The organism is Streptomyces sp. NPDC111516, from assembly GCF_055635345.1.
Genome location: NZ_JBVKBV010000024.1, coordinates 1 through 55,058, shown reverse-complemented (window position 1 = coordinate 55,058; position 55,058 = coordinate 1). Strand labels below are relative to the sequence as shown.

Annotated in this window: 55 protein-coding genes and 2 pseudogenes (1 of these 57 running past the window's edge); 28 read left to right on the top strand and 29 right to left on the bottom strand. The window is 69.8% G+C overall.

The genetic code is table 11. The features are described from left to right. Together ACZ7L9_RS31470 and ACZ7L9_RS31465 are read right to left on the bottom strand one after the other, a co-directional pair. Nucleotides 1-2,251: the 5' portion of a glycoside hydrolase family 65 protein gene (locus ACZ7L9_RS31470; protein ID WP_471420553.1), read on the bottom strand. The gene continues 350 nt to the left of window position 1, outside the view; only the first 2,251 of its 2,601 coding nucleotides appear in the window; its start codon is at nt 2,249-2,251; its stop codon lies beyond the left edge, outside the window. After that, a complete protein-coding gene (locus ACZ7L9_RS31465) occupies nt 2,251-3,012 on the bottom strand; it encodes an HAD family hydrolase (RefSeq protein WP_471420551.1) in 762 nt (253 codons plus the stop codon). The genes ACZ7L9_RS31470 and ACZ7L9_RS31465 overlap by 1 nt, the downstream gene beginning before the upstream one ends. Nucleotides 3,013-3,339: 327 nt before the next feature. Here ACZ7L9_RS31465 and ACZ7L9_RS31460 point away from each other — a divergent pair, with 327 nt between their 5' ends. Both ACZ7L9_RS31460 and ACZ7L9_RS31455 read left to right on the top strand, forming a co-directional pair. Further along, the gene (locus ACZ7L9_RS31460; RefSeq protein WP_471420549.1) at nt 3,340-4,341 is read left to right on the top strand and encodes an Acg family FMN-binding oxidoreductase; all 1,002 of its coding nucleotides are present in this window, start codon (nt 3,340-3,342) and stop codon (nt 4,339-4,341) included. Between the two features lie 28 nt (nt 4,342-4,369). Further along, nucleotides 4,370-5,278 carry a universal stress protein gene (locus ACZ7L9_RS31455; protein WP_471420548.1) on the top strand — a complete coding sequence of 303 codons (909 nt, stop codon included), beginning with the start codon at nt 4,370-4,372 and terminating at the stop codon, nt 5,276-5,278. A 74-nt stretch (nt 5,279-5,352) separates the two neighbouring features. Here the strand turns inward: ACZ7L9_RS31455 and ACZ7L9_RS31450 are convergent, their stop codons facing one another. Then, nucleotides 5,353-5,925: a TIGR03086 family metal-binding protein gene (locus tag ACZ7L9_RS31450; protein WP_471420546.1), complete on the bottom strand. Its 573-nt coding sequence runs from the start codon at nt 5,923-5,925 to the stop codon at nt 5,353-5,355. A gap of 90 nt (nt 5,926-6,015) precedes the next feature. Here ACZ7L9_RS31450 and ACZ7L9_RS31445 point away from each other — a divergent pair, with 90 nt between their 5' ends. Then, nucleotides 6,016-6,849, top strand: coding sequence for a DUF6597 domain-containing transcriptional factor (locus tag ACZ7L9_RS31445; protein ID WP_471420545.1), 834 nt, complete (start codon nt 6,016-6,018; stop codon nt 6,847-6,849). A 39-nt stretch (nt 6,850-6,888) separates the two neighbouring features. Next, nucleotides 6,889-7,425 (top strand): GNAT family N-acetyltransferase, encoded by a 537-nt coding sequence (locus ACZ7L9_RS31440; protein WP_471420543.1) that lies wholly within the window; start codon nt 6,889-6,891, stop codon nt 7,423-7,425. A gap of 2 nt (nt 7,426-7,427) precedes the next feature. On the opposite strand, the gene ACZ7L9_RS31435 is transcribed toward ACZ7L9_RS31440, so the two are convergent. After that, nucleotides 7,428-7,865: a GNAT family N-acetyltransferase gene (locus tag ACZ7L9_RS31435; protein ID WP_471420541.1), complete on the bottom strand. Its 438-nt coding sequence runs from the start codon at nt 7,863-7,865 to the stop codon at nt 7,428-7,430. A 299-nt stretch (nt 7,866-8,164) separates the two neighbouring features. Here ACZ7L9_RS31435 and ACZ7L9_RS31430 point away from each other — a divergent pair, with 299 nt between their 5' ends. Next, nucleotides 8,165-8,869, top strand: coding sequence for an NAD(P)H-binding protein (locus ACZ7L9_RS31430; protein ID WP_471420540.1), 705 nt, complete (start codon nt 8,165-8,167; stop codon nt 8,867-8,869). A gap of 62 nt (nt 8,870-8,931) precedes the next feature. Continuing rightward, nucleotides 8,932-9,654: pseudogene (locus ACZ7L9_RS31425) on the top strand (Mut7-C RNAse domain-containing protein); the annotation flags it as partial. Between the two features lie 150 nt (nt 9,655-9,804). On the opposite strand, the gene ACZ7L9_RS31420 reads toward ACZ7L9_RS31425, so the two are convergent. Continuing rightward, nucleotides 9,805-10,302 (bottom strand): MarR family winged helix-turn-helix transcriptional regulator, encoded by a 498-nt coding sequence (locus ACZ7L9_RS31420; protein ID WP_471420539.1) that lies wholly within the window; start codon nt 10,300-10,302, stop codon nt 9,805-9,807. Between the two features lie 44 nt (nt 10,303-10,346). Beyond that, the gene (locus tag ACZ7L9_RS31415) at nt 10,347-10,922 is read right to left on the bottom strand and encodes a TetR/AcrR family transcriptional regulator (RefSeq protein WP_471420538.1); all 576 of its coding nucleotides are present in this window, start codon (nt 10,920-10,922) and stop codon (nt 10,347-10,349) included. 136 nt (nt 10,923-11,058) lie between these two features. Between ACZ7L9_RS31415 and ACZ7L9_RS31410 the strand changes: the two genes are divergently transcribed. Further along, nucleotides 11,059-12,522: an FAD-dependent monooxygenase gene (locus tag ACZ7L9_RS31410; RefSeq protein ID WP_471420535.1), complete on the top strand. Its 1,464-nt coding sequence runs from the start codon at nt 11,059-11,061 to the stop codon at nt 12,520-12,522. 55 nt (nt 12,523-12,577) lie between these two features. Here ACZ7L9_RS31410 and ACZ7L9_RS31405 read toward each other — a convergent pair whose 3' ends face one another. Further along, nucleotides 12,578-12,997 carry a hypothetical protein gene (locus tag ACZ7L9_RS31405; RefSeq protein ID WP_471420533.1) on the bottom strand — a complete coding sequence of 140 codons (420 nt, stop codon included), beginning with the start codon at nt 12,995-12,997 and terminating at the stop codon, nt 12,578-12,580. A 186-nt stretch (nt 12,998-13,183) separates the two neighbouring features. On the opposite strand from ACZ7L9_RS31405, the gene ACZ7L9_RS31400 reads away from it, so the two are divergent. Continuing rightward, entirely contained in the window at nt 13,184-13,519 is a 336-nt protein-coding gene (locus tag ACZ7L9_RS31400; protein WP_266746886.1) for a YnfA family protein, read from the top strand. A 54-nt stretch (nt 13,520-13,573) separates the two neighbouring features. Further along, the gene (locus tag ACZ7L9_RS31395; protein WP_471420532.1) at nt 13,574-14,332 is read left to right on the top strand and encodes an SDR family NAD(P)-dependent oxidoreductase; all 759 of its coding nucleotides are present in this window, start codon (nt 13,574-13,576) and stop codon (nt 14,330-14,332) included. A 102-nt stretch (nt 14,333-14,434) separates the two neighbouring features. Here the strand turns inward: ACZ7L9_RS31395 and ACZ7L9_RS31390 are convergent, their stop codons facing one another. Next, nucleotides 14,435-15,628, bottom strand: coding sequence for an RtcB family protein (locus tag ACZ7L9_RS31390; RefSeq protein WP_471420531.1), 1,194 nt, complete (start codon nt 15,626-15,628; stop codon nt 14,435-14,437). A gap of 170 nt (nt 15,629-15,798) precedes the next feature. Here ACZ7L9_RS31390 and ACZ7L9_RS31385 point away from each other — a divergent pair, with 170 nt between their 5' ends. From ACZ7L9_RS31385 to ACZ7L9_RS31375, 3 genes are all read left to right on the top strand, one after another. Then, nucleotides 15,799-16,677 carry a DUF3558 domain-containing protein gene (locus ACZ7L9_RS31385; protein ID WP_471420528.1) on the top strand — a complete coding sequence of 293 codons (879 nt, stop codon included), beginning with the start codon at nt 15,799-15,801 and terminating at the stop codon, nt 16,675-16,677. A gap of 187 nt (nt 16,678-16,864) precedes the next feature. Beyond that, nucleotides 16,865-17,713, top strand: coding sequence for a DUF3558 family protein (locus ACZ7L9_RS31380; RefSeq protein ID WP_471420526.1), 849 nt, complete (start codon nt 16,865-16,867; stop codon nt 17,711-17,713). A 258-nt stretch (nt 17,714-17,971) separates the two neighbouring features. After that, a complete protein-coding gene (locus ACZ7L9_RS31375; RefSeq protein ID WP_471420525.1) occupies nt 17,972-19,351 on the top strand; it encodes a DUF2637 domain-containing protein in 1,380 nt (459 codons plus the stop codon). A 98-nt stretch (nt 19,352-19,449) separates the two neighbouring features. Here the strand turns inward: ACZ7L9_RS31375 and lysS are convergent, their stop codons facing one another. Then, entirely contained in the window at nt 19,450-21,213 is a 1,764-nt protein-coding gene (lysS, locus tag ACZ7L9_RS31370; protein WP_471420523.1) for a lysine--tRNA ligase, read from the bottom strand. Between the two features lie 178 nt (nt 21,214-21,391). Between lysS and argS the strand changes: the two genes are divergently transcribed. Continuing rightward, complete coding sequence (gene argS / locus ACZ7L9_RS31365; protein ID WP_471420522.1) at nt 21,392-23,167, top strand: arginine--tRNA ligase; 1,776 nt, start codon at nt 21,392-21,394, stop codon at nt 23,165-23,167. A gap of 52 nt (nt 23,168-23,219) precedes the next feature. Here argS and ACZ7L9_RS31360 read toward each other — a convergent pair whose 3' ends face one another. After that, nucleotides 23,220-24,638, bottom strand: coding sequence for a helix-turn-helix domain-containing protein (locus tag ACZ7L9_RS31360; protein ID WP_471420520.1), 1,419 nt, complete (start codon nt 24,636-24,638; stop codon nt 23,220-23,222). A gap of 312 nt (nt 24,639-24,950) precedes the next feature. On the opposite strand from ACZ7L9_RS31360, the gene ACZ7L9_RS31355 reads away from it, so the two are divergent. Both ACZ7L9_RS31355 and ACZ7L9_RS31350 read left to right on the top strand, forming a co-directional pair. Then, a complete protein-coding gene (locus tag ACZ7L9_RS31355; RefSeq protein ID WP_471420518.1) occupies nt 24,951-25,685 on the top strand; it encodes a DUF4232 domain-containing protein in 735 nt (244 codons plus the stop codon). 85 nt (nt 25,686-25,770) lie between these two features. Further along, nucleotides 25,771-26,502: a hypothetical protein gene (locus tag ACZ7L9_RS31350; RefSeq protein ID WP_471420516.1), complete on the top strand. Its 732-nt coding sequence runs from the start codon at nt 25,771-25,773 to the stop codon at nt 26,500-26,502. A 51-nt stretch (nt 26,503-26,553) separates the two neighbouring features. On the opposite strand, the gene sigJ is transcribed toward ACZ7L9_RS31350, so the two are convergent. Then, a complete protein-coding gene (gene sigJ / locus ACZ7L9_RS31345; protein WP_471420515.1) occupies nt 26,554-27,540 on the bottom strand; it encodes an RNA polymerase sigma factor SigJ in 987 nt (328 codons plus the stop codon). Nucleotides 27,541-27,710: 170 nt separating this feature from the next. Between sigJ and ACZ7L9_RS31340 the strand changes: the two genes are divergently transcribed. Then, nucleotides 27,711-28,118: a hypothetical protein gene (locus tag ACZ7L9_RS31340; RefSeq protein WP_471420513.1), complete on the top strand. Its 408-nt coding sequence runs from the start codon at nt 27,711-27,713 to the stop codon at nt 28,116-28,118. A gap of 151 nt (nt 28,119-28,269) precedes the next feature. Here ACZ7L9_RS31340 and ACZ7L9_RS31335 read toward each other — a convergent pair whose 3' ends face one another. Further along, a complete protein-coding gene (locus ACZ7L9_RS31335) occupies nt 28,270-28,788 on the bottom strand; it encodes a hypothetical protein (protein WP_471420511.1) in 519 nt (172 codons plus the stop codon). Between the two features lie 121 nt (nt 28,789-28,909). On the opposite strand from ACZ7L9_RS31335, the gene ACZ7L9_RS31330 reads away from it, so the two are divergent. The 5 genes and pseudogenes from ACZ7L9_RS31330 to ACZ7L9_RS31310 all read left to right on the top strand — a co-directional run bounded on the left by ACZ7L9_RS31330 (nt 28,910) and on the right by ACZ7L9_RS31310 (nt 32,534). Beyond that, nucleotides 28,910-29,584, top strand: a complete 675-nt coding sequence (locus ACZ7L9_RS31330; protein WP_471420509.1) for a TetR/AcrR family transcriptional regulator — start codon at nt 28,910-28,912, stop codon at nt 29,582-29,584. Nucleotides 29,585-29,931: 347 nt separating this feature from the next. Further along, nucleotides 29,932-30,755, top strand: a pseudogene (locus ACZ7L9_RS31325) (helix-turn-helix domain-containing protein). After that, nucleotides 30,752-31,003 (top strand): DUF397 domain-containing protein, encoded by a 252-nt coding sequence (locus ACZ7L9_RS31320; RefSeq protein WP_471420508.1) that lies wholly within the window; start codon nt 30,752-30,754, stop codon nt 31,001-31,003. Before ACZ7L9_RS31325 ends, ACZ7L9_RS31320 begins: the two are co-directional and overlap by 4 nt. A gap of 24 nt (nt 31,004-31,027) precedes the next feature. Beyond that, entirely contained in the window at nt 31,028-31,693 is a 666-nt protein-coding gene (locus ACZ7L9_RS31315) for a maltokinase N-terminal cap-like domain-containing protein (RefSeq protein ID WP_471420506.1), read from the top strand. 49 nt (nt 31,694-31,742) lie between these two features. Continuing rightward, the gene (locus ACZ7L9_RS31310) at nt 31,743-32,534 is read left to right on the top strand and encodes a DUF4253 domain-containing protein (RefSeq protein WP_471420503.1); all 792 of its coding nucleotides are present in this window, start codon (nt 31,743-31,745) and stop codon (nt 32,532-32,534) included. Nucleotides 32,535-32,552: 18 nt separating this feature from the next. Here the strand turns inward: ACZ7L9_RS31310 and ACZ7L9_RS31305 are convergent, their stop codons facing one another. The 3 genes from ACZ7L9_RS31305 to ACZ7L9_RS31295 all read right to left on the bottom strand — a co-directional run bounded on the left by ACZ7L9_RS31305 (nt 32,553) and on the right by ACZ7L9_RS31295 (nt 34,317). Next, nucleotides 32,553-33,428 carry a DUF899 family protein gene (locus ACZ7L9_RS31305; RefSeq protein ID WP_471420502.1) on the bottom strand — a complete coding sequence of 292 codons (876 nt, stop codon included), beginning with the start codon at nt 33,426-33,428 and terminating at the stop codon, nt 32,553-32,555. Nucleotides 33,429-33,517: 89 nt separating this feature from the next. Then, nucleotides 33,518-33,874, bottom strand: coding sequence for an ArsR/SmtB family transcription factor (locus tag ACZ7L9_RS31300; protein ID WP_471420500.1), 357 nt, complete (start codon nt 33,872-33,874; stop codon nt 33,518-33,520). After that, entirely contained in the window at nt 33,871-34,317 is a 447-nt protein-coding gene (locus tag ACZ7L9_RS31295; RefSeq protein ID WP_471420498.1) for an SRPBCC domain-containing protein, read from the bottom strand. Before ACZ7L9_RS31295 ends, ACZ7L9_RS31300 begins: the two co-directional genes overlap by 4 nt. Before the next feature lie 241 nt (nt 34,318-34,558). Between ACZ7L9_RS31295 and ACZ7L9_RS31290 the strand changes: the two genes are divergently transcribed. The 4 genes from ACZ7L9_RS31290 to map all read left to right on the top strand — a co-directional run bounded on the left by ACZ7L9_RS31290 (nt 34,559) and on the right by map (nt 37,489). Further along, nucleotides 34,559-35,122, top strand: coding sequence for a GNAT family N-acetyltransferase (locus ACZ7L9_RS31290; RefSeq protein WP_471420652.1), 564 nt, complete (start codon nt 34,559-34,561; stop codon nt 35,120-35,122). A 124-nt stretch (nt 35,123-35,246) separates the two neighbouring features. Beyond that, nucleotides 35,247-35,930 (top strand): tyrosine-protein phosphatase, encoded by a 684-nt coding sequence (locus ACZ7L9_RS31285; protein ID WP_471420495.1) that lies wholly within the window; start codon nt 35,247-35,249, stop codon nt 35,928-35,930. A 159-nt stretch (nt 35,931-36,089) separates the two neighbouring features. Then, complete coding sequence (locus ACZ7L9_RS31280) at nt 36,090-36,434, top strand: hypothetical protein (protein ID WP_471420493.1); 345 nt, start codon at nt 36,090-36,092, stop codon at nt 36,432-36,434. A gap of 272 nt (nt 36,435-36,706) precedes the next feature. Continuing rightward, a complete protein-coding gene (gene map / locus ACZ7L9_RS31275; protein ID WP_471420492.1) occupies nt 36,707-37,489 on the top strand; it encodes a type I methionyl aminopeptidase in 783 nt (260 codons plus the stop codon). A gap of 180 nt (nt 37,490-37,669) precedes the next feature. On the opposite strand, the gene hemB is transcribed toward map, so the two are convergent. From hemB to ACZ7L9_RS31245, 6 genes are all read right to left on the bottom strand, one after another. Further along, complete coding sequence (hemB, locus tag ACZ7L9_RS31270; protein ID WP_471420490.1) at nt 37,670-38,668, bottom strand: porphobilinogen synthase; 999 nt, start codon at nt 38,666-38,668, stop codon at nt 37,670-37,672. Nucleotides 38,669-38,793: 125 nt separating this feature from the next. After that, nucleotides 38,794-40,464: a bifunctional uroporphyrinogen-III C-methyltransferase/uroporphyrinogen-III synthase gene (locus tag ACZ7L9_RS31265; protein ID WP_471420488.1), complete on the bottom strand. Its 1,671-nt coding sequence runs from the start codon at nt 40,462-40,464 to the stop codon at nt 38,794-38,796. Continuing rightward, on the bottom strand, nt 40,461-41,447 hold the full coding sequence (gene hemC, locus ACZ7L9_RS31260; protein ID WP_389986284.1) for a hydroxymethylbilane synthase: 987 nt from the start codon (nt 41,445-41,447) through the stop codon (nt 40,461-40,463). Before hemC ends, ACZ7L9_RS31265 begins: the two co-directional genes overlap by 4 nt. Beyond that, the gene (locus tag ACZ7L9_RS31255; RefSeq protein ID WP_471420485.1) at nt 41,444-42,937 is read right to left on the bottom strand and encodes a glutamyl-tRNA reductase; all 1,494 of its coding nucleotides are present in this window, start codon (nt 42,935-42,937) and stop codon (nt 41,444-41,446) included. Before ACZ7L9_RS31255 ends, hemC begins: the two co-directional genes overlap by 4 nt. Next, a complete protein-coding gene (locus ACZ7L9_RS31250) occupies nt 42,934-43,701 on the bottom strand; it encodes a redox-sensing transcriptional repressor Rex (RefSeq protein WP_471420484.1) in 768 nt (255 codons plus the stop codon). The genes ACZ7L9_RS31255 and ACZ7L9_RS31250 overlap by 4 nt, the downstream gene beginning before the upstream one ends. 272 nt (nt 43,702-43,973) lie before the next feature. Beyond that, nucleotides 43,974-44,249 carry a glutaredoxin family protein gene (locus ACZ7L9_RS31245; protein WP_471420482.1) on the bottom strand — a complete coding sequence of 92 codons (276 nt, stop codon included), beginning with the start codon at nt 44,247-44,249 and terminating at the stop codon, nt 43,974-43,976. A gap of 170 nt (nt 44,250-44,419) precedes the next feature. Between ACZ7L9_RS31245 and ACZ7L9_RS31240 the strand changes: the two genes are divergently transcribed. The 3 genes from ACZ7L9_RS31240 to ACZ7L9_RS31230 all read left to right on the top strand — a co-directional run bounded on the left by ACZ7L9_RS31240 (nt 44,420) and on the right by ACZ7L9_RS31230 (nt 47,929). Next, nucleotides 44,420-45,385 carry an HAD family hydrolase gene (locus tag ACZ7L9_RS31240; protein WP_471420479.1) on the top strand — a complete coding sequence of 322 codons (966 nt, stop codon included), beginning with the start codon at nt 44,420-44,422 and terminating at the stop codon, nt 45,383-45,385. Between the two features lie 358 nt (nt 45,386-45,743). Next, on the top strand, nt 45,744-46,520 hold the full coding sequence (locus ACZ7L9_RS31235; RefSeq protein ID WP_030928170.1) for an ECF subfamily RNA polymerase sigma factor, BldN family: 777 nt from the start codon (nt 45,744-45,746) through the stop codon (nt 46,518-46,520). 221 nt (nt 46,521-46,741) lie between these two features. Continuing rightward, the gene (locus ACZ7L9_RS31230; RefSeq protein ID WP_471420477.1) at nt 46,742-47,929 is read left to right on the top strand and encodes a DUF5667 domain-containing protein; all 1,188 of its coding nucleotides are present in this window, start codon (nt 46,742-46,744) and stop codon (nt 47,927-47,929) included. A 120-nt stretch (nt 47,930-48,049) separates the two neighbouring features. On the opposite strand, the gene ACZ7L9_RS31225 is transcribed toward ACZ7L9_RS31230, so the two are convergent. The 8 genes from ACZ7L9_RS31225 to ACZ7L9_RS31190 form a co-directional block, all read right to left on the bottom strand. After that, nucleotides 48,050-49,120, bottom strand: a complete 1,071-nt coding sequence (locus ACZ7L9_RS31225) for a lysophospholipid acyltransferase family protein (protein WP_471420475.1) — start codon at nt 49,118-49,120, stop codon at nt 48,050-48,052. 15 nt (nt 49,121-49,135) lie between these two features. Then, nucleotides 49,136-50,230, bottom strand: coding sequence for an NAD-dependent epimerase/dehydratase family protein (locus ACZ7L9_RS31220; RefSeq protein ID WP_471420473.1), 1,095 nt, complete (start codon nt 50,228-50,230; stop codon nt 49,136-49,138). A 184-nt stretch (nt 50,231-50,414) separates the two neighbouring features. Continuing rightward, nucleotides 50,415-50,513: a 30S ribosomal protein bS22 gene (locus tag ACZ7L9_RS31215; protein WP_003948845.1), complete on the bottom strand. Its 99-nt coding sequence runs from the start codon at nt 50,511-50,513 to the stop codon at nt 50,415-50,417. Between the two features lie 109 nt (nt 50,514-50,622). Next, nucleotides 50,623-50,835 (bottom strand): helix-turn-helix domain-containing protein, encoded by a 213-nt coding sequence (locus ACZ7L9_RS31210; RefSeq protein WP_014046653.1) that lies wholly within the window; start codon nt 50,833-50,835, stop codon nt 50,623-50,625. A gap of 128 nt (nt 50,836-50,963) precedes the next feature. Next, nucleotides 50,964-51,779 carry a phosphatase gene (locus tag ACZ7L9_RS31205; protein WP_471420471.1) on the bottom strand — a complete coding sequence of 272 codons (816 nt, stop codon included), beginning with the start codon at nt 51,777-51,779 and terminating at the stop codon, nt 50,964-50,966. A 121-nt stretch (nt 51,780-51,900) separates the two neighbouring features. After that, the gene (locus ACZ7L9_RS31200) at nt 51,901-53,073 is read right to left on the bottom strand and encodes an acetoin utilization protein AcuC (protein ID WP_471420469.1); all 1,173 of its coding nucleotides are present in this window, start codon (nt 53,071-53,073) and stop codon (nt 51,901-51,903) included. After that, nucleotides 53,042-54,247, bottom strand: a complete 1,206-nt coding sequence (locus tag ACZ7L9_RS31195; protein ID WP_471420467.1) for an MFS transporter — start codon at nt 54,245-54,247, stop codon at nt 53,042-53,044. Before ACZ7L9_RS31195 ends, ACZ7L9_RS31200 begins: the two co-directional genes overlap by 32 nt. 42 nt (nt 54,248-54,289) lie before the next feature. Continuing rightward, nucleotides 54,290-54,934, bottom strand: a complete 645-nt coding sequence (locus ACZ7L9_RS31190; RefSeq protein ID WP_471420465.1) for an HAD family hydrolase — start codon at nt 54,932-54,934, stop codon at nt 54,290-54,292. Nucleotides 54,935-55,058 lie beyond the last annotated feature (124 nt).

Below are 55,058 nucleotides of genomic sequence, written 5' to 3'. Positions count from 1 at the left end.
TCATTCCGCGCTGTACGAAGTCGAGGGTGCCCGCCATCGCCGCCAGGTGGATGCCTTCTTCGGTTGTGCCGCCCTGGATATCGGCCACGTCCCCGGTCAGGGCCTCCTCGCAGTACTTCCACGCCGCCTCGCGGCGCACCCGGGCCAGCACCCAGGCATGGACCAGGGAGCTGAGCGTGGAGCCGTGGCTCGTACGCGCGAGGTAGTAGTCGACGGTGGCTCGCCACGCGTCCTCGTCCAGCGGGTACCCGAGCCGCCGGAAGAGGCCCGCGAGTTCTTCCGGTGAGAAGAGGTAGCCGAGCATCAGCACATCGGCCTGCTTGGACGCCTGGTAGCGGTTGACCGTGTCGCCCTCCGCCTCCAGGATCCGGTCCAGCCGCCGGATGTCCCCGTACCGCCTCCGGTACGCCTCCCAGTCGAGCTCCTCCAGCTCCCCGTAACCGGCGAACTGGCTGATGACGCCCCGGTGATACGGCACATGCAGCCGGTGGGAGATGTCCTCCCAGCGTTCCGGTTCGGTGGAATCGAGACGCATCCGGTCGCACAGCTGCCGACGCCGCGTCTCGGGCAGGGCCCAGTACAGCTCCGTCGAACGTGCCAGAACCCAGGCCGCTGTCACGTTCGTGTACGTGTTGTCGTCGAGGCCTGCCGCCTCCGTTCCCGGATAGGCGTCGTGGTACTCGTCCGGCCCGACGACACCGCGGATGCGATACCGGGCCAGGGACCGGTCCCATGCGGCGCTGTCCGCCCAGAACCTGGCGATCTGGAGCAGCATCTCCGCACCCCTGGAGTACAGGTACTCCGTGTCCCCGGTGGCCTGGCAGTACTGCCACACGTTGTACGCGACGGCCGAGCCGACATGGTGCTGCAGCCGGGAGCGGTCGGGCAGCCAGCGCCCCGAGTGCGGGTTGAGATGGAGTTCCTGGGTCTCCTCGCGTCCGTTGCCGGCGCTCTGCCAGGGATACATCGCCCCCGCCCGGCCGGCCTCGCGCGCCGCTCGGCAGGCCGCGGGCAGACGCCGGTAGCGGTAGTCGAGAAGGCCCCGGGAGACTTCCGGGAGATGCAGATTCAGGAACGGCAGTACGAACAGCTCGTCCCAGAAGACATGGCCACGGTACGCCTCGCCGTGCAGCCCTCTGGCCGGTACGCCGACATCGAGTTCGGCGGTGTGCGGGGAGAGCGTCTGCAGTACGTGGAAGAGGTGCAGCCGGAGAACGCGTCCCGCTTCGCCCGGGACGTCCAGCCGGACCTGCCCCCACAGGTCGGCCCAGGCCTGCCGGTGCGAGGACAGCAGCTGCGCGAAGTCCGGGGCCCTTCGCACCGCGGCCACGGCTGCCCGCAGCGGGCTGCCGATCGCGCGGTCGCGGGTGGTGTGGAGGGCCACCGTCTTGTCGACGGCGACGGCGGTACCGGAGTCCGGGCTCAGCGGCAGCACCAGCCGTTGGAAGACCGCCTTCTCCGTCTGCCGGGGGCGAGGGTGCAAATCGGGTCGCAGGCCGGGGCCGGCGTCGGGGCCGGGTTCACCGCCGTACACCGCCAGCGTGCGGGCCGCCAGCGCGACACCGATGTCCGACTCCACCGTGCGGCACTTCAGCGACACCACACCGTCCTCGTCCGCGCCGGTCACCCAGCCGGTGAGGTGCTGGTTCGACAGATCCCGGTACCGCGCGACGCCGGAGTTGCGGACGCCGCCGTCGATCCCCGCCTCCACCTCGATCACGCCCGCCCACCCCTCCGCCCGGAACACCGTGTGCAGGGCGGCGAGATGCGGATCGCCCATGTGCACCAGACGGCACTGCTCCACGTGCAGCCGCCGGCCCGCCTCGTCCTCGTAGACGGATCGACGGGTGAGCGTGCCGCCGAGCAGATCGAGTGACTGGCCGTGTTCCACGAGGTGTTCGTGGTCCGGGGTGAGCCACGGTCCCGGGGCGGTACCGGCAGGGCGGATGCGGTAGTGCAGCGGCAGCCAGTTCGGGAGGTTGACCAGGTCCTCGTTCTCGACCCGGCGGCCCCGGACCGTGGAGGTCAGCCGGTTGTAGCAGCCCGCCACGTAGGTGCCGGGGTAGTGCGGCCACGCCTCGGACGACGTCTCAAGTGTCATATGTGGCACAGGTGTCACAGGTGTCACAGGTGTTTCGGATGCGGCTCCGCGGGTGGCGAAGTACCCGTTGCCGAGCGCGCACAGCGCCTCCCTCAGCCGTTCCTCCCGCGGGTCGTATCCCTCGTACGACCAGGTCCAGGCCGACGGCATCAGTCGTCACCGGCCGTCAGCAGGTCCCCCGGATCGGACACCACGAGGTCGGCACCGTGGCCGCGCAGTTCCGCGGCGCTGGTGGGGCCGCCCGTACGGTCCACGCCGACCACGAGTCCGAAGCCGCCTCGGCGCCCGGCCTCGACCCCGGCCAGCGCGTCCTCCACCACGGCCGTGTCCCGGACCGGGATCCGCAGGCGCCTCGCCGCTTCGACGAAGAGCGCGGGGTCCGGCTTTCCCGGCAGCCGCAGCCGATGTGCCTCGTTCCCGTCGACCACGGCGTCGAACCGGTCGATGAGGCCGGCCCGCGACAGCAGTTCCGTCGCGTGCCGGGACGCGGATACGGCGGCGCACGGCATCCGTTCGCCGCGCAGCACGTCGAGGAGGCGGACCGTGCCGGGCCAGACGTCGACCGGGTCGGTACGCAGGCTCTGCGTGAACAGCTCGTCCTTGCGGGCCGCGATCGCCCACACGGTCGCGGTTCCGGGCGGGTCGTCGGGGCTGCCTTCGGGGAGGTCCAGCCCCCTCGATGCCAGGAACGCCGCCGCACCGTCCCTCCGCGAGCGGCCGTCGACGTGCCGCAGGTAGTCGTCGACGGCGTCGAACGGCCGCTGTCCCCCGACGGCCGACAGACAGGCGTCGAACGCCTTCTTCCAGGCTGCGGCGTGGCCCCGGGCGGAGTCGGTGATCACTCCGTCCGTGTCGAAGACCACGGCCCGCACGGAACGCAGGCACGGTGCCGGGGACAGTGCGGCTGCCACGATCGGGGGTCCCTTCGTCAGGGGCTCCTTTCATGGCATCACGGTTCCGGCGCAGGGGCGCGGCGTGGCTCCGTACGACGTCCCAGCGGTCCCGGCGGTCCTGAGATTTGCTGGTCCCGGCTCTGCGACGCGCCGCAAAGAATCGGCTGCGTGTCTGCATGGGCTCGCACGAGCCGCAACGGCTTTGTACGCTGCGCGGTCGCGGCGGCGGTACGGGACGCGAGGGCCGTCCGGAGCCTTCGGCGGGACGAACGGCCCATCCCACCGGGCCGAGATCTGTTCCATGCTGGAGAGACATCGACCGTTCCCGATCTCCCGGGGGTCCCGATGCTCAGCCAGCCACCCGACGACACGACGCTGACCGGCCTCGTCGCCGATGCCACCGCCGCCCCCTCCATGCACAACGCCCAGCCCTGGCAGTTCCGCTACACGCGCGCCGGCCGGACCCTCACGCTCCTGGCGGATCTCCGCCGTGCGCTGCCGGAGGCCGACCCCGCCACCCGTGCACTGCACGTGGGCTGCGGCGCGGCCCTGCTGAATCTGCGGGTGTCCGCCGCCCACCACGGCCTGGAGACGGTCACCGCGCTGCTGCCCGAACCGTCGGCCCCGGCCGTGCTGGCCACCGTCCGGTTCGGCGGCCGCCCGGACGCCCCGCGGAAGCCCGAGGACGAAGCGCTCGCCGCTCTCCACCCCGCGATTCCGGACCGGCACACCAGCCGCTACCCGTTCGACGAGCAACCGATCCCCGAGGACGTCCGCGCCCGCCTGGCCGAAGCGGCCCGTGTCGAGGGCGCGGACTTCACGTTCCTGGCCTCGCCGCATCTGGAGACCGTGCTCGAACTGATCCGGGACGCCGAGGGGTACGACCGCGGGGACCCGGCACGGGAGGCGGAGCAGGAGCACTGGACCCGGGACACGAAGACCGACGCGCCCGTCGACGGAATCCCCGACTACGCCTTCGGCCCCCGCGACGCCTCCGGACGGGCGACCACCCGCGACTTCGCGGGAACCGGCGTACTCCCGGGCCGGCCACGCGTTCCGTTCGAGAAGCGTCCGCAACTGGCCCTGCTGACCACCCCGGGCGACCGCCCCACGGACTGGCTGCGCGCCGGTCAGGCCCTGGAGCGCGTCCTGCTCACCGCCACGCTCGACCAGGTGTCCACCTCGTTCTCGACCCAGCCCATCGAATGGCCGGACCTGCGATGGCTGCTGCGCGACCCGGTCTTCGGCACGGGACAGGCCCAGATGATCGTCCGCCTGGGATACGGGCCCGGAGGACCGCGCACGCCGCGCCGCCCCCTGGACCAGGTACTGACCATCGAACCGTAGAACATCCGTACGGAAGGCGGTGGGAGCGATGCTGCTCCCCGTAGTCGTCGGAGTGGACGGATCAGAGGGCAGTCTCCGCGCCCTGGACTGGGCAGCGGCGGAAGCGGCCCGCTCGCAGCACCCCCTGCGCGTCGTCCACGCCTCGCTGTGGGAACGCTACGAGGGCATGCACCCCGCCTCCGACAGCGAGCGTCCCACCGAAAAGGCCCTCGCCGAGCATCTCGTCGCCACCGCCCGTGAACGCGCCCAGCGGCTCGGGCCCGAGGTGGCCGTGGCGGCCTCCGTGGAACCCGAGGACCCGGTGGCCGCACTCGTCAGGGAGAGCCACGAGGCGGCCATGGTCGTCCTCGGCTCGCGCGGCCGGGGCCGGATCGCCGGGATGCTCCTGGGGTCCGTCAGCCTTGCGCTCGCCGGCCGGTCCCGCTGCCCGGTCGTGGTGATCCCGGCGAGGACACCGGACACCCCGCCGCAGTCCGGCCGCGTCGTCCTCGGGATCAGCGACGCCGCAGAACCGTCGGCGGCCGCCGTCTTCGCCCTCGCCCAGGCCGCTTCGCGCCACGGCGAACTGGTCGCCGTACGGGCCTGGCGCCGCCCCACCCACCACGCGCTGGTCCACCCGCTCATCTCGGGTTCCCCGGCCTCCGCGCATCACCGGCAGGCCGAGGAGCACCTCGAAGAGGTACTGGCAGGGCTGGACCGGACCGGTGCCCCGGACGTCACCATCCACAGGTCGGTGGTGCAGGGGCCGGTGCACCAGGAATTGATCGAGGCCGCCAAGGGTGCCGAACTGCTGGTCGTCGGCGCGCGGCGGCCCAGCGGATGGCACGGCACCCACCTGGGCCAGGTGAACCACGCGATGCTGCACTACGCGCCCTGCCCGGTCGCCGTCGTCCCCGATGCGTACCACCGCCCCGAGCCCGAGCCCGATACGGACTGAGCCGACGCACACTCTCCGACCCCCGGCGCCACGCGCCGGGCGAATGCCGGCCCGGCGCGTGTCCCCGATTCGCATCACGTGCCGGGCGGACGCCAGCCCGGGTCCCGGCCGGTCAGCGCCAGCACCTGCTCGAAGGGGCCGGCCCCTTCCGGTACGGGGTGCGGCTCACCGAACACCTTCGCCTCCCGGGCCATCGGCGCCATCGCGGCCAGCCCCGGACCGATCTCGTTCAACACGGACTCGTCCGGTACGAACTCCTGGCCGGTGGCCCGCGCAAGGTCCCAGGCGTGAACGGTCAGATCGCCCAGCACCATGTTCCCGACGGTCCTGGCCGGGAGCCCCATGGCCCCCGCGGTGCCCTCGTCGGCCCCGGGCACGGCCCAGGCCGCCACCAGCTTGGCCGTCTCCTCGCCGAAACGCGCCCGCCACTCCCCTGTGACGGCGTCCGGCACCTCACCGAAATCGGCCTCCTTCCTGGCCGCCAGGGCCTGGAAGTTGACGACCACTTGGAAGAGGTGGTTGATCAGGGCGCGTACGTCGTACTTCGCGCACGGCGTGGGGTCCCCCAGCCTGTTGTCGTCGATCCCGGCCAGCACGGGAACGACCCGTCCGGCGGCCGTTTCCAGCAACTCGCTGATTTTCTCCATCCTTCGACCTTGCGCGCCGGGGCGGCCGGGCGCTTGAAGAAACGCGACATCGCTCCCACGGAGTTCCGTGCCCACCGTAGGATCGCGGCCATGTCAGGTCCGCGACGCGACACCCGGGGCATCGTCGACGCCCCCGAACTCTTCGCGCAGGTACGTTTCCGCCGTCGCGAACCCCACCCCGGACTGCGGTCGTACCTGGAGCACTACTGGCTCATCGACTGGGATCTGCCGGAGCCCTACGCCTCCCACCTGGTGCCGCACCCGTCCGTGAACCTGGTCTTCCAGCGGTACGGGACCGGGGGCGGGTCCCGGACCGTTGAGGTCCACCACGACGCCGGGTTCGCCGAGGTCTCGGGCATCGGCCTGAAGCTCTTCACGCAGAAGCTGGAGGGGCGGGGACGGGTCTGCGGGGTGCAGTTCCGGCCCGGCGGATTCCGCCCGTTCGCACCGGGCCGGCCGGTCTCCGCGTGGACGGGGCGGCGGCTTCCCGCGGACGAGGTGTTCACCCCGCCCGTCCCGCCGTCGGCCGTGCTGGACCCGGCGGACGAGGACGCGCGGGTGGCGGCGCTCGACACATACCTGCTGGCGCTCGGCCCGGAACCGGACCCGCAGGCCGAGCGTGCGATGGCCCTGGTCGACCTGGTCCGTACGGATCGCACGGTGCGCCGCGTCGACGAACTCGCGCGCATCGAGGGGCTGTCGTCGCGCTCGCTCCAACGGCTCTTCGCCACGTACATCGGAATCGGCCCCAAGTGGGTCATCCTCCGCTACCGCATCCATGAGGCGCTGGAGCGGGCCGAGTCGGATCCGAAGGTGGACTGGGCGGCACTCGCGGCGGAACTGGGATACAGCGACCAGGCCCACCTGGTCAGGGACTTCACGGCAACGGTCGGCGTCCCCCCGACGGCGTTCGGCCCACGCTGACCCTGCCCCGCTGTCAGTGCCCCGTCCTACAGTTTTGGCATGGAACGCGCCGCTTCGTCTTCCGTACTGATCGAGCCCTGGTCAGAGACCGACCTGGAGCTGCTCCGCCGTGCAAACGCACCGGAGTTGATGGACCATCTGGGCGGTCCCGAATCGGAGGAACAGCTCATAGCGCGTCACGAGCGCTATGTGGAGATGAGTGCGGACCGGACGGGCCGGGGCAGGATGTTCCGCATCGCCCTGGCCGGCGGGGACGAAGCCGTGGGCACGATCGGCTTCTGGGAGCGGACCTGGCAGGGCCGAGAGGTGTACGAGACGGGGTGGGCCGTCCTCCCTGGATACCAGGGTCTGGGCATCGCGACGGCCGCGACGACAGCCGTGGCCGAGCAGGCCCGCGCCGAGCACAGGCATCGCTATCTGCACGCCTATCCGTCGGTCGACAACGGCGCGTCGAACGCGGTGTGCCGCAAGGCAGGCTTCACCCTGATCGGCCCGTGCGACTTCGAGTACCCACCCGGCCATGCGCTGCTCACGAACGACTGGCGGCTGGACCTCACCCCGGACGAGGAGGGCTGACCTCAGTCCAGATCGAGGGCCTTGTCGAAATTGAACGCGCCGATACTCAACCGCTCCCGCAGATAGAAGCGGTGGGCGTCGGTGCGCTGCGTGCCCGAATCCAGGTTGAGGTGCAGGCAGCCCGCAGCCCTGGCCCGCCCTTCGAGGTGCCTGAGGAGCCGACGGCCGACACCGGTGGAACGGGACCCTTCGGCGGTCACCAGATCGTCGACGTACAGCATCCGGATCCGGCTGGTGTTGTGGACGACGCGCCAGCCGGCCGCGCCCACGCAGACGCCCTCGTCGTCATAGGCAGCGCTGAACCGCAGCCCTTGCGCGTACCCCTGCTCGCACACCTCCCGGAAGAGGTCCTCGGTGAGGTGCGGGCGGAGTTCACGCAGCACGGGAAGCAGGTCGGCGACCAGTCGGGCATCACCGGGTTCGAGGTCGAGGATCTTCATGCGGGAACTGTAGGCGCGCGAGGCACTCCCGAAAACGATTGACGGGCGAATCCCTTCTCCAGGATATTTATCTGCGTCACACAGTTTATGTGCAACACAGTCACGCCTCGGAGCAGATGAACGCCCGGATGAACGCTCCGAGCAAGACCCGGAGGAGACCCCCATGCTCACGCTCGTCACCGGATGCCGCGGCCGCATCGGCGCCACGCTCGTCTCGCTTCTGCACCGGGACGGCCACGCCGTACGCGCCGCCTCACGCAACCCCGAACAGCTCACCGCTGCCCGTCGGCGTACCGGTCGTGGCCTGCGATCTGGGCGATCCCGCCACCTTCGCGACCGCTCTCGACGGGGTTGCGTCCGTCTTCCTCTACGCCGACGCGTCCCGCGTCGAGGCCTTTCTCTCCGCGGCCGAGACCGCCGGGGTGAGTCACATCGTGCTGTTGTCCTCCAGCTCGGTTCTCGCCCCGGATGCCCACGCCAACCCGATCGCCGCCTCCCACCACGCGGTGGAGCAGGCCCTGACGGCCTCGCCCCTCACCACGACGCTGCTCCGCCCGGGCGCCTTCGCGAGCAACGCGTACCAGTGGGCGGAGTCGGTACGGACCCACGGCTCGGTCGACCTCCCCCACCCCCACAGCCACACCAGCCCCGTCCATGGGACGGACATCGCCGAGGCCGCCCGCGCCGTTCTCACCGACCCCTTGCTGCAGGGCGCGGCGTACCACCTGACCGGCCCCGAATCGCTCACCGCCGCAGAACAGGTCGGCGTCCTGGCGGCAGCATCCGGGCGCCCCATCACCGTCAACGCCGTGACCGGGGCGGCCTGGAAGGAGTCCGTGGCCCCTTTCGTTCCCGGGCCGATCGCCGAGGCACTGCTCGCCTACGCGGCGGCCACGGACGGCTCCCCGGCCGAGGTGACCGGCGATACGGAGAAACTGACCGGCCACCCGGCCCGCACGTTCGCCACCTGGGCCGAGGAACACGCGGCCGCCTTCCGCCCCTGAGCCGCACATGCCTGGACAGAAAGCCCTCGCCGACGGACCCCACCCGATGACATCCTGACGAGGTGAACGGACCGGAGATCCACCTCGAAGTCGCCCCCGAGCTGCGGCTCTTCGTCGCCCATGAACGCCGCCGGGGACGCTCGACCGTGACCACCGACGGCGCGTCCACCCTCGGCCATGTCGTGGAGTCGCTCGGCATCCCGCTCACCGAGGCCGGGCAGCTTCTGGTCGACGGCAGGCCCGTATCCGTCTCCCACATCCCGGGGGCGGGCGAACTGGTCCAGGTGGGCGCCGTGGAACGCCCCCAGCGCATCCCGGGCGCGCCCCTGAGGTTCCTGCTCGACGTCCACCTCGGAACGCTCGCCCGGCGGCTTCGGCTGCTGGGTGTCGACGCGGCGTACGAGAGCGAGGACATCGGCGATGCCGCACTGGCCGCCCGGTCCGCGGACGAGCGCCGCGTACTGCTCTCCCGGGACCGCGGGCTGCTGCACCGGCGGGAGATCTGGGCCGGGGCGTATGTCTACAGCGACCGCCCGGAGGACCAACTGCGGGACGTGCTGGAACGTTTCGCCCCGCATCTGGCACCCTGGACCAGGTGCACCGCCTGCAACGGCCCGCTGAAGGCTGCCGACAAGGAGTCCGTCAGCGGCCGGCTGGAGCACGGCACCCGGCGCTCGTACGACATCTTCGCGCAGTGCACGGAGTGCGACCGGGTCTACTGGCGGGGCGCCCACCACACCCACCTGGACGCGATCGTCACGAAGGCGCTCCACGACTTCGCGCCCACTCCCCCCGGACGACTCCCCGGACAACGCCCAGGAGAACGGCCACGACAGGGTCCACCAGGCCCGTCCACCTTCGACCCCGGAGCCCTGAGAGCCCAAGAAACCCCACGAACCTCAGGAACCTCAGGAGCCTCAGGAGCCTCAGGAGCCTCAGGGTCCGAAGACTGGCGGGCCGCCTTCCCGCAACGCTGCGACCTGTCGTGCGCTCAGCTCAACAGTCCGCCGCATATGGGCGATGAGCAGCGCCACCTCGTCATCGTCGCACGCCTCGAACATCGCCGCCCACGCGCCGCTCAGCCGCTCCCACACCGCACCGATCTCCACCATCCGCTCCCGGACGGTCGTGACGAGCACGCGCCGCCGGTCGACCGTGTCACGCTCGCGCGTCACGTAACCGCCCCGCTCCAGCCGGTCGACGAGCCGGGTCGCCGATCCCGTGGTGAGCCCGGTCAGTTCCGCGATACGGCCCGTCGTGACCGGCCCGGTCTCCAGTCCTAGGAGGTTGAGGCACTGCAGATCGGTCGGGTGAAGCCGCAAGTGGTCCGCTACGGCCTGGTTGAAAAGGGCATACGCGGCCATGTAGCGGCGCGACTCGACGGTCAGCTCGGCCATCAGCGCACTGCGATGCTCCCGGGATTTCTGCGGCATGCAGAAAGTGTACGAAGCAGTCACTGCCGACCGATCACCTTGCTCTACGGCCGCTCGGCGGTCAGGTAGCGCTGAACGGTGGGCGCGAGCCAGGCGATCACCTCCTCGCGCGGCATCGAGACGGCGGGTTCGATGCGCAGGACATGGCGCGCGAGTGCCATCCCCAGGATCTGCGAGGCGACGAGAGCCGCACGGCGCGGAGCGTCGGCCTGGTCGGGGCAGACGCCGGCCGCTATCGGGCCGAGCTGTTCGGCGAAGACCTCCCTCATCCGCTCGGCTCCGGCGTCGTTGGTGACACCGACTCTGAGCAGGCCCGTGAGCACGTCGTCACCCTCCCAGCGGTCCAGGAAGTGCGCGACGAGGGCAGCGCCGATGTGTTTGCCCGGTATCGCGCCCAGCTCGGGCATCCGCAGGTCGATCACGGACGCGGCGGCGAACAGCCCCTCCTTGTTGCCGTAGTAGCGCATCACCATCGACGGGTCGATGTTCGCGTCACGGGCGATGGCCCGGATGGTGGCGCGCTCGTACCCGTCGGCAGCGAACCGTTCGCGCGCGGCTTCGAGAATCGCGGCCTTGGTGGTGTCCGAGCGGCGGGGGGCGGTAGCGGGCTTCGACTCCATGCCAACAACTGTAGGCCAACAAGTGTTGACTTGCCAGTCACGGCAGAGTTACCGTTGCCAACAAGCGTTGACCAACGGTTGTTGGCAACGAATTGGCACGAAGGTGACAGCTGACGAACGGGCCCAGGAGGCAGCCATGACCACCACCCCGAGCACCGCACCCGACACCGCCAACGTCGACGTCCTCGTCGTGGGCGCAGGCCCCACCGGCCTGCTGCTCGCGGGCGACCTGGCCGCCCAAGGCCTCTCGGTCGCGCTCGCGGAGCGCCGCCCGCACGAGACCAGCAACATGACGCGTGCCTTCGCCGTACACGCCCGCACACTCGAACTGCTCGACACCCGCGGCCTCGCCGACGAGCTCGTCAAGACGGGCACGCCCCTCTCCGCCCTGCGCTTCTTCAGCAGGCTCTCGCTCGACCTCTCCCGGCTGCACACCCGCTTCCCCTTCGTACTGATCACGCCGCAGTACGAGGTGGAGCGCCTGTTGGAGCGCCGCGCCCGCACCACGGGCGTCCATTTCCGTTACGACACGGAGCTGACCGCGCTCCATCAGGACGCCTCATCGGACACCGTCACCGCCGAACTGCGCCAGGCGGACGGCAGCGTGACCACGCTCAGGGCCCGCTACCTCGTCGGTACCGACGGCGTGCGCAGCCGGGTGCGTCAGGCACTCGGCCTCCCCTTCCCCGGCAGATCAGTGATCCGGTCGATCGTCCTCGCCGATGTCCGGCTCACCGAGGAGCCCCCCGACCTCCTGACGGTCAACGGCGTGGGCGACGCCTTCGCCTTCATCGTCCCCTTCGGCGACGGCTGGTACCGCGTGATGGGCTGGAACCGCACCCACCAGGCCGCCGACAGCGACCCCGTCGACCTCGACGAACTGCGCGAGATCACCCGCCGCGCCCTCGGCGCCGACTACGGCATGCACGAGGCGCGCTGGATCTCCCGCTTCCACAGCGACGAACGCCAGGTGCCCGCCTACCGCACCGGCCGGGTCTTCCTCGCCGGGGACGCCGCGCATGTCCACTCCCCCGCAGGCGGCCAGGGCATGAACACCGGTCTCCAGGACGCCGCCAACCTCTCCTGGAAGCTCGCCGCCGTACTGCGCGGACAGACGGCCGCCCCGGAGGCACTGCTCGACAGCTATCACTCCGAACGGCACCCGGTCGGCGCAATGGTGCTCCGCTCCAGCGGCGCACTCGTCCGCCTCGCCATGGCCCGCACACCGCTCCAGCGGACGGTCCGAACCCTCGCCGCCACAGTGCTGTCCGTGATCCGGCCCGCCTCCGACAAGGCCATCGGCCAGGTCTCCGGCATCTCGATCGCCTACGCGGCACCACGTGGCGCCCACCCGCTCACCGCGAAGCGCGCCCCGGACCTGAGCCTGCGGGAAGGCCGCCTCCACCAACTCCTGCGCGACCGCACGTTCGTCCTCGTCACCCCCGCCGACGCCACCACTCCGGCATCACCCATCCCCTTGGTGCACGCCCACTGGAGGAGCGACCGCACCACCACGCTGCTCGTCCGCCCCGACGGCTACATCGCCTGGGCGAGCGACCACGCCGACCCGACGGCTCTGCAGGCCGCCCTCACGCTATGAGCACGCACCCCGCACCCACAGCACCCGTCGCGCCGGCATCAACAGCGGCCGACGGTCAGAACACGTACTCGTCCCCAGTGGCCAGGGCCAGCACCTCGTGGTCATTGTTCTGCGGGTTCCGGTCGGTCGCCCCGCCGTTCCACAGCGTGTCGACCCGCACGACGACCTCGTCCGGCCGCCCCGCAAGCTGCAGTTCGAGCGCGAGCTGCCGACCCTCCGCCTCGTCCGTGCGCAGCGCACCAGTCCGGCACAGCACGGTCAGCCGGTCCGCCTGGAGACAGCCTCCCGGAAGCTCCTGCCGCCCGGAGAGCGACATCGATACACGCACCCGTAGGGTCACACCGGTCAGGTTCGACGGCCCGCGGTTCACGCTCTGCACCCAGACACCGAGCCCCGAACCCCACAGCGAGACATGCCCGTGGTGCGACACATCCGCCTCGGGCGCGATGCCCCCAGCCGCAGCCGCGCCATCCATCCCCAACACCACAGCCACAGCTGCTGCGGCCGCAGGCACACCTCTACGTGTCACCACCATGCCCCGAAGATACAGATCGCCCCGAATTATCCACATTCATCCACCAGTTCGGCGCGCCTTCCCCCCTCGGCTCCCCCGACCTCCCCCTGGACCCGACTCCCTCCCCTCCCATGACACGCTGAGCTCATGGTCGTCGCCCGCTCTGTAGCCCTGTTCGTCGTCGCCGCACTTTTCGAGATCGGCGGCGCCTGGCTCGTCTGGCAGGGCATCCGTGAACACCGGGGCTGGATCTGGATCGGCGCGGGCGTCATCGCACTCGGCGTCTACGGACTTGTCGCCACGCTCCAGCCGGACGGCGAGTTCGGCCGCATCCTCGCCGCGTACGGCGGTGTCTTCGTCGCGGGCTCGATCGCCTGGGGCGTCGTCGCCGACGGCTACCGCCCCGACCGCTGGGACGTGATCGGCGCGCTGATCTGCCTGGCCGGCATGGCCGTCATCATGTACGCCCCCCGCAACCACTGACCGCACGCCTGCCTATCCTGGCCCCGTACCGATCCGCCGCCCGAGGAGTCCGCCATGGCCGCCACCCCGATCGCAGTCATCACCGGAGCGAGCAGCGGCATCGGCGCCGCGACCGCCCGGCAGCTGGCGGCCGCCGGCTACCGCGTGGTCCTGACCGCCCGCCGCAAGGACCGCATCGAGGCGCTCGCCGCCGAGATCAACGAGGCGGGCCACCAGGCAACGGCCTACGCCCTGGATGTCACCGACCGCAACGCGGTGGACGAGTTCGCCACGGCGTTCCGTACCCTCGCCGTCCTCGTCAACAACGCGGGCGGCGCACTCGGCGCCGACCCCGTCGCCACCGGCGACCCCGCCGACTGGCGCCAGATGTACGAGACGAACGTCATCGGCACACTCAACGTCACCCAGGCCCTGCTCCCCGCGCTCACCGAGGGCGGCGACGGCACGGTCGTGATCCTCTCCTCCACCGCGGGCCTCTCCACGTACGAGGGCGGCGGCGGCTACGTGGCCGCCAAGCACGGCGAACACGTCCTGGCCGAGACGCTCCGACTGGAGATCGTCGGTACCCCGGTCCGCGTCATCGAGGTGGCCCCCGGCATGGTCAAGACGGAGGAGTTCGCCACCACCCGCTTCCGCGGCGACACCGAGAGGGCGGCAAAGGTCTACGCGGGCGTCGAGGCCCCCCTCACCGCCGAGGACGTGGCCGACACGATCACCTGGGCCGTCACCCGCCCCAGCCACGTCAACATCGACCTCCTTGTGGTCCGCCCCCGCGCCCAGGCCTCCAACACCAAGGTCCACCGCACCGCCTGAGCCCCGGAGCCCCGGAGGGAGCAGCCGGACGGGCCCGGACGCGGGCGGGCCCCGGACGCGCAACCCGCGCCCGAGGCCCTCGTTTCGCATGCGTAAGGGGCCTCAGCCCTTCACGCACACCACCTGCTTGAGCTTGGCGACGACCTCCACCAGGTCCCGCTGCTGCTCGATGACCTGCTCGATCGGCTTGTACGCGGCCGGAATCTCGTCCACGACGCCGGAGTCCTTACGGCACTCCACGCCCTGCGTCTGATCCTCCAGGTCCCGCGCCGAGAAGCGCCGCTTCGCGGCGTTCCGGCTCATCTTCCGGCCGGCCCCGTGCGAGGCCGAGTTGAAGGACTTCTCGTTCCCGAGGCCCTTCACGATGTACGAGCCGGTACCCATCGAGCCCGGGATGATTCCGTATTCACCGGATCCGGCACGGATCGCGCCCTTCCGAGTGACCAGCAGGTCCACGCCCTCGTAGCGCTCTTCACTGACGTAGTTGTGGTGACAACTGATCTCCGGTTCGAAGGTGACCTTGGCCTTCCTGAATTCCTTGCGGACAACTTCCTTCAGGATCCCCATCATGATCGCGCGGTTGCGCTTCGCGTACTCCTGCGCCCAGAACAGGTCGTTCCGGTACGCCGCCATCGGCGGGGTGTCGGCGATGAACACGGCCAGGTCGCGGTCGATCAGGTCCTGGTTGTGCGGCAGCTTCTGCGCCTGCCCGATGTGGAAGTCGGCCAGTTCCTTGCCGATGTTCCGCGATCCGGAGTGCAGCATCAGCCAGACGGAACCCGACTCGTCGAGGCAGAACTCGATGAAATGGTTTCCCGATCCGAGAGTCCCCATCTGCTTCGTGGCTCGTTCCCAACGGAATTTGACCGCATCGGCCACCCCGTCGAACCGTCCCCAGAAGTCGTCCCACCCCTTCGCCGAGAGGCCGTACACCCGGTCCGGGTCCACGGCGTCGTCATGCATGCCGCGGCCCACCGGAATGGTCTGCTCGATCTTCGACCGCAGCCGGGACAGGTCGCCCGGCAGGTCGTCGGCCGTCAGGGACGTCTTCACCGCGGACATCCCGCAGCCGATGTCCACGCCGACCGCCGCGGGACACACCGCACCGCGCATCGCGATCACCGAACCGACCGTCGCGCCCTTGCCGAAGTGGACGTCCGGCATGACGGCGAGCCCCTTGATCCAAGGCAGGGTGGCCACATTGCGCAGCTGCCGCATCGCAACGTCCTCGACCGAAGCCGGGTCGGCCCACATGCGGATCGGAACCTTCGCGCCCGGCACCTCTACATACGACATAGTTCCTCGATTCCCCCGAAAAGCCTGAAAGCGCAAAACCGGCGCCAAGGTCGACAAACGAGTCGGTCGACCGGCAATCACAGCGGCGCGTGCGATACACATTGTGTCCACCGGTCGCCACCGAGCGGCAACCGTTTTTCGCACGAAGGGAGCCCAGGACCGTGCGACGAATGGCGTACGTACCCGGCACCGCGCTATTGGCAGCGCTTGTCGTCGGCTGCAGTGCCGGAACCGGAACGGGTGGCTCCGCCCCCGACAGCAAGCCCGGCGAGGCAACTGCCGCGGCCGCTGCCCCGGGCAAGTACCGCACCCTCCTCGATCCCTGCCGCGCCGTTGCGTCGTCCACCCTGAAGGACCTGCTCCCGGGTGCCGCCGATCTGCCCGAGGACCAGCAGAAGAAGGTGTACGGCGGCACGGCCACCGTCACCTACGACACCGACCGCCGGGTCGGCTGCCGCTGGAAGTCCGAGGCCGCCGACTCCTCGCACACCCTCTTCGTCGACTTCGAGCGGGTCGTGTCCTACGACCCCTCGGTGAGCGACGACGACCGGGCACGCGAGGTGTACGCGAAGAAAGAGGCCGCCGCCGGCCTGTCCGCGGACGCCGCCACCGACGCCGCCACGCCCGGCAGCACCAAGAAGCAGACGCCCTCCTCCTCGGCCTCCGCCTCGCACGCCCTCTCCGGTCCGGCCTCCGAGAGCAGGAACGCGGACGGTCCCGAAGGCGACAACGCCGACAGGAACACCGGCGCAAGCACCGACGGCAGTACCGCTGACAGCTCCGGCAGCTCCGGAAGTTCCAACGAGAGCCTCGTCCCGCGCACCCTCGACGGCCTCGGAGACAGCGCATTTCTGGACGATCTGCTCACCCGGACAGGTTCCACCGCACAGAACCGCACGGTGAGCGTGGTATTCCGCACATCGAACGTCGTCGTGACCATCCAGTACGCCGAGCAGCCGACCGTCTCCACGGTGGTCCCCGACAGCAAGGAACTGCAGGAGAAGGCCCAGTCGCTGGCCCGGAAGCTGGTCGACAAGTTCAGCGAATAGCCCCGCCCGGGGCGCCCCGGAGCGGCACCGCCCCCGCCCGCCGAGCACCCGACCGAGGCGGCATCCGATCGCCGTCCGTCGTACCGTGGCCCTCCGGAACACCAGCCGGAACACCCCCGGCCCACCTTCCGGAACGTCCGCCGACCACCTGGCAGCCCGCCCGCCGCGCCACCCGAGTGAAGGAACCATGCACCGTTCAGCCCCGCGACTCTCCCGCATACTCGCCTGCGCCGCCGTTCCGGTGATGCTCGTCGTCGCCGGCTGCTCGTCGGACTCCGGCGACAAGGACAAGAAGGACTCCTCGGGTTCGTCCTCGTCGTCCGCAGCGCCGAGCGCGAAGAAGTCGGAACCGAGCGTCGCGCCCGCCAAGTTCGCCGCGCTGCCCGACCCGTGCAAGTCGATCGCCCAGAAGACGGTCACCTCCCTGGTCCCCGAGGCGAAGTCCAAGAGCGGCACGCCTGCCAACTCCAGCGACACCTCGTACCGCGCGGGCTGCTCCTGGAACGGCCTCGCCGACAAGGGGGTGAAGGGTTCCCAGTACCGCTGGCTCGACGTCGGCTTCACCCGCTTCGACTCGGACCAGGCCCTGGGCAGCGGCGCCAAGCGGGCGCAGGAGGACTACGCGAAGCAGGTCACCAAGGCCAAGGCGGCCGAGGGTGCGAAGAAGGTCGCCGAAGGGCCCGTCACCGGCATCGGCGAGCAGGCCACCAAGATCACGTACGACCTCACCAAGACGAGTGAGGACTTCAAGTACGCGACGATCGTGGCCCGTACGGAGAACGTCGTCGTCACCCTCACCTACAACGGCGCGGGTTACGCGGGCGCGAAGACCCCGTCCGCCGACGACATCCTGAAGGGCGCCGAGAAGGCGGCCAAGGAGGCGATCGCCTCGGTCGCCACCGCCGCCGCCGACACGAAGCCGGACGCACCGAGCAAGGCCGCCGAGCCCAGCCAGTCCGCCAAGTCGAGCGCGTCGTCCAAGGCGATCGGGTCGTCCGAGGCCGGCAAGAAGGCCACGGTCAAGAAGACGAGTTAGCGCCCCTCCCGGCAACCTTTGCCCCGTCGCGCCGGACGCGGCAGGGCGCGGCGGGCCCCGCAGGACGCACGTCAACGCCCCTGTCCATAAGCAGTTTCCCGAAGCCCGGTCCTCCCCCGAGTGCCGGGCTTCGCCCCTCCCCGCGCAACACGCCGCACCCTCATGTGCCAGGCTGTGCGCGCCAGAAGTCGAAGCAGGACGTCGAAGCAGACCATCAGCGCAGGGCGTCGGATACGGGAAACGGGGAGGGGAACACGGGTGGCCGCGATGCAGCTGACACGCACCCACCGGATACTCATCGGGCTCGTGGTCGCCGGTGCGGTGCTCATCGCCGCGATCGGTTTCGCGGGTTCGTACGCGGCGGTGCGCGAACTCGCGCTGCAGAAGGGCTTCGGGGAATTCTCGCTGGTCTTCCCGATCGGCATCGACGCGGGCATCTGTGTCCTGCTCGCCCTGGACCTGCTGCTGACCTGGCTGCGCATCCCGTTCCCGCTGCTGCGCCAGACGGCCTGGCTGCTGACCGCCGCGACGATCGCCTTCAACGGCGCCGCGGCCTGGCCCGACCCGCTCGGCGTCGGCATGCACGCGGTCATCCCGGTGCTGTTCGTGGTCTCCGTCGAGGCCGCCCGGCACGCCGTGGGCCGGATCGCCGACATCACCGCCGACAAGCACATGGAGGGCGTGCGGCTCACCCGCTGGCTGCTCTCCCCCGTGCCGACGTTCCGGCTCTGGCGGCGGATGAAGCTCTGGGAACTCCGGTCGTACGAGCAGGTCATCAAGCTCGAACAGGACCGGCTGATCTACCAGGCCCGCCTCCAGGCCCGCTTCGGCCGCAACTGGCGTCGCAAGGCACCCGTCGAGTCCCTGATGCCGCTGCGCCTGGCGAAGTACGGCGTCCCGCTGGCCGACACCGGTCCGTCCGGCCTTGCCGCCGCGGGCATCGAACCGGCCCTGCTGCCCCCCGCCCCGGCATCGGCCCTGGCCTCGTCCGGGCCGGACGAGTTCCCGCCCGAGTTGCCGTACGCAGAGCCCCACCCGGAGCAGCAACCCCAGCAGCAGCACCCGCAACAGCACCTCGGACAACAACAGCACACCCACCCCTCCGAGCCGGCCGCCGCCTCCGAGGAGCGGCCCCAGGAGGGCCCCGGCTCGCACGAGAACCCCTGGTTCGCGAAGGCGCCCCATGCCCGGGACGACGCATACGAGAGTGGCTACGACCCGACGTACGTCGAGGCCCCGGAGCCCACCCCGGTCATGGTCCCGTCGGGCCCCGGCGGCCGCACCCGCCCCCTGGGCAACGTGGGCACCATCGGCGCCGTCCCGGGCCCCCGCACCGCGGAACACCAGTCGCAGCCCCGGCCCGCGGAGCCGGAACCGGAACCCCGGCCCGTGCAGCAGCAAGAGCCCGACCCGTCCGAGTGGGCCGAGGCGGAAGTCGAGTTCGGCGAGATCGCGTACGAGGTGTTCACCGCGTACACGCACGCGCACCAGGACTACCCGAGTGCGGAGGTCCTCGACATACACCTCTCCGACGGCCACAACGTCCACCATCCCCGCAGCTCGGCCCTGCTCCGCCGGCTCCTGCCGGGGTTCAAGCAGCGCTTCGACAACGAGATGGCGGAGAACCACATCGCGTAGGCCCCCACCCCGCCCGTCCGCGTTCGAGGACGGAACCGGCAACGACGGAGGGCCGTCACCCGAATCACCGGGTGACGGCCCTCCCTCATTGAGTACCGCTACGCGCCCAGCAGCCTCCGCACCCGGTCCGCCCCCACGGCCAGCAGCAGCGTCGGCAGCCGCGGCCCCGTGTCCCGGCTGACCAGCAGCCGGTACAGCAGCGCGAAGAACGACCGCTGCGCGGCCTTCAACTCGGGCGTCGGCTTGGCGTCCGGCTCCAGGCCCTCCAGGATCTTCGGCACGCCGTAGACGAGGGTGGTGAGCCCGTCCAGCGACCAGTGCGTGTCCAGCCCCTCCAGGAGCAGCCGCAGCGACTCCCGGCCCTGCTCGTCCAGTGAGCCGAGCAGTTCCTTGTCCGGCTCGCCGCGGACGATGGTGCGGGCCTCGGCCGGGACCTGGCTGGTGATCCAGTTCTCGGCACGGTCGAGGCGGGGCCGGGCCTCGTCGAGCGAGGTCAGCGGGTTCTCCGGGTCCAGCTCGCTCAGGATGCGCAGCGTCTGCTCGTCGTGCCCGCCCGTGATGTCGACGACCGACGCGAGCGTGCGGTACGGCAGCGGGCGGGGCGTGCGCGGCAGCTCACCGGCGGCCGTGCCGATGGCCCGCGCGTACGCGGCCGCGTCGGCCGGCAGCACCGAGCCGTCGGCGACCTTGCGCGCCAGCGAGTCCCACTCGTCGTAGAGCCGCTGGATCTCCTGGTCGAAGGCGATCTTGAAGGACTGGTTGGGCTTGCGGCGCGCGTACAGCCAGCGCAGCAGCGGCGCCTCCATGATCTTCAGCGCGTCGGCCGGGGTCGGCACGCCGCCCTTGCTGGAGGACATCTTCGCCATGCCGGAGATGCCGACGAACGCGTACATCGGGCCGATCGGCTGCACGCCGTCGAAGATCTCGCGGACGATCTGGCCGCCGACGACGAACGAGGAGCCGGGCGAGGAGTGGTCCACACCGCTCGGCTCGAAGATCACGCCCTCGTAGGCCCAGCGCATCGGCCAGTCGACCTTCCAGACCAGCTTGCCGCGGTTGAACTCGCTCAGCCGGACGGTCTCGGCGAAGCCGCAGGCCGTGCAGGTGTAGTTCAGCTCGGTGCTGTCGTCGTCGTACGACGTGACGGTCGTGAGGTCCTTCTCGCAGTTGCCGCAGTAGGGCTTGTACGGGAAGTAACCGGCCGAGCCGCCGCTGCCGTCGTCCTCGGCGGCCGCGCCGGAACCCGCCTCGGCCTCCAGCTCGGCCTCGTCGACCTTCTTCTGCTGCTGGGGCTTCTTGCCGCCCTTGGCGCCCGCCGCCGGGTCCTTCTTCGTCCGGTACCGGTCGAGGACGGCGTCGATGTCGGCGCGGTGCCTCATCGCGTGCAGGATCTGCTCGCGGTACGCGCCCTCCGTGTACTGCTCGGTCTGGCTGATGCCGTCGTACTCGACGCCCAGCTCGTCCAGCGCGGCGGTCATGGCGGCCTTGAAGTGCTCGGCCCAGTTCGGATACGCGGACCCGGCCGGGGCAGGCACCGAGGTCAGCGGCTTGCCGATGTGCTCGGCCCAGGACTCGTCGATGCCCGGGACGCCGTTCGGAACCTTGCGGTAGCGGTCGTAGTCGTCCCAGGAGATCAGGTGCCGGACGGTATACCCCCGGCGCCGGATCTCGTCGGCGACCAGGTGCGGGGTCATGACCTCGCGGAGGTTGCCCAGGTGGATCGGGCCCGACGGGGAGAGGCCGGACGCGACGACGACCGGTTTGCCAGGCGCACGACGCTCCGATTCGGCGATGACATCGTCCGCGAAGCGGGAGACCCAGTCGGTCTCGGTGCTGCTCTGACTCTGAGCCACGGTCTGCACGTCCTTCTCTCTTGTGGGGCTCGCAGGGGCAAAACCCTTGGCAGGGACAAAACCCTTGTGGGACTCGTAGGGCATTGCCCATTGTCCCAGGTCCCACCGACAGCGCGAAAACGGCTTTACTCTCCGTGGAATACTGGGTGTGATCCCTTGTACTCCTACGGAAACGGCAGCCCGTCCCATGCCTGAGCACGGCTCGGTCAATTCCCTCGCTTCCTCGCTCCAGCAGCAGCTGGCGGACGCCCTGACGGCAGCTCTGCCGGATGCCGGCACCGCGGACCCGCTGCTGCGACGAAGCGACCGGGCCGACTTCCAGGCCAACGGCATCCTGGCCCTCGCCAAGAAGCTCAAGGGCAACCCGCGCGAGCTGGCGTCCCAGGTCACGGCCGCGATCCCGGCGGGCGGCCTGATCAAGGAGATCGAGGTCTCCGGCCCCGGCTTCCTGAATGTGACGCTCGCCGACCGGGCGATCATCGAGACCCTCGCCGCGCGTGACGCGGACGACCAGGGCCGCCTCGGCGTCCCGTACAACAGCGCCGCGGGCACCACGGTCATCGACTACGCGCAGCCGAACGTGGCCAAGGAGATGCACGTCGGTCACCTCCGTTCCGCGGTGATCGGTGACGCGATGGTGCAGATCCTCGAGTTCACCGGCGAGACCGTGGTCCGGCGCCACCACATCGGCGACTGGGGCACCCAGTTCGGCATGCTCATCCAGTACCTGATCGAGCACCCGGGCGAGCTGAACCACGAGGGCGGCGCTGCGGAGGGCGAGGCCGCCATGTCCTCCCTGAACCGGCTCTACAAGGCCTCGCGCGTGCTGTTCGACTCCGACGAGGAGTTCAAGGCCCGCTCCCGGGACCGGGTCGTCGCGCTCCAGGCCGGTGACGAGGAGACCCTCGCCATGTGGCAGCGCTTCGTCGACGAGTCGAAGATCTACTTCTACTCGGTCTTCGACAAGCTCGACATGGAGATCCGCGACCCCGACATCGTCGGCGAGTCCGGCTACAACGCCATGCTGGAGGAGACCTGCCGCATCCTGGAGGAGTCGGGCGTCGCCGTCCGCTCCGAGGGTGCGCTGTGCGTGTTCTTCGACGATGTGAAGGGCCCGGACGGCAACCCGGTGCCGCTGATCGTCAAGAAGGCGAACGGCGGTTACGGCTACGCGGCGACGGACCTCTCCGCGATCCGCGACCGGGTCCAGAACCTCAAGGCGAACACCCTTCTGTACGTCGTGGACGCGCGGCAGGCCCTGCACTTCAAGATGATCTTCGAGACGGCCCGCCGGGCCGGCTGGCTGAACGAGGACGTGAAGGCCGTGCACCTGGCCTTCGGCACGGTGCTCGGCAAGGACGGCAAGCCGTTCAAGACCCGTGAGGGCGAGACGGTCCGGCTGGCAGACCTGCTGGACGAGGCGATCGACCGGGCGTCCACCGTCGTACGCGAAAAGGCGAAGGACCTCACCGACGAGGAGATCAACGAGCGCGCCACGCAGGTCGGCATCGGCGCGGTGAAGTACGCGGACCTGTCGACGTCGGCCGCCCGCGACTACAAGTTCGACCTGGACCAGATGGTGTCGCTGACCGGCGACACGAGCGTGTACATCCAGTACGCGCACGCCCGGTCCCGCTCCATCAAGCGCAAGGCGGGCGAGCTGAAGCCCCAGCCGCACCCCGAGCTGGAGCTGGCCCCGGCCGAGCGCGCGCTGGGCCTGCACCTGGACCAGTTCGGCGAGGTCGTCGCCGAGGTCGCGGCCGCGTACGAGCCGCACAAGCTGGCCTCGTACCTCTACCAGCTGTCGTCGCTGTTCACGACGTTCTACGACCAGTGCCCGGTGCTGAAGTCCGACGTCCCGGCCGATGTGGCCGAGAACCGCCTCTTCCTCTCGGACCTCACCGCCCGCACCCTGCACCAGGGCATGGAACTGCTCGGCATCAGGACGCCCGAGCGCCTCTGACCGGGACGTCCGCCCTTACGCACCGGCCCGGTGGCCGTGACCGCGAGGGACCCTAGTCCCACTCCTTGGTCACCCACTGGGCCGTGTCGTACCGGTACATGTACTTCGGCCGCGCCTGGATGCTGCTGGTACGGAACGGCTTCCCGCCGTTGTCGATGCGCAGCGTCCCCTCCCGGCCGCCGCTGCTCCACTCCAGCTCCAGGTACCAGCTGACGTCGTGCCCTTCGGCATGGGCCTTGAGGTCGAACACCTCCACATCGGTGGAGGACACCTGGAACGGGAAGTCCTTCGGCGGCACCCGCTTGTCCGCCTGCTGCCCCGCCACCGGAGTCAGGGTCGGCCGACTGTCGTCGAGGTCGATGTCGAAGGACTGCGGTGTGATGCCGCTCCCGCAGCCTTCCCCCATCGAGTACGCCGACCACGCCAGCGGCGCCTTCCGGGACAGCGTCCGCACATGCAGTCCCTTCAGCACGACGGCCTGCCCCGACTTCCCCTGCACGGTGAGTTCGAGCTGCATGCTGCCGCCGTCCACCCCGCCGAGCGCCCTGGCCCAGCCGCGGGTGTCCTGCGGCGCCGGCGGCGGAGGCACGTCCTCCGGCTTCTGATCCAGCACGTAGTGCTGGCCGCAGGGCTCTTCCCAGTTGTACGAGCTGATGGTGGCGCTCAGCGGCACACCTCCGCTCTGCTGCCCACCCGACCCGGCTCCCGTGCCGTGCCCCCCGGACGTGGCGGCCCCATGGCCGGGCGCCGGGGACGTGGCACTAGCCGTACCGGACGGGGCCGGCGTGCCCGACTTCTTCCCCCCACCGGGCGAAGCGGTGACGCTCGCGTCGAGGCGGGGCCGGGTGGACACGGGCACATCCGGGTCCTTTGCGTCCACGGCGGGGGCGTTGCTGAGATCGTCCATGTCCGTACCCGACAGATTGCTGACGACGATCGAGGTGGGCACGGTCAGCGCGACGACGGCGACGGCCGCGAGCAGCACGCGCACCCGCGCCGAGGCCAGGAACCGCCGGGGCCGGTTCGCCGCACCGGCCACGATCGCGGGCTCGGGTTCGGGTCCGGGCGTGAGCTCGGACGCGTCGCCACCAGCCTCGGCCTCGGAGCCACGAACCGCCTCCGGACCCGAGTCGGAAATCATGTCCGAAACCGCATCCCGACCCGGCTGCGAACCCGCGTCCCGTACCGACTCCGCAGCCGCAGGAGCAGCCGCGGCCGGGCGCCGCCGGGCCGCATCCGCCACGATCCACCGCCGGTGCAGCTCCACCAGCTCCTCCGGGCTCGCCGCACACAACCGCGCCAGCCGTTCCACCGGGGCGTACTCGTTCGGCACCGCATCACCGTTGCAGTACCGGTGGAGCGTCGACGTGCTGACGTGCAGTCTCCCGGCGAGAACCCCGTAGCTGCGCCCCGAACGGTCCTTCAGTTCCTTCAGCAGAGCCGCGAATTCCCCGGCCTCCGGCGTCGCCACTTCGGCGTTCCCCCTCCTGGTCCGTCCCGGAACACCGTTCCAGGGACGTGGAATCTGCCCAGGTCACAGTACGCGCAGACATTCCAGCTTCCCCAATGGGCTGTTCGGCGTTGCGGTCGAATTCCGCCGCCCCGCAATCTGTGGACACACCGCAGCGACCACCGGGACAACGCAGTGCGAATCCACTTCCGCATCGAGCTCGTCGATGCCGTGGCCATCGGAGTGGTGATCGTGTCCACCGCGATCGTCATGGTCCTGATCTGCCACAACTGACCGAACGACATCACCAGCCCACACACGGGGAGTTCCACCATGCGCACCAACCACATCCGCACCACCGCCCTTGCCGCGACCGCCCTTCTGGCCGCCCTCTCGCTCACCGCCTGCGGCGGCAACGACAGCGCCACCGACGGCAAGACAGGCGCGGCGGCTCCGGCGGCGAACGCCACCGCCACCAACACCCCCGACACGGGCAAGGACGCCAAGGAAGCCAAGAAGACCACCAGCGGCACGGCCCAGGCCCCCGCCGAGAACGCCTCCGCCGCCTCCAAGCGCTCCAGCGGCGCCACCGGCGCCACCGGCGGCCGGAAGAGCAACGCCGGCACCACCGGGAGCGGCAGCAAGTCCCCCGTCACCTGCACCGGTTCGAACACCAAGGTCACCGTCAGCAAGGTGAGCCGCCCCATCAACCACCTGCTGCTCACGGCGACCAACACCGGCCCCGTACCCTGCTACGCGTACCACGCGCCGGCGCTCCGCTTCGACGACGCCCAGGCCGCCTTCCCGGTCCTCCGCGACAGCATCCCGCAGGCCGTGGTCACCCTTGCGCCGGGCCAGTCCGCGTACGCCTCGATCGGGCTGTCCGGCGAGCCGGACGGACAGGAGCTGCACAAGGGCACTCACCTCACGGTGTACTTCACTGGCAAGAGCAACCAGGGCTCCACGGGCGCCCCCTCCGAGCTGACGCTCCCGGCCGGCACCTCCTGGGGCGACAACGGCTTCGTCACCTACTGGCAGAGCGACATGGCCGTCGCCCTCACCTACTGATCCCCCTCGCGCAGTAAGCGTCAACCCGCCTTCCCCCAAGGGCAGTAGATCGTAGAATCCCGGATCGAGACTTGAAGGGGGAGACGTGCGTACGAACAGAGGTGTTGGACCGACGTCAACGGCGATCCGGGCAGCAGCGGCCACCGCGGCCGCCGCTGCCGCGTCGCTGGCGCTGATCACCGGCTGCGGCAAGGTGGCGGACCCTTACGCACCGGACAAGGAGTCCAGCAGCCCCACCGCCTCGCCGACCCCGAGCGTGAACCCGTCGTACGGCACGCAGTACCTCGCCGTAGACGAGTGCGCCGCCCCTGAACCCGGAAAGAAGGACGTCTACCGCGAGGTACCGTGCGGCGATCCCAAGGCGGTCGCACGGGTCATCTCCCGGATGGAGTCCGGCAAGGCCTGGCCGTTCTCGGCCACCGCCTGCTTGGAGACCACCGACTTCGTGATCGATGTTCCGATCAGCCTCGCCGTTCTGGAGAACACGCGGGCGACGGGCGAGGGTTACGCCTGCATGCGCAACCTGAAGCCTCCGCACCCCGGAAACCCGGGCGGGGGCGGCGGCCCCAGGATCGAGGTCGGCGACTGCGTGCACAGCGGCCCGAAGAAGGGCGACGCCATCGAGGAGGTCGCCTGCCGGACCAAGGGCAGGAAGAACGGCGCGACCCACAAGATCATAAAAATCGTTAAGGACGGGTTCGCGTTCGGCTTCAACGACCCGTGCGACTACAAAGCCGACGCTGTGTTCACCGAGGACCCGATCTTCGACTCCGACCCCGTCAGGAACGACCGCGTCCTGTGCGGCAAGAAGCTCTGACCCGGCCCCTCTGCCCGAGGCCCCTCAAGGCCCCCCGAAGCGCGCGCTTGATCAGTCGCCCGACTCCGTTCCTGCGGGCACGGTGTGGCGGGCCGAAGGCTCCGTCCATGGACGGAGCTTCTCCGGGTTGCGGACCGCCCAGATGCGAGTGATGCGGCCGCCGGTAAGGCTGAACGCCGCCACGGTCATGGTGACGCCGGCGTGCTGGGCGACCAGGCCGGGCCGACCGTTGACCGTCCGCTCCAGGAGCGTCAGCCCAGGGGCTTTGCCGGCGATGTGGATCAGGTACTGAGCGATGCGCTCGCTGCCCTCGACCGGGCGGAGGACGGTGCCGACCAGTCCGCCACCGTCGGCGATCATCGTGGCGTCGGGGTCGAGGAGGTCGACGAGGGCCTCGATGTCCTTGGCCTCCCACGCCTCTTTGAAATGCCGAACCAGACCGGCCTGCCCGGCCGTCGGAACCGCCGGAGCCTGCGCGGCGCGAATACGTCGACGGGCCGAGGACGCCAGTTGCCGGCAGGCCGGCGGCGTCCGGCCGACGATCTCGGCGACCTCGGCGAAGGGGTACCGGAAGACGTCGTGCAGGATGAACGCCACGCGTTCGGCCGGCGTCATCGACTCCAGTACGACGAGGAAGGCCATGTTCACCGACTCGTCCAGGGTGACCCAGTCGGCGGGGTCGGCCGGCTCGGCCCTGCCGCCGCCCGCCGGCCCGCTGATCCACTCCGTACGGTCGGGCAGCGGTTCGGGTATCCATGCGCCGACGTAGCGCTCGCGCCGGACCCGCGCCGAGCCGAGCAGGTCCAGGCAGATACGGGTGGCCACCGTCGTCAGCCAGGCGCCGGGCGACTCGATGGCCTCCTGCTGCTGCCCCGACATCGCGTACCAGCGGGCGTAGGTCTCCTGCACGGCGTCCTCGGCCTCGGCCAGCGAACCGAGCAGCCGATAGGCGAGGTTGATCAGCTGACGCCGCTCGCCGACGATCACGCTCAGGTCCGGCTCGGACCCGTCATGCCCTGGCTCGGATGGGGTGTTCATGGTCGCGACCGCTCCCTCGTCGTCTCGTCCGCTTCCGCTCCTGCCATGACGACGAAACAACGCACCGGACTGTGAGGTCGGCCCCTCACCTCACATTTCGCGGGCCCGCGTCGTCGAACCAGCGAGACGCTACCGACCCACCGCCGCGAGGCAGAAGAGGGGACCGCACCATGGCCACACAGACGACGACGGCAGAACAGCGCAGCTTCTCGTTCCTGCAGGTCGCGATCGCCCTGCAGACCTTGGCCATCTTCTTCCAGGCGGTCACCGCCGGACTGCTGCTCTCCTCGTCCCACGGCGAGGTACTGCACGGCGTCGGCGCACGCGTGATGTACGGCGCATCGATGCTGTACGTGCTCGCCGCGATCCTGGCATGGCGACCGGGCGGCGGAGCGCCCCGCCCCATCCTGTACGCGTCCGGCTTCCTCGTACTCGCCTCGGTGCAGGTGGTGCTGGGCATCGCGCACAAGCCCTCGCTCCATGTCCCCCTGGGCGTCCTGATGTTCGGCCTGAGCATGCTGGCGCTCGGCCAGGTGCTGTACGCACGCATGTCGGAGCGCTCCGGCACCCGGCAATGACCGAAGCGGACCACGGTCGCGACCGCGACCGGCACCGCCGCACGACGAGTTGCCTGATCAGAGAAAAGGCCCTTCGCGGCGATGCTGTCACCACGAAGGACCTGTTCCATACGCCCGTCAGCTCGCCGCCGCGGGATCAACGGCGTGTCGCTCAGACGAGGGAGACGGCGACCAGGGCAGCGGCGGAGCCGCCGAAGACCACCATATTGCGCAGGTAGGTCTGGGCTCGCACCCAGCGGGGGAAGGCGGCCTCGGCGGCCTGGAGGAAGGGAGCGACCTCGACGCGGGCCAGCTCCGGGTCGCCCTTGCGGCGGAAGGCGGTCTCCACGGACTTCACCGCGGTGAGGTTGCTGTAGACGATCGCCGCATTCATCAGCAGGACCAATGAGGAGAAGATCCAGGTCAGCAGCTGGGCCAGGTCGGCGCCGGCGAAGTTCAGTGCGGCGGTGGCGGCCATCACCGCGGCGACGGTTGCCGGGGCCGCGGTCTCGTGGCCTCCGGCGTCGAACCGGAGCTTGTTCTCCTCGAGCACCTCAGGGCGGACGTTCTGGCGGCGGAGTTCGGCCTCGGCGGCGGCCTTCGCGGCAGGGCCGAAGCGGTGGCGGACCACCGGGATGCTGACGAAGGCGGCGGCGACGAGCAGCTGCATGACGGCGGCGAGGGTGTTCATGGGATTCCCCTTCGACTTGCACTAAGTTCAATCACCTGTCGAGAAGGACGGTAGACCACGACTTGAACACTGTGCAAGAGCCTGCTTGAACTTTGTGCAAGGGGCTGCGTACCGTGAGGTCATGCCCCGCGACACACTCACCCGTGACCAGATCGTCCGCACCGCCATCGAGCTCATGGACACCGACGGCCTCGAAGGTCTGAACATGCGTGCCCTGGGCAAACGGCTCGACTCCGCCGCCACGGCCGTGTACTGGCATGTGAAGAGCAAGGACAATCTCGTTCTGCTCGCCACCGACCAGGTGTGGGGTGAGCTCAAGCTGCCCGATCCGGACGCGGTGGGCTGGCGCACCGCGGCCTCCGCCATGGCCACGGACCTGTACGGGATGTTCACCCGGCACCCCTGGCTGGTACAGGTCCTCGCGGCACACGTCGTCTACGGCGACGGCAAGGCCCGCCACGACGACCACAGCCTGGCCGTCTATGAGGCCGCCGGCTTCACCGGCACCCGGGCCGACCAGGCCGCGGCCACCGTCTTCACCTACGTCCTCGGCAACGCGGCCGGCATCGCCGCGACCGCCTCACTCACCCGGAAGCACGACGAGGACCGCACCACCGCCGAAGGCCGGCTCCAAGAGGCCATGACCAAAGCGCAGGAGATCGCCATGCGTTACCCGCGCCTGCGCGCCCGACTGGAAACCCCGGCGGCGACCGAATACGCCGCCGCCCCCGACAAGACCTTCGAGTTCGGTCTCCAAGCCCTGCTCCACGGCCTGGAGCAGGAACTCGGCGCCTAGTCCGACCTGATCCCTCAGCGGTCGAGTCGGCCAGGGGCGCTCGCCATGGCGGCACCCCGTGCACCAGCGCTTTGGTGGACAGCTGGCTCACACACGGCAGTACGTCATCCAGCCGCGCACCGAACCCTCAGTGGGCGACGGCCTCCCGTACGAACTCCCGTGCCGCAGGCACCGATCGGCGCTCACGCCGGTGGAGCCGCTCATGCAGCAGCGAGAGTTGCATCGTCTCGTTCCTGGGATGAGAGTCGCATTCCGTGACTACGCCGCCGCAGTATGCGCACCCGTACAGATTTCTTGTACGGGTCGTGCGCGCGTGACGTACGCGCGCAGGTGGGAGTTCGATCCGTATGCACCCCAGAAAGCGGCAGCGCAAGAACGCGTCGGCAATGAAACTCGTGGGCAAGCTGGTCGGCGTGTTCCGCACCGCGGCCGGCCTGACCCAGGCCCAACTCGCGGACCGGGTCGGCCACCAGGTGGAGACGATCGCCTCCATCGAACAGGGCAGACGCGCGCTGCTGCCGGACCTGGCCCGTCGATTGGACGAGTTGCTGCCGACCAAGGGGGCGCTGGAGACGGCGGTGGGAAACATGCCGGAGGTGGACCTGATTCCGGCGTGGGTCGAGGAGTACCTGGACCTGGAACGGGAAGCCCTGGCCCTGTCCTGGTACGACAACCAGGTGCTCCCCGGGCTTCTCCAGACGGAGCTCTACGCACGGCCGTCTTCCGCAACCGAATCCCCGTCTTCGCCGAGGACGAGATCGCCATCCAGACCACGGGCCGTCTGAAGCGCCAGGAGATCCTGCACCGCACCACACCCCCCACCATCAGCTTCGTGGTCTGGGAACCGGTCCTGATGCTTCAACTCCTGGACGGCGAGGAACACGCGGAGCAGCTGCGCCACCTGCGGATGTGTGCCGCACTCCCCGGCATCTGCCTCCAGGTCCTGCCGCTGAACAGCCGGACCCACTCCGGACTCGACGGCCCCTTCACTCTGCTGGAGACACCGGACTTCCAGCACATCGCCTACTCCGAAACACAACGTGGCAGCCTGCTCGTCTCCGACCCCGACGAGGTCAGCATCCTCGCCCAGAAATATGCGATGCTGCGAGCCCAGGCCCTCAGCCCCGAAGACACCGTGGGCCTGCTGGACCGTCTGCTGGGAGAGCAATGAGCACTGAACGCAAGTGGTTCAAGTCCAGCTACAGCGGCGACGAAGGCGGACAGTGCCTCGAAGTCGCCTACGAATGGCGCAAGTCGAGCTACAGCGGCAGCGAGGGCGGTCAGTGCGTAGAGATCGCCGCGCACCCCGCCGCCGTCCACGTCCGCGACTCCAAGAACCCCGACGGCCCCACGCTCACCATCGCGCCCACCACCTGGACGGCCTTCGCCGGCTTCGCCGCCGGCCGGCGACTCGTCTGAGCCCACGGGAGGAATACCACCGCCATGGCTGTCATCCACAACACCACCCTGACGCCCACGAAGCTGGAACTCCTCGCCACCTGGCTGCCCGCGCAGCCCTGGTACCGCGGCAAGGCGGGGCAGCAACCCGAGTTGGTCAGGACGGGCGGATTCCGGCTGGACGACCCGGAGGGCGAAGTCGGCATCGAGTTCATGGCGGCCACCGACACCTCGGGCGACCAACCAGTCACGTATCACGTGCCGTTCAGCTACCGCGGCGCACCGATCGCGGGCGCCGACAAAGCGCTCATCGGCACGACCGAGCACGGGGTGCTGGGGCGGCGGTGGGTGTACGACGGGACGCGTGACCCGGTCCTCGTCGCCCAGCTGTTCGCGCTGATCGTCGGCGAGACCGAGCCTCAGATGCAGAGCACGAGCGACACCCCCGATCCGTCCGTCATCGGTTGGTTCGCGGAGACCGGCGCAACGGCGGCAATCGCCTCCACGACCGTGACCGACGACCCGAGCGGTACGGACATCCTCGTGGAGACAGCACCCGACGGACGCCGGCTGACCATCCACATCAACCGCGTTCTCCAGCCCGGCCAGGACACCGGGGGGCAGGCACTCGGCCACGTCACCGCAGACGTGCCGCTGCCCGACGGCACCACCGCTCGCACCGCGTTCGCCGTCGTCCGCGCACACCCGTAGCCCCGGTCGTAGCCCGGCGTTGTCAGTGGCCGCGTCTAGAGTCGCGGTCATGGCGACGCTCCCGAATCCGCTCCCGTCCCTGGCCACGTCAGGGCTCCAACTCCCGCCCGGCTCACTGGTGGACGCCACGGTCGACGGCGTGTGGCACGAGCCGCTGCTCTGGTACGCCGACGAGCCCGCGTCCCCCGGGACATGGGCCGGGCTGCGTGAGGCGGGACGCCCGGTCGGGCTCATTCCCGTACTGATCGACGGCGGGAAACGCGACCAGTGGCCCAGCACCTGGGACCTCGCCCCGGACAGGACGTCGTACCCGGGTGATCACGACGCCGAGGAAGTGCTCGGCGAGTACTGGGCGGACTGCGCGCCCGAGGAACTCGACGCCGCCGCGGACGAGTGGCCGGGCCTGGCACCCGTCCCGGCAGCCGAGGGGCCGGACTCCCCCGACGACCTGGCGGCCGAGATGGCCGACCTGTACACCGGGCCGGACGGTTGGTTCCCCGGCACACGAGCGGCGCTCGTCCCGGCCCGCCGCAGCGCGGACATCCCGGCGGCGATCGGCTGGTCGGGCCCGGTCAACTACGAGGACGACGTGGCCCGGCTCTGCGCGGTGCTCCGCTCCTGGGAGGACCGCTTCGACATACGGGTCGTGATGATCGGCTTCGACACCCTGACCGTGTCCGTCGGGCGCCCGCCCACCACCCTCGCCGAGGCACGGGCGCTCGCCGCCGAGCACTTCGCGTTCTGCCCGGACAACATCAACCAGAACCCGCCGTACGACCTGGACGTCTACGCCGAGAAGATGGTGCTGAACCAGGAGACCTGGTCGTTCTGGTGGGACTAGCTGGTGCCCCTCCCGGCACTAGTGACAACGGTGAGGGCTGGGCGCCGTCCCCGCCCCGGCGGTTCCGAGGTCATCGGAGCGCCCTTCTTCGAGGCGCGACCACTGGCCGAGGGGACGTCCGCCCGGCCACTCCGATACGGGTGGCCAATAGGGTGCGCCGCTTTCGGTTCGCGTGTTGGTGCACTGTTGTGGCCAGCCGGGGGGTGAGACCTCCCAACGCTCCTGGCGTCCGTACGCGGTGAGGTCCATGAGCGCGTAGCTGTAGTCCATTGCCTCTGCGCCGCGGCGTGTCGTCCAGTAGGTCTCGAAGACGCGGTCACCGTCCCGCAGGTAGCACACGAGGTGGAACAGGCCGAGTCGGCGTCCGACGAGCAGTGCGTCGAGGGAGGGTTGTGCCGAGTACCACGGCATGTCCCAGCCCATGAAGTCGCGATAGCGGACGCTCGCGTCGTACGTCACCTGAGGGTCGGCCCCTTCGGCGACGGTGTTGCGTCCCATACAGAAGACCGCGTAGGTGATGTCGCGGGAATGCAGGGAGGACAGCTCGGCGACCTGGCTGGTGTAGTACGTGCAGCCTTCGCACTGCTCGGATGCGGGCCGGCCAGGATTCCACATGAAGTAGTAGGCGATGAGCTGCCTGCGTCCTTCGAATGAGTCGAGCAGGGTCACCGGCCCATCGGGGCCGATCAGCTTGAGATGGGCGTCCACCTCGACCATGGGCAGCCTCCGGCGGGCCGCGGCGATGGCGTCACCTTCGCGGGTATGCGCCTTCTCCCGCACGCGCAGCGCATCGATTTCGGCCTGCCAGGTGGCCCGATCGGCCACCGGTGGCAGCGCGGGGGTGCCGTTGCCACCGGCAGTTGGCGTCGCGGTGGGCTTCGATTCATCGTTCATGGTCGCCTCCGTCTGCGTACGAATGTGCGTGTCGATAGCGATGGGGCCTTCTTCTGCAGCCATGGGGCTTTCTCGTGCCGAGCCCTGGGTTACTGGCGCGAGTCCCGCTCTGCCGCTTCGGCGATGCGCTTGATCCGAGCCAACCGCCGGTCCCAGTCGGCGGCGAGGGAGGCCATCCACCTCGCGGTCATGTCCAGCGCTGCGGGTCGTACGGTGTACCGCGCCTCGCGGCCGACCCGGCTGCCGGTCACGAGCCCGGCGGCGTCGAGGACGGCGAGGTGCTTGACCACTGCCTGCCGCGAGATGGGCAGCCGCTCGGCGAGCGTCGTCGCGGTGGCCTCCCCTTGTTCGGCGAGCAGGCTGAGCACCTTACGCCGTGTGGGATCGGCGAGCGCGGCGATGACAGTGTCCACCGCCTCGTCGACGTGGTGACCTCGATGGGTCATGCCGGCAGGTCCTCGGCGCGCTTCTTGATCGCGTCGAAGCACTGGGACCAGCCACTGGTGTGGTCCTTGATCACGTTGCGGCGGTTGCCCTCGGGGGTGGGCAGTGCCGCGAACCCGCTCTCCACGACGCGCAGCCGCGTCATGTCTCCCTCCGGGATCAACGTGAACTCCACGAGGGTGCTGTTGTCCTCGCGCAGCCCTTCTCCGGGGAACGCGCTGACCCAGCGGTACGCCACGTACGTCGGCGGCTCGACCTTCTCCACCCGCACCGGGAAGTCGCCGTGCTCGGAGTTCTTCGCCACCGTCGACTCGCCTTCCTCGGCCACGGCGCCGGACAGGTTCACCTCGTCAGTCGCCCAGAACCCGGGCTCTGCCACCAGCGACCAGACCCGCTCGATCGATGCCGCGATCAGAGTCTCGCGCTCGATCCGGTCCTCACTCATCGGCGTGCTCCCATCCCTATCGCCATCATGTGCAACTCCAGAGTTGCACATGATGGCCCGACGCGCAATCGCAGAGTTGCGCGTTGACTCCGCGGGAATGAGAACGGCGCCCCTCCACTCACACACCCGGCAGGACAGGGCCTAGCTGGCCAGGCGGCTGTCCGGCTGGGAGCGCGGGTCAGTAACGGGGGCTCGGCTGGGCCATGGGCGGCTGGGTAGGCTTCCGGTCATGAATACGGCCATGCCCAGCAGCGAGGCCGCTGAGCCGGTCGTTCTGGACGCGATGGAGCTGACGTCCGATCCCGACCTTGCAGCGCGGTTCGCGGAGTCGGCACACCGGATCCTGGCGGACCTGGTCCGCGGAGGTGCCGCTCTCGGCTGGGTCGAACCACCCCCACTCCATGAGGTGGTGGAACTCTTCGGCCACGTCGTCAGTGCGGTGCAGGCCGGGGACGGAGCCTTGCGTGCCGCTTACGTCGACCGTCGGCTGGTCGGGCTGGGGTACTGGCTGCGCTACGCCCGACCGACCCACCGGCCGCACGCCGATCTGGAGAAGATCGCAGTGGATGCCGCCGCCCATGGGCGTGGCGTCGGTCGGGCGCTGACCGCTGCCTTGATCGCTGACGCCCGGCGGGCGGGCGTCGAGGTCCTCACCCTGGATGTGCGCGGCGACAACAGCAATGCCCTGCACCTCTACCGATCGCTGGGCTTCACCGAATACGGCCGTCTGCCCGACTTCGTCGCCGTCGGCGAACGCCGCTACGACAAGGTCTTCTGCATGTTGGACTTCCGCCGACAAGGCTGAGATCTCGCATGAAGGCATGGAGGTGACCCGCGACGCTTCCAAGCGGCGAGCGGCATGCGACCCGGTGACCGTGCGGCAAGGCGCGGTCGTCAACGAGCCGGAACGGGTCTCATATATTCGTTTTGTGATCACACATACTGACCAGCCCGACTGTGCGTTCAACGACACCCCGGGCGTCCGGAACTTCCGCGACGCGGGCGGTATCGGGTCCCTCCGTCGTGGGGTCCTCTACCGTTCCGGTGCCCTGGATGCCATGCCGCCGCAAGGCGCGCAGCACCTGAAGGAACTCGGCCTGCGCAGTGTGATCGGCCTGCGCAGTACGCCGGAGGTGGCGGCCAGACCCGACCTGCGACACGACCTCGGGTACGAACACAGTCACTTTCCCGTCTTCGCCGAGCAGAGTTGGCCCGAGGGTCAACGAGAGCTCTATCCCTCCATGGCCGAGCACGCCGGGCGTTCGACCGTGGCGACCATCCGCCGGCTCATCGTTCCCGGAGCCTTGCCCGCGCTTGTCCACTGCGCCTCCGGCAAGGACCGCACCGGTGTGACCGTCGCCATCCTTCAGACTCTGCTGAACGCCTCCGAAGCAGAGATCACGGAGGACTTCCTCCGCTCGAACACGTCCCTGGGACTCACCAAGGCTTCAGCTGCGGCACGGACCGGTCACGGCACCCGTCCCGTCACCGCGACTCACCTGCTCCACGCCATGACCTGGGTCCGCAGCCACTACGGGTCCGTGCCCGACTATCTCCTGGCGCACGGAGCCAAGGAGGCCGAGTTGCAGGCGTTGCACATCGCCTTGTCCTGACGCGGTCCGTCGAGGCAGCCGCCGGTCGCGGGCTCACCGGCCGCCGGGCGCCTCTGCGGGCCGCAGCAGCAGCCGTCGACGAGATGCGTGCCGTCGCGGAACGGCAGATGAGTACCACGACTCATGTGCCGTACCCGGCCGCCCGGTTGAATCGCACGCATGCCCGACAACGTCATGGACAGCCGCCCCCGGCACACCTGGATCGCCTCGCTGGTCTCCACGATCGTGACGCTTCCGCTCGCGTTCATCGCCCTGGCCTTCACCGCGCTCTCGCCGATGGCCTGCGACTCCTGCTCGGAAGCCGAATCCGACCGGTTCAGCAGGAGCTTCGATCCCGCGTGGACGGTGTTCTGCTGCGGTCTGGTCCTGGCCCTGATCGCGCTGGTCGCGAGTTGGGTGCTCAACCGGCGCAGACCGCCGGCCTGTGTCGCGCTCGCCGTACTCGCCCCCGGCACGGTGGTTTTCGCGTGGGTGGTGTTCATGTCTCTGGTCGACTGGCCCTGAGCCTCCGGCGGCTCCAGGGCTCGGCGTACTCGCGCTGCGAGGATGCTGATGCCGTCCCCGAGCAGTTTCAGTCCGAGGACGAAGCCGGGACCGGCCATCGGGTACGCGGGCGAGTATGCGGGCGCTCTCCCCCGGCCCGACGCAGGAGGGCGCCCGAGGCGCTGTCCGCGTTCGATCTCTGCGGGAGTGAGCGGCGATCTGACCACGACTCCAATCCAAATACCGGTATAGTAATGCCGGTATAGTTATTGGTTGCTTGAGAAGGGCGCCCCGTGATCGAGATCCTGAACCCCACCATGCTGGCCCGAGCAAGAGACACAGGCGCCCTGGTCGCCGACATCCTGCAGACGCTGAAGAGCCGTAGCACGATCGGCACGAACCTTCTGGACATCGACCGGTGGGCCAGGGCCACGATCGTCGAGGCGGGAGCTGTGTCCTGTTACGTCGACTACGAGCCGTCCTTCGGACGCGGCCCGTTCGGCCACTACATCTGCACGGCCGTCAACGACGCCGTGCTCCACGGACGGCCGCACGACTACACGCTTGCCGACGGCGATCTGCTGACACTCGACCTCGCCGTCTCCAAGGGCGGAGTCGCTGCAGACGCTGCCATCAGCTTCATCGTGGGCGACGCAAAGCCCCCGGAGAGCGTCGCGATGATCAGTGCAACCGAACGCGCGCTGGGCGCAGGGATCGCCGCTGCCGGGCCCGGGGCTCGAATCGGCGACATTTCCCATGCCATCGGCACGGTCCTCGGCGAGGCGGGGTACCCGGTCAACACCGAGTTCGGAGGTCATGGCATCGGATCAACGATGCACCAGGACCCGCACGTTCCGAACACCGGACGGCCCGGCCGTGGATACAAACTGCGCCCTGGGCTGCTGCTGGCACTGGAGCCGTGGGTCATGGCGGACACTGCTCGACTCGTCACTGATGCCGACGGGTGGACGCTCCGAAGTGCGACAGGCTGCCGGACAGCACACAGTGAGCACACGATCGCTATCACCGACGACGGAGCCGAAATCCTCACCTTGCCCAAGCAAGCGCAGCCGTGAGGTCGAAGGCCCCGTGTTCCTCTTCTCCAAGCAGCCGTAGAGCCCCCGCCCGTCCCGGCATCGGGGACAGGCGGGGGCTCACGGGTCCGGCGGCGATCACTCAGGGGATGGGCACCAACGCCGAGGACGACCGGCGGTGGGAGCGAGGACGGACGCCACCCGCTCCGGCGTCGCTTCCGCTCAGTGCCGCCCCAGCCGCTGCGCGACCTCCGTCGCCCAGTACGTCAGGATCATCTGCGCACCGGCCCGCCGGATCCCGGTCAGGCTCTCCAGAATGGCGGCGTCCCGGTCGATCCAGCCGCGCTCCGCCGCCGCCTCGATCATCGCGTACTCCCCACTGATCTGGTACGCGGCGACCGGTACGTCCACCGAGTCGGCGACCTTCGCGAGGACGTCGAGGTAAGGTCCGGCCGGCTTGACCATGACCATGTCGGCGCCCTCCTCCAGGTCGAGCGCCAGCTCGCGCAGGGACTCACGGGTGTTCGCCGGGTCCTGCTGGTACGTCTTGCGGTCACCCTTCAACGACGACCCGACGGCCTCGCGGAACGGCCCGTAGAACGCCGACGAGTACTTCGCCGTGTAGGCGAGGATCGAGACGTCCTCGTGGCCCGTCTGGTCCAGCGCGTCACGGATGACGCCGACCTGGCCGTCCATCATGCCGCTGGGGCCGACCACATGGGCGCCCGCGTCGGCCTGGACCTGAGCCATCTCGGCGTACCGCTCCAGCGTCGCGTCGTTGTCGACGCGGCCGTCGGCGGTCAGGACCCCGCAGTGGCCGTGGTCCGTGTACTCGTCCAGGCACAGGTCCGACATGACGACGAGCTCGTCACCGACCTCCTCGCGCACGGCGCGCAGACCGGCCTGGAGGATGCCGTCCGGGTCCGTGCCCGCCGAGCCCCGGCCGTCCTTCTTCTCGTCCGCGGGGACGCCGAAGAGCATGATCCCGGAGACCCCGGCCGACACCGCCTCGACGGCGGCCTTCCGCAGCGTGTCCAGGGTGTGCTGCTGGACACCGGGCATGGCCGAGATCGCGACGGGCGCGTCGATGCCCTCGCGCACGAACGCGGGCAGGATCAGGTTTGCCGGGTCGAGCCGTGTCTCGGCGACCATGCGCCGCATCACCGGGGTCGTCCGCAGCCGCCGGGGGCGGGAGCCGGGGAAGTTTCCGTACACAGTCATGCTTCGAGACTAGACCCGTACACATCACCGTCTTACCGACACCTGTGCCGGAAAAACAGACCGGAGAACGGGCAGGGGTCCGGCTGCCGAAGCAGCCGGACCCCCGACACCCACGAACCGACCGGTCAGGTCGTCGTACGACGTCGCCGCGCCCCCGGACGCCGCTCGCTCGGCCGCGTCACCGGGTCACCGGCCTCCTTCGCCGCCTCCCGGCGGTGCGCACCGAACTCGGCGAGGGCCTCGGCCAGCTTGGTCACCGAAGGCTCCGGCGACAGGACGTCGACGCGCAGCCCGTGCTCCTCGGCGGTCTTCGCCGTCGCCGGGCCGATACACGCGATGACCGTCACGTTGTGCGGCTTGCCCGCGATGCCGACGAGGTTCCGTACGGTCGACGACGAGGTGAAGAGCACCGCGTCGAAACCGCCGCCCTTGATGGCCTCACGCGTGTCGGCGGGCGGCGGCGAGGCGCGGACCGTGCGGTACGCGGTGACGTCGTCGACCTCCCAGCCCAGCTCGATGAGCCCGGCCACCAGCGTCTCGGTGGCGATGTCGGCGCGCGGCAGGAACACGCGGTCGATCGGGTCGAAGACCGGGTCGTACGGCGGCCAGTCCTCCAGCAGACCGGCGGCCGACTGCTCACCGGACGGCACCAGGTCCGGCTTCACACCGAAGTCGACGAGCGCGGCGGCGGTCTGCTCGCCGACGGCCGCGACCTTGATCCCGGCGAAGGCTCGGGCATCGAGCCCGTACTCCTCGAACTTCTCCCGGACGGCCTTCACCGCGTTGACGCTGGTGAAGGCGATCCACTCGTAACGGCCCGTGACCAGGCCCTTGACCGCGCGCTCCATCTGCTGAGGCGTACGAGGCGGCTCGACGGCGATCGTCGGGACCTCGTGCGGCACGGCACCGTACGAACGAAGCTGGTCGGAGAGCGACGCCGCCTGCTCCTTGGTACGCGGGACGAGCACCTTCCAGCCGAAGAGAGGCTTGGACTCGAACCACGCGAGTTGGTCGCGCTGGGCGGCGGAGTTGCGCTCACCGACCACGGCTATGACGGGCTGGTGCCCGTCCGGAGACGGGAGGACCTTCGCCTGCTTCAGGACCTGGGCGATCGTCCCGAGGGTCGCCGTCCAGGTGCGCTGGCGGGTGGTCGTACCGGCCACCGTCACGGTCAGTGGGGTGTCCGGCTTGCGGCCCGCCGCGACCAGCTCACCGGCGGCCGCGGCCACCGAGTCGAGTGTCGTCGAGACGACAGCCGTCGCATCGCTCGCGCCGACCTCGGTCCAGCAGCGGTCCGAGGCGGTACGCGCGTCGACGAACCGGACGTCGGCGCCCTGCGCATCACGCAGCGGCACACCGGCGTACGCGGGCACGCCCACGACGTTGGCGACACCCGGCACGACCTCGAAGGGGATGCCGGCGGACGCGCAGGCGAGCATCTCGGCGCCGGCGTTCCCGTCCAGTCCCGGGTCGCCGGAGACGGCACGCACGACCCGCCTGCCGCCCTTCGCTGCCTCCATGACAAGATTGACCGCATCCCTGAGAACGGGAACACCGGCGGCTGTTGACTGCGCGTCAACAACCGTCAGCTCGGGCGTGCTCACCCCTGCCCGCGCATGGCAGCGAACAGCGCCGAGAACGTCCGGCTCGGCGACAAGGACGTCCGCGCTCGCGAGCGCCTCGACGGCGCGCAGAGTCAGCAGTCCCGGGTCGCCGGGACCGGCGCCGAGGAAGGTGACGTGCCCTTGTGCGGACAGGGCCGGAAAGTCGGATGCGGCGGGGCCGGTGGGGCTCAAAGTGCTCGCTCCCCCATAAGACCGGCCGCACCCTTGGCGAGCATCTCGGCCGCGAGTTCGCGACCGAGGGCCGCCGCGTCGTCGTGCGACGTGGGGACGGGACCGGTGGTGGACATCTGTACCAGCGAGGAGCCGTCGGTGGAACCGACGACACCGCGCAGGCGCAGTTCGTTGACAGCCTGTCCGTCGACCAGGAGGTCGGCCAGCGCACCCACAGGTGCGGAACAACCGGCCTCCAGGGCGGCGAGCAGGGCACGCTCGGCGGTCACGGCGGCCCGGGTGACCGGGTCGTCGAGCTCGGCGAGCGCAGCGGCGAGGTCCGCGCTGGTCACAGCGCATTCGATCGCCAGTGCTCCCTGACCGGGAGCGGGCAGGACGGTGTCGACCGACAGGAAGTCGGTCACCTCACCGGTCCGGCCGAGGCGGCTGATCCCGGCCGCGGCGAGTACCACCGCGTCCAGCTCCCCGCTTCGGACAAATCCGATACGCGTATCGACGTTCCCCCGGATCGGCACGGTCTCGATGTCGAGGCCATGGTTACGGGCGTACGCGTTGAGCTGCGCCATGCGGCGCGGCGAGCCGGTGCCGATGCGGGCACCGGACGGCAGCTGCTCCAAGGTCAGCCCGTCCCGCGCCACCAGTACGTCACGCGGGTCCTCGCGCACCGGTACAGCGGCCAGCACGAGGCCCTCGGGCTGGGTGGTCGGCAGGTCCTTGAGCGAGTGGACGGCGAAGTCCACCTCGCCGCGCAGCAGCGCGTCGCGCAGCGCGGCGACGAACACACCGGTGCCGCCGATCTGCGCGAGGTGCTCCCGGGAGATGTCGCCGTACGTGGTGATCTCGACGAGCTCGACGGCGCGCCCGGTCACCTCACTGACCGCGTCGGCGACGAGGCCGGACTGCGCCATGGCGAGCTTGCTGCGCCGGGTGCCCAGCCGGAGCGGTGCGTCGGTCCGCGCGCGCTGGGGTGAGTTGTCGGTCATGACCGCCCTCGATTCGGGTCGTTCAGGTCTGCCCGGGAGACGGCGGCGACCGTCTGCGGGTCGAGGTCGAAGAGTTCCCGCAGCGCATCGGCGTACCCGGCGCCGCCGGGCTCGCTGGCGAGCTGCTTGACCCGCACGGTGGGCGCGTGCAGGAGCTTGTCGACGACGCGGCGCACGGTCTGCGAGATCTCGGCGCGCTGCTTCTCGTCCAGGTCGGGGAGGCGTCCGTCGAGCCGCGCGATCTCGCCGGCGACCACTCCGGCGGCCATCGTGCGCAGAGCGACGACGGTCGGGGTGATGTGGGCGGCGCGCTGGGCGGCACCGAAGGCGGCGACCTCGTCGGCGACGATGGTGCGCACCTGGTCCACGTCGGCGGCCATCGGGGCGTCCGCCGATGCCTCGGCGAGCGACTCGATGTCGACGAGGCGCACGCCGTCGAGGCGGGCGGTGGCTCCGTCGATGTCGCGCGGCATGGCGAGGTCGAGCAGGGCGAGGCGGACGGGGCCGGCGCCCTGGGCGGGCACGGTGGCCCGGCGGACGGCCTGGCGCACCGTACCGGCGGTGCCGTTCTCCACCCAGGCGGCATGCCGGTCGGGGGCGGCGGGCGGCGCGGGGACGGAGGCCGCGGGCGCCTCGTGCGCGGGGTCGAAGGCCAGGCCGAGCGCTCCGGCGACGGCCTCGGCGGTCAGCACGAGACCGGTCGCGCCGGTGCACGAGACAACAACGTCGGCACGTGTCAGTTCGTCGGCGACGGCGGCCATCTCCACGGCGTGGGCGGCCACTCCGGTACCGCCGGGCTGGCCCAGGATCTCGACGAGCCGGTCGGCGCGGGCCCTGGTCCGGTTGGCGACGACGATCTCGGCGACACCGGCACGGGCCAGCGTCGCAGCGGCCAGCGAGGACATCGAGCCGGCGCCGATCACCAGCGCCCGCTTGCCCCGGGCCCAGTCGGTGACGTCCGCACCGGCTGCGAGCTGTTCGAGACCGAAGGTGACGAGCGACTGCCCGGCCCGGTCGATCCCGGTCTCGCTGTGGGCACGCTTGCCGACCCGCAGGGCCTGCTGGAACAGATCGTTCAGCAGCCGGCCGGCGGTGTGGAGCTCCTGCCCCTGCGCCAGCGCGTCCTTGATCTGGCCGAGGATCTGACCCTCGCCGACGACCATCGAGTCCAGCCCGCAGGCCACCGAGAAGAGATGGTGGACGGCCCGGTCCTCGTAGTGCACATAGAGATACGGGGTGAGCTCGTCCAGACCGACGCCGCTGTGCTGGGCGAGGAGCGTGGACAGCTCGGCGACGCCCGCGTGGAACTTGTCCACGTCGGCGTACAGCTCGATGCGGTTGCAGGTGGCCAGCACGGCGGCCTCCGCCGCGGGCTCCGCGGCGAGGGTGTCCTGGAGCAGCTTGGCCTGCGTCTCGGCAGCCAGCGAGGCCCGTTCCAGTACGGAGACGGGGGCGCTTCGGTGGCTCAGCCCCACTACGAGAAGACTCATGCCGGCATCACGGCGGGCATGTCCCCGTCGGGTCCCTTCCGGCTGTCGGCGGCGGCGCGCGCGGGCGGCGTGGCCGCGTCCGGGCTGCCCTCGATGACGTCCTCGCCGGCCTTGCGCTGCTCGTGGAAGGCGAGGATCTGGAGTTCGATGGAGAGGTCGACCTTGCGGACGTCGACGCCGTCGGGCACGGAGAGCACCGTCGGCGCGAAGTTCAGGATGGAGGTGACGCCCGCGGCGACGAGCCGGTCGCAGACCTGCTGCGCGGCACCCGGCGGGGTGGTGATCACGCCGATCGACACACCGTTGTCGCTGATGATCCGGTCCAGGTCATCGGTGTGCTGGACGGCGATGCCGGCGACGGGCGTACCGGTCATCGCGGGGTCGGCGTCGATCAGTGCGGCGACCCGGAAGCCACGGGAGGCGAAACCGCCGTAGTTGGCGAGCGCGGCGCCGAGGTTACCGATACCGACGATCGCGACCGGCCAGTCCTGGGTGAGCCCGAGTTCGCGGGAGATCTGGTAGACGAGATACTCGACGTCGTACCCGACACCACGCGTTCCGTAGGACCCGAGGTAGCTGAAGTCCTTGCGCAACTTGGCAGAGTTGACCCCCGCCGCCGCGGCGAGCTCCTCGGACGAGACCGTGGGGACCGAGCGCTCGGAGAGCGCGGTCAGTGCGCGCAGGTACAGCGGAAGTCGGGCGACGGTGGCCTCGGGAATTCCTCGGCTACGGGTCGCCGGTCGGTGAGTTCGGCCAGTTGCCACGGTGCTCCTGCGGGATGAGCGGGGCTGCAGGCGGCCGTATGTAGCAGGACCGCCCCGTCGAATGCAGGCTATGTCTTTGTGAACACGTGCACAAAGATAGTGTCCGTTTTGTCCGGTCAAAGTGACCGGGGTCACGCACATTCGTCGCGCGATCCCGGAACCAAGGATCGCATCAGCCCGTTGCAGGCCCGAAGGGGGCAAAGCGGCACACACTCCTCACAACCACTCCCCCGAGTTCACTCAAAACGCCCATGATGGTAACCGGGTTTCACTCACGAAAGCAGTGCGCTGCGCAGCCTCGCCGGGTCCACCCGCCAGAACGTGTGCTGTTCGTCATCAATCAGGACGACCGGGATCTGCTCCCAGTACTCCCGGTGCAGCGCCTCGTCCTGAGTGATGTCCTTCTCCTCCCAGGACGCACCGGTCTCCTCGCACACCTCTTTCACCACCGCCCTCGCGTCGTCACAGAGGTGACATCCGGGCTTCCCGACCAGGGTCACCACCCGGTCCGCGGGCTTCTTCCTCGCACGTCGCAGCAGAGCACTCATGCCTTCATTCTGCGCCGAACGGGACCGCCGCCCCGCGCGGAAGACGCGCCGCCCCCACCCTTGATCCGTTACGCCCCGAATCGCCCGTTCAACAAATCGGCAGCCGAGAGTTCACGGCACGGCATCCCGGCAGGTCCGGAACGGCCGAACCGACTGGCTATGCTCACGACATGGCCGCTCTTGGATGGCTCACACCCCGTAGGCGCCCCGCGACAGCACGGAGCGTGCTGGCAGGCGAGGCAGCAGCTGAGGCAGCGCGGAAGTCCGCCCTCCCCGGCGAACTCCCCGACGACCAGCCCTCCACCACCGATCAGGGCAGCTCCGCCGCCACCACGGCCGAGGAGCCGGCCTTCCCCGTCGTCGGCGACGACCGGGCCGCCGCCTTCTTCGACCTGGACAACACCGTGATGCAGGGCGCGGCGATCTTCCACTTCGGCCGCGGCCTGTACAAGCGGAAGTTCTTCCAGCGCCGCGAGCTGACCCGGTTCGCCTGGCAGCAGGCCTGGTTCAGGCTGGCCGGCGTCGAGGACCCGGAGCACATGCAGGACGCCCGCGACAGCGCCCTGTCCATCGTCAAGGGCCACCGCGTCTCCGAGCTGATGTCCATCGGCGAGGAGATCTACGACGAGTACATGGCCGACCGCATCTGGCCCGGCACACGCGCCCTCGCCCAGGCCCACCTGGACGCCGGGCAGCGGGTCTGGCTGGTCACCGCCGCCCCGGTCGAGACCGCCACGATCATCGCCCGCCGCCTCGGCCTGACCGGCGCGCTCGGCACCGTCGCCGAATCCGTCGACGGCGTCTACACCGGCCGCCTGGTCGGCGAGCCGCTGCACGGCCCCGCGAAGGCCGAGGCGGTCCGCGCCCTGGCCGCCGCCGAGGACCTGGACCTCGACCGCTGCGCGGCGTACAGCGATTCGCACAACGACATCCCGATGCTGTCCCTGGTCGGCCACCCGTACGCCATCAACCCGGACGCCAAGCTCCGTAAGCACGCCCGCGCCCTCGACTGGCGGCTGCGGGACTACCGGACGGGCCGCAAGGCCGCCAAGGTCGGCATCCCGGCCGCGGCCGGCGTCGGCGCCCTCGCGGGCGGCACCGCGGCCGCCGTCGCCCTGCACCGCCGCCGCCGCTGACGCACACGCGTTCGTTCCCGGCCGCCGGGGCCGCCGAGCCACGCCCGGATACCCGCCGCCGATCGCGACCCCTTGCCCTCCGGCCGCTCCGGCCAGTCGGATTGCTAGCACCCGACCACAACCCGTCGCGCCCGCAGGCAGATCCCGAACTAATCCGATCAATAACCGGTCACGATGTGCTACTTGATGCATCGATTAGTCGCTACGGAAGCGACGTAATCGGTGATTTGAGCAACTGGGTGTAGCACTGCCTGTACGAAGCGTTATTCTCCTCAGACGCATTCCGGAACCCACCACTCACTACGACGAGTGACGGTTTCGTACTGCACGTGATGGAAGCTCTGCCTCTGGGAGTCCCGTGTACCCACACGTCGGGGTTGACGCCTCGGGCCTGGCTACGCTCCGCGCAACGGTCGCCGACCGCTTGCGCGGCTTCGTCCCCACCGCGTACGCCGTACCCGCGTTTGCCACCCCTGCACCTGTCGGCCCTTGCTACGCCCTGGCCGAACGCGGTGCGGCGGTCGGAAGACGCAGCAACCGCGGCGCAACTACTACGTCCACCGTCCGCCGGCCCACCGCCGACAGCGACAGCGCGCGCATGATGGATCTCGTCGAGCGCGCACAGGCCGGCGAGGCCGACGCCTTCGGCCGTCTCTACGACCAGTACAGCGACACCGTCTATCGCTACATCTACTACCGCGTGGGCGGCAAGGCGACGGCGGAGGACCTCACCAGTGAGACCTTCCTGCGCGCCCTGCGCCGCATCTCCACCTTCACCTGGCAGGGCCGCGACTTCGGCGCCTGGCTGGTCACGATCGCCCGCAACCTGGTCGCCGACCACTTCAAATCCAGCCGCTTCCGGCTGGAGGTGACCACCGGCGAAATGCTCGATGCCAACGAGGTCGAGCGCAGCCCCGAGGACTCCGTCCTGGAGTCCCTCTCCAATGCCGCACTGTTGCAAGCCGTGCGCCGACTCAACCCCCAACAGCAGGAATGCGTGACCCTGCGCTTCCTGCAGGGCCTCTCGGTCGCCGAGACCGCCCGGGTCATGGGCAAGAACGAGGGCGCGATCAAGACCCTGCAGTACCGCGCCGTCCGTACCCTGGCCCGGCTCCTTCCGGACGACGCCCGCTGATCCCACCCGGCCGAATCACTCTCGGCGATATTCATCACGTACTGGTCCGATCATCTTTCTTGCGTAACCCATGTGCCGCGCCCCTCGTTGTGCCGGTTGCAGGCCCCCTGTCGTCGCCCCATGTCCGCCGACACTCACTCATTCGTGTGGAAGCGCTCAAGGTGTGCAACCTTCCGGACCATCAGGGGAGTCGACCGTCATGACGAGAGGAGGTGCCGCCAGTGATCGCAAACGTTTCGGCACACCGGCGGGCGAACGCCTTCGCCCAGGCCCTGGAGGAGCAGTCGCTCCGCGGTGCGGCGGCCGTACAGCCCGAGGAACCGGCCGAACCGGCCGACCACGGACCGCTGTTGGCCCTGGCGAACGGCCTCGGTGAGCTACCGCGGCCCGAATTGGATCCCGCAGTCAAAGTTGTGCAGCGAGCCCAGCTCGTCGCCGCCATGGAGGCCATGTTCGCCGAGAGCGGTGAATCCACGGGCCCTACGGTGCCCGAACAACGACCCAAGGGGGCCCACCGGGCCTCCCCGCTCCGGAAATTGCGTCCCCGCTCCCGCTGGACGAAGGGCCTCGCGGCCGGCGGGCTCACCGTCGGTGTGGCGGCGGGGGCCTTCGGCGGAGTGGCCGCTGCCAGTTCCGACGCCCTGCCGGGTGATTCGCTGTACGGACTCAAGCGCGGCATGGAGGACATCCACCTCACCATGGCCAGCGGCGACGCCGACCGCGGCGAGGTCTACCTCGACCAGGCATCGACCCGGCTCAGCGAGGCCCGCCGGCTGATGGAGCGCGCCCGCTCCGGCGATCTCGACCACGAACAGCTCGGCGAGGTCAGGCGCACGCTCAACGGCATGACGCACGACGCCACCGAGGGCCACCGCCTGCTCCACGCGGCCTACCAGCGGGACGGCGCGATCGGCCCGATCCAGACCTTGGAGTCCTTCTCCCGCTCTCACCGCGACAGCTGGAGCAGCCTGCGTGACCGGCTGCCCGTACAGCTGACCGAAGTGGGGGACCAGGTCAACTCGGTCTTCGACGCCATAGACGATGAGGTCGAACCGCTGCAGTCGCTGCTGCCCCGCACCCCGGACAGGAACAGGGATTCGCGGCAGTCGGACGCCACGGAACAGGCCACGGGATCGTCCGGTACGGACCACTCCGCGCCCTCGTCACCGGAGGCCTCGCACGGCCGTACGAGCCCCAGCACGGCGCCCCACCCCTCGGCCTCCGGCAGCGCCCCGACCGACGGCCTGCTCGGCGGCACGGACGGCCTCTTCGGCACCCCGCCCCCGGGCACCGTCCCGTCCGCCGACGGCCGGATCAGCCCCCCGCCCACGCCGGACGTAACCCTGCCCCCGCTCCTCCCCGGCCTGCTCCCGGGCCTGGGAATCAACAGCGAGGACCTGAAGGACTGACACCACCTCGATCGCCGGACGGGCACGAAAGGACAGGCCCGTCCGGTGATTGAGGACAAAGCCGCACCAGGCACACCCGGCACTCCCCTCGGAGGAACACCGACTCGGAGGAACACCGACTCAAAAGAAGACCGACCTCCGCTGCACCAACAACTTGTACAGCGTGTGCTGAATCTGCTCCCGCACCTGATCCGTCAGATTGAACATCAGCATCGGGTCCTCCGCCGCCTCCACCGGATACCCACTCGTGGAGATCGGCTCGCCGAACTGGATCGTCCACTTCGTCGGCAACGGCACCGCCCCGAGCGGCCCCAGCCAGGGAAACGTCGGCGTGATCGGGAAGTACGGAAAGCCCAGCAGCCGCGCCAGCGTCTTCGAGTTGCCGATCATCGGGTAGATCTCCTCCGCCCCCACGATCGAGCACGGAACGATCGGCACCCCGGCCCGCAGCGCCGTCGAGACGAAACCGCCCCGCCCGAAGCGCTGCAGCTTGTACCGCTCGCCGAACGGCTTGCCGATGCCCTTGAAGCCCTCCGGCATCACCCCGACGAGCTCACCGCGCCGCAGCAGCCGCTCCGCGTCCTCCGCACAGGCCAGCGTGTGCCCGGCCTTGCGGGCGAGCTCGTTGACCACCGGCAGCATGAAGACAAGATCGGCGGCGAGCAGCCGCAGATGCCGCCCGGCCGGATGGTTGTCGTGCACGGCGACCTGGAGCATCAGCCCGTCGAGCGGCAGCGTCCCCGAGTGGTTGGACACGATGAGCGCCCCGCCGTCGGACGGGATGTTCTCGATTCCCTTCACCTCGACCCGGAAGTACTTCTCGTACACCGGACGCAGCATCGACATCAGGACCTGATCGGTCAGCTCCTTGTCGTACCCGAACTCGTCGACGTCGTACTCACCGGTGACCCGCCGTCGCAGGAACGCGAGCCCGCCGGCGATCCGCCGGTCCCAGCCGCCCCGCTCGGCCTCTTCCGGGGGCTGCCCGGCCCACTGGGGCTCCCCCTGCGGCAGCGAGGCGTCCTGCTGCCCGGGAAGGGCGCTGACGGCCGCGGTCCCGACCACTGGTGCCGCCGCAGAGGGCCCCTGCCCCCGGCCGCCACCCCCCGCGGACCGGCGCCGCGCGGAGCGCGACGCGCCGCCCGACCGCGAACGGTCGTCGTCGAACGGAATGACCTTGGCATCCGCCATCGTCGATGCGCTCCTCTACCTGCCGCTGGGGGTCGGGTACGTGTCGCCCGCTCCGGTGATCCCCGGACCATCGTCGGCCGCCCCGGCGCACGGCATGGCGGCCACTCTGTCGACCGCCCTTCCCACCGCCTCGGGCGGCAGCAGCCCCGGCCCCTGACTGCGCGCGAACTCCGCGAACGTCTCCGCGGTGGTGAACTCCGGGTGGAAGCCCAGCGTCTCGCGCATCTGAACGGTGGATACCACCCGGCCGTGGGTGAGCAGCCGGATCTGCTCCGGCGAGAAGTCCGTCATGCCGACCGTACGCAGCGCCTGGCCCACCCAGGTGACCGCCGGCAGCAGCAACGGCATCGTCGGCCGCCCCAGCCGCCGCGAGCACTGCGAGAGCAGCAGCACGCCGTCGCCGGCGATGTTGAAGGTGCCGCTGTTCAGCGTCCCGCGCCTCGGCTCGCGCGAGGCGATCCCCAGTACGCCGACGACATCGTCCTCGTGCACGAACTGGAGCCTCGGGTCGTAACCGAACACCGTGGGCAGTACCGGCAGCGACAGATAGTCGGCGAGCGGCGAATCCGCCTTCGGCCCCAGGATGTTCGCGAACCTGAGCACGCAGACGGCGACGTCCGGCCGACGGCGCGCGAAGCCCCGTACGTACCCCTCGACCTCCACCACGTCCTTGGCGAAGCCCCCGCTCGGCAGGGACTTGGGCGGGGTGGTCTCGGTGAAGACCGCCGGATCGCGGGGCGCGGAGCCGTACACGTTCGTACTGGACTTGACGACCAGCCGCTGCACGCTCGGCGCCTTCTGACAGGCCCCGAGCAGCTGCATGGTGCCGATGACATTGGTCTCCTTGACCATCGTCCGGCCACCCGTGCCGACCGCCTTGGCGGAGACGTCCAGATGGACGACCGTGTCGACGGAGTGCTCGGCGAGGACTCTGGCGATCGCGGGCTGGCGGATGTCCGCCGTCACGAAGTCGGCGTCGCCCAGCCGGTGTCCGGGCGTGACCGCATCGACGGCGACCACCCGGTCCACTTCCGGATCACGCTGGATGCGCCGCACGAAGCGGCCGCCCAGCTGCCGGGCCGCTCCCGTGACCAGCACGACCTTCCCCAAGATCAGCGCCTTCCGTCGAAAGGATTCCCCTGGCCGTCACCGTAGCGGGTGGATGTTGCCCTGTGATGACCGCACGGCGGCCTTGTGCCGAGACTTTGGCCCGAATGCGGGTACCGCCCCACAACGCGCCGCAGCCCTCCCGCCACATGGGCGGAAGGGCTGCGGATTCACGAACTGCGTTCGCCTACTTCTTGTTGCGACGCTGAACGCGCGTGCGCTTGAGCAGCTTGCGGTGCTTCTTCTTGGCCATCCGCTTACGCCGCTTCTTGATAACAGAGCCCACGACTACCCTCGCTCACTTCTCTTCACTGGTGCGGGGCGTCTGGGCCCACACGACCTACGTCGGCCTAGCCTACCCGCCACCGCGTGAGGGGCGTAATCCGAGGTGAACCTCAGGCGGACTCCACCCCCACAAAGGACTCGCGGAGATACTCGTGAACCGCTTGCTCCGGAACCCGGAATGACCTGCCCACCCGGATCGCCGGCAGATGACCGCTGTGCACCAAGCGGTACACGGTCATCTTCGACACCCTCATGACCGAGGCGACTTCCGCCACAGTCAGAAACTTGACCTCGTTGAGAGGCCTCTCGCTGCCAGCAGCCATGACCCACCTGTACCTTCCGCACGAGACGCGCACCGGCTTCCCCTCCGGTGACTCTTCGTCGTTGTGCGCTCACTCCCCAGATTAGGGGCGGGTGATGCGAGTGGGGAAGAGGAGAGACGATCGGCCGCCTACTGTGACAGACACGCCCGATTGAGTACATAGCGCGTGAGCGGCCGGTAGTAGGCGGACCGTACGGCGTCATCGAGCGGAACGGCGACCGACACCCGCCCCTCCGCCTCTCCGACGAACAGCGCGGGATCGTCCGTATCCGCCAGACCGATCGCCTCGACGCCCAGCTGACCTGCCCCGCAGACCCATCCATGGTCCCCGACGACCAGCTCCGGCAGCCGCCCGCGCCCCTGCGCCGCCGACTCCAGAGCGACCCGGACCGGCAACGGTGAATGGGTATGTGCGCCGGTGTCACCACCGGGAGTCCGCGCGCCCGGTTCGCACACCATCGCGACTCCTCGTACGTAGTCGAGGTTGTGCGTGCGTACGCCGAACCGGGTCGTTATGTCGACACATCGGCCCTGCGCAGGGGTGAGTACGGGGCACCCGGCCGCCGACAGGGCGTCTGCCAGCTCTGCGTAGAAACCGAGCAGCCGATGCGGATGGCCGGTCCCGAACAGCACCGGCGCCCGCCGGACCGCCGCATGCGACAGCCGCTCCGCGAAGGAATCCAGAGCTGCCAGGGTCCGCTCCGGATCGATCACATCAGGGCCCGAAACATGAGCTGGATCGTCCGAAACACCGCACTTGTCGGCCATCAGACGAAGAAGATCGGGCTCTTCCCAGCGGCATTCGGGGTCGAGGCCGAGCATCACCCGCGGGTCGCGGGCCGCGAAGAGCCGATAGCTCCGCAGGCTCGCTTCCCTCGATGTGGCCACGGGCCCGGCCAGCCGGGCCGCCAGCAGATGCGCACGCAGCGCTCCGGTGCTCAACACCCCACCGATGCTGCCCCAATCACCCGGACGGGGGGCCAGAAGTCCGGTTACGCCCCACAGTTGGCGTAACCGTTCCTCATCACCACACGGAAACGGCCGCACCGCGACCGCCCTGCCCGCCTCAGGCCAGCAGCCCCCGCAACGGGAACGCCGCCCGCCTGGTCGCCCGCACCGCCTGGTCCACCCGGTCCGCGGGGTCGTACCCCTCCTCCCACGACTTCCAGGAAGGAGTACGCCCGTCCGTCATCCGGGCCGGTCCCGGCTGCCGGGTCCGCGCGTACACCTCGTCCCGCCACGAGGCCGGAATCACCGACTCGGGATCCACCGGCGCGTGCGCGGCGATCCCCACCAGATGCGTCCAGGACCGCGGCACAACGTCGACCACCGCGTATCCGCCCCCGCCGAGCGCCACCCAACGCCCGCCCTCCGCGTACTCGTGGGCGAGATCGTGACAGGCGGCCATCACCGCCCGCTGCGCGTCCAGCGACACCGCCAGGTGGGCGAGCGGGTCCTCGAAGTGTGTATCGGCCCCGTGCTGACTCACCAGTACCTGCGGCCGGAAGTCCGCCAGCAGCTCCGGTACCACCGCATGGAACGCCCGCAGCCAGCCCGCGTCCCCCGTACCGGCCGGCAACGCAACGTTCACCGCACTGCCCTCACCGGCCCCGGCGCCGGTCTCCTCCGGCCAGCCGGTCTGCGGGAACAGCGTGCGCGGATGTTCGTGCAACGACACGGTCAGGACCCGCGGGTCCTCCCAGAAAGCCGCCTGCACGCCGTCCCCGTGGTGCACGTCCACATCGATGTACGCGACCCGCTCGGCACCCAGCTCCAACAGCCGCGCGATGGCGAGCGCCGGATCGTTGTAGATGCAGAACCCCGCCGCACCGCCCGGCATGGCATGGTGCAGCCCGCCCGTGAAGTTCACGGCATGCGCGGTGTCCCCACGCCACACCGCCTCGGCCGCGGCCACCGACTGCCCGGCAATCAGCGCCGACACCTCGTGCATCCCCGCGAACGCGGGATCGTCCACCGTCCCGAGCCCATAGTTCTGATCGGCGTGCTTCGGATCCGCCGACGCGGCGCGCACGGCGGCCACATAGTCCTCGCGGTGCACCAGCCGCAGGGTGGACTCCCCGGCCGGCTTGGCCGCCACCACATCCACCGCGCGGTCGAGCCCGAACGCCCGTACCAGCCCCATCGTCAGCGCGAGTCTGACGGGGTCCATCGGATGACTTTCGCCGAAGTCGTATCCCGTTACTGCGTCATCCCACATCAACCGTGCGCGGCCGCTCATGCCCGCCACCGTATCGGGCAGGTTCCGTGCCGAACGACTTGGCGTACACGAGCGTCGCAAGGACCAGCACCATCGGTACGAGCATCGCCCCCCGGTAGCTCCAGGCGTCCCCGAGCGCCCCCACGAGCGGCGACCCCACCAGGAATCCCACGTAGTTGAAGACGTTCAGCCGCGCGATGGCCGTATCACTCGCCCCGGGGAACATCCGCCCGGCAGCGGCGAACGTCTGCGGCACGATCACACACAGACCGAGACCCAGCAGAGTGAACCCGAGCATCCCGACCCACGCCCCACCGGCCACTGCCACCACAGCGAACCCGGCCGCGGCCAGCACACTCCCGAACCGCACCACTGTCACCGCCCCGAACCGCCGCACCCCGAAGTCCCCGACAGCCCGCCCCAGCAGCGTCGTCACCATGTAGACGTTGTACGGAACGGTCGACAGCTGCTCCGAACTCCCCAGCACGTCCTGCAGATACTTGGCGCTCCAGTTGGAGACCGTCGAGTCCCCGATGTACGCGAAGCTCATCACCAGACAGAGCGGCATCAGCAACTTGAAGGAGACCGAAGCGGCCCCCTTCCCCTGCCCCTCCACCGGGCTCGCCTCAACGGACGCGCCCTCGGCGTACCACCGGCTCCCGATGAACGCTACGGGCAGCAGCACGACCACTGCCGGCAGGTACGAGACCAGCAGCGACAGATCCCAGTGTGCCCCGGCCCACGCCATGGACGCCCCCGCGATTCCGCCCAGGCTGTACGAGGCATGGAACCCCAGCATGATGGAACGCCCGTACGCCCGCTGAAGGCTGACCCCCATCATGTTCATGGAGGCATCGAGCGCCCCGACGGCAAGCCCGAACACCCCGAGCGCCAGAGCCGCCTCCCACAACGCGCTCCCGGCCCCGGCGCCGAGCAGCGCAAGCAGCACAACAGGCTGCGCCCACCTCAGTACGACCCCTGGCCTCACCCGCGCGACCACCTTCTCGGTGACGACGCTGCCCACCCCGGCCAGGATCGGCACCGCGGCCAGGAACACCGGCAACAGCCCGTCGGATATCCCGTATCGGTCCTGGATGGCGGGAATCCGCGTCACGAGCAGAGCAAAGGTGACTCCCTGCACGAAGAAGCTCAACGTGAGGGAGGCCCTGCCGTGCCGCAAGCGAGCATGTGTCATGGCCGCGAGCGTAGGGCCAGTTTCTACCCATGGGTAGATGGATCAGGCGAGCAATTCCCGCAGTTGACTCATGTCGGAGAAGTGCCCGGTCACCCCGGAAAGCCGGTCCGCGGGCATCATCGACGTAAACCCGTACACATCCATCCCCGCGGCCCGGGCCGCCTCCACTCCGAGCGAGCTGTCCTCGATGACGACACACCGCTCGGGTGGAACGCCCATCCGCTCGGCGGCGAGCAGGAACAGATCGGGCGCCGGCTTTCCGTGCGCCACATCGTCCACGCTGAAGATCCAGTCCTCCTCGAACCACTGGTCCATCCCGGTCTTGCGGTGCCCGACCCGGATCCGCTCATGACTACCGGAGGACGCAACGCAATAGGCGACCCCGTCGGCGACGAGCTTCCCCAGCACCTCGTCCACGCCCGCCACCGGTTCCAGCTCCTGCTGGAAGGCCGCGAAGATTCGTGAGTGGAGCGTCTCGTCGAAGTCCGCGGGCAGTTCCTCCCCGGTCCTTTCCTCGACGAGGTCGTGGACTCGGTGCACGGCAGCCCCCATGTAGTCGCGAAGGCACTCCTGGTACGAGGTGGGGTGCCCGAGTTCCGTGAGGTACTCGGACAGGATGGTGTTGGAGATCGGCTCGCTGTCCACGAGCACACCGTCGTTGTCGAAGATGACCAGTTCGTAGCGCATGGATCGAGCCTAGACGCTCCGAACGCAGAAAAGCCCCGTGCCACAAGGGCACGGGGCTTTCCCGTAAAAGGAGTTCGGCGGCGTCCTACTCTCCCACAGGGTCCCCCCTGCAGTACCATCGGCG

What these genes read in the sequence shown, in the direction of transcription:
- ACZ7L9_RS31240 (WP_471420479.1), top strand. Translation starts at nt 44,420, where the DNA reads ATGGCCGCTCTTGGATGGCTCACACCCCGTAGGCGCCCCGCGACAGCA.
- ACZ7L9_RS31420 (WP_471420539.1), bottom strand. Translation starts at nt 10,302, where the DNA reads ATGCCGCAGAAATCCCGGGAGCATCGCAGTGCGCTGATGGCCGAGCTG.
- ACZ7L9_RS31320 (WP_471420508.1), top strand. Translation starts at nt 30,752, where the DNA reads ATGAGCACTGAACGCAAGTGGTTCAAGTCCAGCTACAGCGGCGACGAA.
- ACZ7L9_RS31315 (WP_471420506.1), top strand. Translation starts at nt 31,028, where the DNA reads ATGGCTGTCATCCACAACACCACCCTGACGCCCACGAAGCTGGAACTC.
- ACZ7L9_RS31405 (WP_471420533.1), bottom strand. Translation starts at nt 12,997, where the DNA reads ATGGATGGCGCGGCTGCGGCTGGGGGCATCGCGCCCGAGGCGGATGTG.
- ACZ7L9_RS31335 (WP_471420511.1), bottom strand. Translation starts at nt 28,788, where the DNA reads ATGAACACCCTCGCCGCCGTCATGCAGCTGCTCGTCGCCGCCGCCTTC.
- ACZ7L9_RS31415 (WP_471420538.1), bottom strand. Translation starts at nt 10,922, where the DNA reads ATGGAGTCGAAGCCCGCTACCGCCCCCCGCCGCTCGGACACCACCAAG.
- ACZ7L9_RS31210 (WP_014046653.1), bottom strand. Translation starts at nt 50,835, where the DNA reads ATGGCTGCTGGCAGCGAGAGGCCTCTCAACGAGGTCAAGTTTCTGACT.
- ACZ7L9_RS31460 (WP_471420549.1), top strand. Translation starts at nt 3,340, where the DNA reads ATGCTCAGCCAGCCACCCGACGACACGACGCTGACCGGCCTCGTCGCC.
- ACZ7L9_RS31440 (WP_471420543.1), top strand. Translation starts at nt 6,889, where the DNA reads ATGGAACGCGCCGCTTCGTCTTCCGTACTGATCGAGCCCTGGTCAGAG.
- ACZ7L9_RS31305 (WP_471420502.1), bottom strand. Translation starts at nt 33,428, where the DNA reads ATGAACGATGAATCGAAGCCCACCGCGACGCCAACTGCCGGTGGCAAC.
- ACZ7L9_RS31390 (WP_471420531.1), bottom strand. Translation starts at nt 15,628, where the DNA reads ATGTCGTATGTAGAGGTGCCGGGCGCGAAGGTTCCGATCCGCATGTGG.
- ACZ7L9_RS31245 (WP_471420482.1), bottom strand. Translation starts at nt 44,249, where the DNA reads ATGAGTGCTCTGCTGCGACGTGCGAGGAAGAAGCCCGCGGACCGGGTG.
- ACZ7L9_RS31200 (WP_471420469.1), bottom strand. Translation starts at nt 53,073, where the DNA reads ATGAGCGGCCGCGCACGGTTGATGTGGGATGACGCAGTAACGGGATAC.
- ACZ7L9_RS31455 (WP_471420548.1), top strand. Translation starts at nt 4,370, where the DNA reads ATGCTGCTCCCCGTAGTCGTCGGAGTGGACGGATCAGAGGGCAGTCTC.
- ACZ7L9_RS31435 (WP_471420541.1), bottom strand. Translation starts at nt 7,865, where the DNA reads ATGAAGATCCTCGACCTCGAACCCGGTGATGCCCGACTGGTCGCCGAC.
- ACZ7L9_RS31255 (WP_471420485.1), bottom strand. Translation starts at nt 42,937, where the DNA reads ATGAGTCTTCTCGTAGTGGGGCTGAGCCACCGAAGCGCCCCCGTCTCC.
- ACZ7L9_RS31380 (WP_471420526.1), top strand. Translation starts at nt 16,865, where the DNA reads ATGCACCGTTCAGCCCCGCGACTCTCCCGCATACTCGCCTGCGCCGCC.
- ACZ7L9_RS31410 (WP_471420535.1), top strand. Translation starts at nt 11,059, where the DNA reads ATGACCACCACCCCGAGCACCGCACCCGACACCGCCAACGTCGACGTC.
- hemB (WP_471420490.1), bottom strand. Translation starts at nt 38,668, where the DNA reads ATGACTGTGTACGGAAACTTCCCCGGCTCCCGCCCCCGGCGGCTGCGG.
- ACZ7L9_RS31340 (WP_471420513.1), top strand. Translation starts at nt 27,711, where the DNA reads ATGGCCACACAGACGACGACGGCAGAACAGCGCAGCTTCTCGTTCCTG.
- ACZ7L9_RS31310 (WP_471420503.1), top strand. Translation starts at nt 31,743, where the DNA reads ATGGCGACGCTCCCGAATCCGCTCCCGTCCCTGGCCACGTCAGGGCTC.
- sigJ (WP_471420515.1), bottom strand. Translation starts at nt 27,540, where the DNA reads ATGAACACCCCATCCGAGCCAGGGCATGACGGGTCCGAGCCGGACCTG.
- ACZ7L9_RS31400 (WP_266746886.1), top strand. Translation starts at nt 13,184, where the DNA reads ATGGTCGTCGCCCGCTCTGTAGCCCTGTTCGTCGTCGCCGCACTTTTC.
- ACZ7L9_RS31330 (WP_471420509.1), top strand. Translation starts at nt 28,910, where the DNA reads ATGCCCCGCGACACACTCACCCGTGACCAGATCGTCCGCACCGCCATC.
- ACZ7L9_RS31355 (WP_471420518.1), top strand. Translation starts at nt 24,951, where the DNA reads ATGCGCACCAACCACATCCGCACCACCGCCCTTGCCGCGACCGCCCTT.
- ACZ7L9_RS31190 (WP_471420465.1), bottom strand. Translation starts at nt 54,934, where the DNA reads ATGCGCTACGAACTGGTCATCTTCGACAACGACGGTGTGCTCGTGGAC.
- ACZ7L9_RS31445 (WP_471420545.1), top strand. Translation starts at nt 6,016, where the DNA reads ATGTCAGGTCCGCGACGCGACACCCGGGGCATCGTCGACGCCCCCGAA.
- ACZ7L9_RS31280 (WP_471420493.1), top strand. Translation starts at nt 36,090, where the DNA reads ATGCCCGACAACGTCATGGACAGCCGCCCCCGGCACACCTGGATCGCC.
- ACZ7L9_RS31300 (WP_471420500.1), bottom strand. Translation starts at nt 33,874, where the DNA reads ATGACCCATCGAGGTCACCACGTCGACGAGGCGGTGGACACTGTCATC.
- ACZ7L9_RS31195 (WP_471420467.1), bottom strand. Translation starts at nt 54,247, where the DNA reads ATGACACATGCTCGCTTGCGGCACGGCAGGGCCTCCCTCACGTTGAGC.
- ACZ7L9_RS31395 (WP_471420532.1), top strand. Translation starts at nt 13,574, where the DNA reads ATGGCCGCCACCCCGATCGCAGTCATCACCGGAGCGAGCAGCGGCATC.
- ACZ7L9_RS31450 (WP_471420546.1), bottom strand. Translation starts at nt 5,925, where the DNA reads ATGGAGAAAATCAGCGAGTTGCTGGAAACGGCCGCCGGACGGGTCGTT.
- argS (WP_471420522.1), top strand. Translation starts at nt 21,392, where the DNA reads ATGCCTGAGCACGGCTCGGTCAATTCCCTCGCTTCCTCGCTCCAGCAG.
- hemC (WP_389986284.1), bottom strand. Translation starts at nt 41,447, where the DNA reads ATGACCGACAACTCACCCCAGCGCGCGCGGACCGACGCACCGCTCCGG.
- ACZ7L9_RS31385 (WP_471420528.1), top strand. Translation starts at nt 15,799, where the DNA reads ATGGCGTACGTACCCGGCACCGCGCTATTGGCAGCGCTTGTCGTCGGC.
- ACZ7L9_RS31290 (WP_471420652.1), top strand. Translation starts at nt 34,559, where the DNA reads ATGCCCAGCAGCGAGGCCGCTGAGCCGGTCGTTCTGGACGCGATGGAG.
- ACZ7L9_RS31225 (WP_471420475.1), bottom strand. Translation starts at nt 49,120, where the DNA reads ATGGCGGATGCCAAGGTCATTCCGTTCGACGACGACCGTTCGCGGTCG.
- ACZ7L9_RS31295 (WP_471420498.1), bottom strand. Translation starts at nt 34,317, where the DNA reads ATGAGTGAGGACCGGATCGAGCGCGAGACTCTGATCGCGGCATCGATC.